The organism is Ruegeria sp. AM2 (genome assembly GCF_056540685.1).
Genome location: NZ_JBQFXE010000004.1, coordinates 111,326 through 165,755 on the forward strand (window position 1 = coordinate 111,326; position 54,430 = coordinate 165,755).

Here is a 54,430-nt window from a genome sequence, read left to right on the forward strand (position 1 = left end):
ACCGGCACGACCGGTGCGGTCGCCAAGATGCTGGGCCGCGAATTCATCGGCATCGAGCGCGAGGAAAGCTATCGCAAGGTGGCCGAAAAACGGATCGCCAAAGTGCGCAAATTCGACCGCGAGGCGCTGGAGGTCAGCGCCAGCAAACGTGCCGAACCCCGTGTGCCCTTTGGCCAATTGGTTGAACGCGGCATGCTGCGCCCGGGTGAAGAGCTGTATTCCATGAACCAGCGTCACAAGGCCAAAGTCCGCGCGGACGGCACGCTGGTGGGGCAAAACGTCAAGGGCTCGATCCATCAGGTCGGGGCGCATCTGGAAAACGCGCCCTCCTGCAATGGCTGGACGTATTGGTGTTTCAAGCGCGACGGTAAAACGGTTCCGATTGACGTGCTGCGGCAGCAGATCCGGGCTGAAATGCACAACTGAATACCGCCGGTGCCTGTGGCCTGACACATGGCACTAAGCCTTGCCCCGCCGTGTTCGGCGGGGTCTTTTGTTTTCTTCACATTCCTGTTTCTGTATGAAACCTTGAAAGCCCGCAGCGGCATAAGGGAGCCTCAGAAATGTCGGATACCACGGTCAGCGAATCCCGTTTCAGCCGGTTTTTCATAACGCGCCCGGATATCCACAATCTGGACAATAAATATACCGAGGCCGCGCTAGAGCGGCACAAGCGCGAAGGGCTGGAACTGGCGGTCCGCGCGCGGTGGGTCGCTATGGGACTGACCGCCATATTGCTGATCTTTCTGAACCCGCACTGGGAGGTGATGTGGTACCACTTCATCCTGCTTCTGATCTGCGCCAATGGCTGGCTGATCCGGCGGGCAGGGCGGGTGGGCCAATCCCGGATTGAGCTTCTGCTGATCTTTGTCGATCTTCTGATCATGACATTGGGGATGATCGTTCCCAACCCGTTCAGCGAAGATGTCCGGCCCCTGGCCATGCAGTTCCAATTCGATAACTTTCAGTACTTCTTCATCATATTAGCGGCTGGGACGCTGGCCTATTCGTGGCGTACTGTGGTGGCCATCGGGTTGTGGACTGCGATGATGTGGACGGTGGGTTGGGTCGTTGCTTCGTGGGTTGCCACGCCGATCCCGGGGATAAGCGAAGGCGTCGCAAAAGCCCTGGCCGGCTATCCGGACGTGGCCGAACTGATTGACCCCAACAGCTTTGAGCCACCGCTGCGCATTCAACAGGTGATCGTGTTCATGATGGTCGCTGTTACGCTTGGCATTTCCATGCGCCGCCTCAATCGCCTGCTGATGACCAATGCCGGGCTGGAACGCGAACGGGCCAATCTGTCTCGGTATTTCTCGCCTAATGTGGTTGATGAGCTAAGCCAGAATGACGAGCCGCTGAAACAGGTGCGCAAAGAAGATGTGGCGGTTCTGTTCATCGATATCGTGGGTTTCACCAAATTCTCTGCCGGACGGGACCCGTATGAGGTGATCGAGGTATTGCGCGGGTTTCATGCACGTATGGAAACCGAGGTGTTTCGCCATCACGGCACTCTGGACAAGTATCTGGGTGACGGGTTGATGGCGACTTTTGGGACGCCGGTGCCAACATCGCGGGACGCCAGCAACGCGCTGTCTTGCGCGCGTGATATGGTTGCAGTGATGGACCGTTGGAATACCGAGCGTCGGCGACAAGGAGAGCCGATGATCGAGGTGGGGATCGGAGTCCACTATGGACCTGTGGTTCTGGGCGACATCGGTGCGAACCGACTGGAGTTTGCAGTGATTGGCGATGCGGTGAATGTCGCTGCCAAGCTTGAGGCGCTGACCCGTGATTTTGACGCGCGTGTGGTTATCAGCGATGCGGCGCGCGCGCGTGCCTTGCGCGAAAACCCGGCCGCAACCGACATCGCCTCGGGGTTTGTAGCGCGTCCGGCGCAGGCGGTGCGCGGTGTAGAGGCGCCGATGGACATCTGGGTTTTGACCTGACCAAATGCTCCCGCCCGTCGGGGGCGCATCAAAGATGGGCCCCCTCCCGTTGGTCCGGGCAGCGCGCGGACGCGCGCTGCGGTCACGCCTGTGGTTGTGGGTTTTGCGCGTCGTTATAGGCGTGCCAATCGGTGATTTCTGGATAGTACTGCTGCCGCCACGCGCGGACCCGTGGGTTCATCACGCGTCGCCAAAGCGGTGGGATCATCGCGGCAACGGTCATCACCGGGTAGCCGTAGGGCAATTGCGGGGCTGCGTCCTCGGAATGGTGCTGCAACAAGGGAAAGCGACGGTTCGGTTTGTAATGGTGATCCGAGTGGCGCTGCAGGTTGATCAGCAGCCAGTTGCTGGCCGTTTGTGAGGCGTTCCAGGAATGGCGCGGACGGACATGTTCGTATTTGCCATCGCCTAGGTGTTTGCGCGTCAGGCCGTAGTGTTCGACGTAATTGACCAGCTCCAGCTGCCAGATCGCGATGCCCGCCTGCACCAGAAATAGGCCCAGCCCTGACCAGCCGCCCAGCAGAAAAGCCAAGAGAAGCATGGTCCCTTGCAAACCCCAATAGCGCCAGAACGGGTTGGCCGGGTCGGTCCAGAACCGATCCTTGCGGGCTAGCTTTTCACGTTCGGCCTGGAAGGCTGACAACAGGCATTGACGCAATACACGCGGGTAAAAACGGTGAAAGCCTTCGTTATAGCGTGCCGTGACCGGATCGCGCGGCGTGCCGACATAGCGGTGATGAACCAACAAATGCTCGGACCGGAAATGGGAATAGAGCACCATCGCAAGAAGGATGTCTCCCAACCATCTTTCCAAGCGTCCCTTCTGGTGCATCAGCTCGTGGCTGTAATTGATCCCAATCGTGCCTGAGATGACGCCCATTCCGACGAACAGGGCGATCTTTTCAACGGAACTCAGGTGTTCGGCATGGGTCGCGTACCGGATTAGGCCAAACAGCGTGACAAATTGGATCGGAGCCCAGGCTTTGGTCAGAAGGATGTACCACCGCAGCTGCGTATCCGGCGTCTCGGGGTCGGCGTTTTCAAGGTTTAGCCCGGTGAACCTGTCGAGAACTGCAAAGGCCCACCAAGTGGATAGCGGGACAAGAATCAGCCACCAGCCACCGGCGACGGCGGTCGTCCAGATCAAAGGGATCAGCAATACCGAGACCCAAAACGGCAACGCGGATTGCCATCGGGGCAGGATGTCTGGTGCGATCATCTGTGGGCTCCGAATACGTGCACGCACGCTAGACCGATGAAGCGGAATTGAACAGGCTCTCTATCGGTTGCGCCACAGGTCATAGGCTTTGCGCATCGCGGTGGGCAGATCGCCGGCTTTGAACATGTGTTTTTCCAGGATCAGCAATCCTTCTGGCTCGCTTTCCGCAGGTATTTCCGAAGCCCAGACCCGCAGGATCAGGTGGAAATGGGTGAAGGTATGGCGCGCGTCCTCGGGCAACACCTGCCAATTGGCAGCAAATGGCGGCTTTTCATCCGGGGCATCGGACCAGTCTGAGCCGGGCCAGCCGAGCATACCGCCCAACAAGCCACTGTCCGGCCGTCTCTCCAGCACCATCGCGCCATCCGCGCGTCTGGCTATGTAGACGTGGCCCAACCGGGTGGGTTTCGGCTTTTTGGGTGTTTTCTTCGGCAATTCCGCCTGTGTTCGGGCCTGCCGCGCCAGGCAGGGATCGCGAACCGGGCAAATCCCGCAGGCTGGGGATTTCGGCGTACAGATCGTGGCACCCAGATCCATGACGGCCTGCGCATAGTCTCCGGGTCGTTGTTTAGGTGTCAGATCGGCGGCGCGGGCCTTCAATTTCGGCTTCACACCGGGCAGAGGGTCATGGATGTCGTAAAGCCGGGCCATCACCCGCTCGACATTGCCGTCCAAAACCGTTTCCGCATGGTCAAAGGCGATCGCGGCGATCGCTGAGGCGGTATAGGGGCCGATCCCCGGCAATTTCAGTAAAGCATCGTAGCGGTCCGGGAAGTGTCCCCCGTGATCGTTGGCCACTGCCCGCGCGCATTTCAGCAGGTTGCGGGCGCGGGCGTAATAGCCCAACCCGGCCCATTCGCCCATGACATCCGCGTCTTGTGCTGCGGCCAGCGCCTCAACCGTGGGCCAGCGCGTGGTAAATCGCAGGAAATAGTCGCGCACGGCGGCAACGGTGGTCTGTTGCAGCATGACCTCGGACAGCCAGACGCGATAGGGATCCGGGCGCACACCGGCGACCCTGTCTGCCGGACCGACACGCCACGGCATTTCCCGCGCGTGGCGGTCGTACCAGTCCAGCAGCGCACCGCTCACATTAAATTCACTGCTGTCACGCAAGTTTTATCCATCTCCCTGTCGGGTTTCGCTGGCGCCCCGGTCTCAGCCTATTACAATAGCGGTGCAGGAGTTGGAAACCAGATGAAACGCAGACGTTCCTCGACCCGTGGGTTCAAACGCACCGCCTCCGTTCTGAACGATCAGATCAGGCGCGCGGGTGAGAGTCGCGGCTTTGCCATTTCGCGCCTGCTGACCCATTGGCCCGAGATTGTCGGGCAGGATATCGCATCAATCGCTCGACCCGTGAACGTGGGCTATGGGCGCAATGGGTTCGGGGCGACGTTGACCGTTCTGACGACCGGCCCACAGGCCCCGATGCTGGAGATGCAAAAGGAACAGCTGCGTGGCAAGGTAAACGCGGTTTACGGCTACAACGCCATCAATCGCATCCGCATCACACAAACCGCTCCGACCGGATTTGCCGAGGGGCAGGCCAGTTTCGACCACAAGCCGAAACAAGCGACACCCGAAATTCCACCCCAGGTCGTGGCCGAGGCGAACAAAGCCGCGCGCGACGTCCATGACGGTGACCTACGCGCGGCCCTTGAACGTCTGGGCCGCAACGTTTTATCCAAACAAAAACGCTGAGAAAGGGCTGATTCATGAGCCGTATTGCAACCGGAATCTGCGCGGCTGTCGCCATCGCCGCGGGCGGCTATTGGCTGACGCTGTCGAATTCCACCCCGACATATCCGCTGATCAGCAGCGCCGAGGCGCAAGAGGCCGATCTGGACACCTCAAGCATCGTCGAAATGACGCTTGGAGCTGAGGACGCGCCAGTCGAAATCATCGAATACGCGTCCTACACCTGTCCGCATTGTGCCAATTTCCACACTGGGCCGTACAAGCAGCTCAAGAAAGATTTCATCGACACGGGCAAGGTCAAGTTCATCTATCGCGAGGTGTATTTTGACCGCTATGGCCTGTGGGCGTCGATGGTGGCGCGCTGCGACGGGCCCGATAAGTTCTTTGGTATCTCGGACCTGATTTACGAAGGTCAGTCCGAATGGACCAAGGCCGGCGGCCCCGCGGAAATCGTGGATGAGCTGCGCAAGATCGGGCGTTTGGCCGGAATCGACAATGACAAGCTCGAGGCCTGCCTTCAGGACGGCGCGCAGGCGCAGACCCTGGTGGCCTGGTATCAGGAAAACGCGGAACGCGATGGCGTTCAATCGACGCCGTCCTTTATCGTGAACGGGAAGAAGGTTGAAAACCAGTCCTACGACAGCTTCAAAAAGCTGATCGAGGATGAACTGGGTAGCTGATTAGCCTGTTGGCCAGCCAAATAGCGGCTGGCCAATTCCTCAAGGGGACGGAGCTACTTTGGCTAACATTTCCCGCACCATCTGATCTTCGGTTATCTGCAATCGCACCGGCAGGGCCAAAACCTTGCTGCGAAAGGTGGCTGGCAAACGCACAGCGTCTTTCTCGGTGGTCACAAGTTGGGCGTTCAAGGCGCGGGCTTCGGTCTCTAGCCGTGTCATCAAAGCGGGCGTCAGAGGTTGGTGGTCGTCCAGCGCCTCGGCCCGAAGAACGGTTGCCCCTTGCTGGCGCAGCGTTTGAAAGAACTTCTCGGGATGCCCGATACCAGCAAACGCCAGAACAGTTGCATCGCTCCAGTCCATGCCGGTCTGCAGTGGCTGAACTTCTCCTTTGGCATGAGCCACGGTCAGGTGGTCGCCCCATTGCGCCGCAAAACCTGTCTGAGCGCTGTCGTCCCCTAGGGAAAGCACCAGATCGGCCCGTTTCAGACCGGTGTCTACAGGTTCTCGCAGCGGGCCTGCAGGCAGGCACAAGCCGTTGCCGAACCCGCGTGCTGCGTCTACCACGACGATCGAGAAATCCTTGACGACCGAGGGGTTCTGAAACCCGTCATCCAAAACGACCACGCTGGCCCCATCTTCGACCGCAGCGCGGGCTCCGGCTGCGCGATCCTTTGCGACCCAGACATCGGCAAAAGCTGCCAGCAACAGTGGCTCGTCCCCGACCTGTGCTGCTGAGTGTTTGCCGGGGTCAACCTTTGTAGGGCCCTCCAATGACCCTCCATGACCGCGCGTGACGACATGGGGGCGATGCCAATTGTCTCGCAAAGCGTCGAGCGTCCAGATTACCGTTGGAGTCTTGCCGGTGCCGCCCGCGTTAAGATTACCAACACAGATCACTGGAACGCCCGGGGCCATGCCCGGTTCAGATGCAACACGACGTGCGGTTGCCGCGGCGTATATACGCCCTAAAGGCGACAATAGGCGGGCTCTCAGATCCAGATGATCTGGGCTTGTGTGCCAGAAATCAGGCGCGCGCATGTCCTGCCCTCCTTTGGTCGAGGTAGTCCTGGACCATGTCGATCAATTGATCTGCCTGCGGTGCGCCTTCGGTCACGATCTGCCACCCCGCCAAAGCCATGTCGGCGGTGCGATCCGGGGCCAACAATTCGACCACGCTGTCGCCCAGTTCGGTGGCCGATCGCACCGATTGCGCCGCACCCGCTTGTCGCAGGCTGTCATAGATCGCCTCATGCCTGCTCACGTGAGGGCCATGAATGACGGCAGAGCCGAGTGCGACAGCGACCAGCGGGTCATGCCCCCCACCGGCGCCGCTTTCCAGCGAACTGCCCATGAAAGATACCGGAGAGACCCGATGCCAAAGGCCCAGTTCTTCCGGGTCGGTCGACAGGATGACTTGCGTCGTGTCTTCGATGTCCTGCCCATTGCTCCAATGGGCGCAGCGCAGGTCCATCGATTCGAGTCTTCGGTGCAGAGGGCCAGCCTCGGACGGATCGGCCACGTGCAGCACCAAAGCCAAACGGGGCAACATCCGCATTGCTTGACGATGGGCGCTGAGAACCGAGATGAATTCTTTGTCCTGTACCCAGGCCGCAAGCCAGACCGGGCGACCGCCAAGCGCATGATTGGTTTCGATCAGCTCATCTTCGGGCCAGGGGCGGGGATTGGGGCTGATGTAGAGCGGCGGCGAGACCGCCACCTTGGTTGAGCTAATCCCGAGGCGCCGGATCTGGCGGGCCAGGTCTTCGGATGTTGTCAGGATCGTCTCAAAACAGTCAAAAGTCTGGCGCGTGATATCCGGTAGCCATCGCGCGCGCCGGGCGAAGGTCACGTCAATCGCGGCCTCGAACAGCACAAGCGGTATGTCCTTTTCCTGTCCGCGCGTTATGATGTTAGGCATCAACCCGCCACCGATCCATATGCCCAGATCTGGATGCCAATGATCCAAGAAACCGCGTGCGGCACTGGTTTGTTCGGGCGGCAGCACTTGCATTGGCGCCGTGCAATCGCTCCATGTTGATAGGTCCGCGCCCGGCGGTGCGGTCAGCAGCAATGACAGCCCAGACCGCATCTGCAACAGGCGGTGACAAAAGTCGTTCACGGCGCGCATACGTTCGGGCGCACTGACGTGTATCCACAGCAATTCGCCATCTGGACGCGGTGGGGGTGTCGCTTTGGCGTTTTGCGCCACGCCCCAGGACAGAATCCGGTATGCTGCAAGGCTGAGTGACCGCGGCTTGCTCATGCCGGAATTCCGGTTCCGTTCATGTCAAGCTGCGCAACAAGTTCAGCGTGCATCCGTGCACTCCCTGCGACCACGCCATTCAAGCGCGGGTGCGGGTTGTTGAACCGCAGCTGATGGCCAAGCCGATCCGTGCAGATACCACCCGCCTCTCGGACAATCAGATCCCCTGCGGCGATGTCCCATTCCCAACTTGGGCGCAAGGTTATCATGCCATCAAATCTGCCTTGGGCCACCAAGGCCATGCGATAGGCCAGGGATGGACGGTAAACGCGATGGAATTGGGGAACGTTGCCCGACGTCCAATGATGTGGATCCAGGTTTGGTCTTGCGGCCAGAATCTCGGCCTCTGGCATGCGCACCTGTCCGCTCACGCGGATCGGGGTGCCGTTGAGCGTCGCGCCCTGTCCCTCTGCCGCGGCATAAAGAAGATCGCGCATTGGCAGATAGATGGCTGCCGCCGTGACGATGCCATTCTCGGCGATCGCAAGGGAATGCGCCCATGTCCGGGACCCCTGCGCAAAGCTGCGCGTGCCGTCAATCGGATCAACGATAAAGACAGCGTTGTGCTTTAACCGGGCGTCGGAATCCTCGGTCTCTTCGCTGAGCCAGCCATAGTCCGGGCGCGCCGCTGTAAGCTCGCGTTCGAGCATGTCGTTGACCGCAAGATCAGCCTCGGTCACCGGCCCCGCGCCATCGGGTTTGTCCCAACGCTGCGCCTTGGGGCCCGAAAACCGGGTGGCAATTCTGCCAGCCTCTTTCGCGGCGTCGATCAGCAAAGACAGGTCAGTTGCCGGCAAGAGTCATCCCTTCGATCAGCAACGACGGTACCACGCGCGACAAGTAGGTACGCGCATCATTGGCCGGAATGATCCGCATCAGCATATCGCGCAGGTTTCCAGCGATCGTGCACTCGTTGACCGGATATGTGATCTCTCCGTTCTCGACCCAGAACCCGGATGCTCCGCGTGAATAGTCGCCGGTATTGGGGTTTATGGTCGATCCGATCATCGAGGTCACCAACAGCCCGGTGCCCATATCGTGCAGCAACGCGTCGCGGCTGTGTTCCCCTTGCGTCAGGCTCAGGTTCCAGTTGCTGGGGGATGGCGGACCGGACACGCCGCGCGCAGCGTTCCCGGTTGGAGCCATCTCAAGCTTGCGGGCACTGGACAGGTCCAAAGTCCAACCGGTCAGCACGCCATCCTCGACGACAGCTCGCCGCCGCGTGGGCAGGCCTTCGGCATCAAAGGGCCGAGAGCCTGAGACGCGCGGACGGTGCGGGTCTTCGATCAGGGACAGATGCGCAGGCAAGACTTGCTTGCCAAGACAGTCCTTCAACCAGGATGCTCCGCGCGCTATGGCTGCGCCATTGCTGGCCGCCAGTAGATGACCGATCAGAGAGGACGAAATCCGTTCATCGAACAGAACCGGGAAACTGCCGGTTTCCGGCTTGCGTGCGCCAACCTGCTGAACCGCGCGCTCACCTGCAGTGCGGCCGATCTCGGCTGCGCTGCGCAGGTCAGACTGAAAGCTTCGGCTGTCACCGTCATAGTCCCGCTCCATCCCGGTGCCTTCGCCCGAAATGGCCACGCACGAGGTCGACCGGTTGCTGCGCGCGTAGCCCCCGGAAAACCCGTTGGTCGCGGCCAGATGAATCCGGTGGGTCCCATAGGCAGCCGCCGCATCGGATACTTGCGTAACCCCCTGGACAGCCATGGCGGCGGCTTCAGCGGTCAGAGCATCTTGCATCAGTTCTTCGGCGCTGGGTTCCGGCGTTGGGTCGAAAAGCTCGAACGCATCCAAATTCCAGTCGGTGATCAACTGATCGGCGTCGGCAAGGCCGGTGAAAGGGTCCTCGGGCGCCTCGCGGGCCATCGCGACAGCACGTTCGGCCATTGCCGTCAGAGTCTCAGACCTGCTGTCAGAACTGGACACAATCGCCTGTCGTTTGCCCAGAAAGACCCGCAAACCCAAATCGGTGCCTTCGGCGCGCTCTGCGTGTTCCAGTGCGCCCCCGCGCACCTCGACCGAGACCGAGGACCCGTCGATCACAATCGCATCCGCTGCTTCGGCTCCGGCACGACGGGCCGCGTCCAGAAGGGTCTGGCTGATTTCCTTGGGTGTTTGGGTCATGAGGCCTCCGGTCTGACTGCAATGGACCTAGCCCCGGACAGCGCGGCCCGCAAGACCTTCGGGGGCAGTTTGCCCGCCGTTAACGCGTTGAGAAAAGACCGCCGAAACGGTCTTTTCCGTAACTCAGATCACTTGATCCGCTGCCCGTTGGCCAAAATCTGGCCGTCCTCAGTAAACTCGATTTTCGAGTTCAGGGTGTCGGGCTCTTCCCCCGGAACGGCCATCAGACCCATCATCATGCGCGCGCCCAAGGCGTCCTGATCGGTGACCAAACCCATGCCGATCAACGTGTCGATCAGGCCGTTTGCCCCGACCAGCTGCATGTTGGCAACGCCGACGGGAACCGGAAATTCACCAAAGGTGTTGACGTTGGAATTGTCGAACGTGAAGTTCCCGTCCCCGGTCAGCCGAGTTCCGACCATTGAGACGATCAACTCATTGATCTGCAGCGAATGCAACTCGCCCGGCACGGTACCCGCAATCTCAAGTTCCTCAACCGCTTCTGGGTCCATGAAATCGATCAGCACCTTTGCGGTGCCGGTTGCATCCAACGAGATGGTCGCCGGGTCGCGCGGCAGAGCACCTGCGGGGTCGAAGAGGCTCCACAATACGTCCGACATTGTGAATTCGGTCAGGTTCATAGCAAATCCGAATGGTTGGATTTCCTCGGATGCCTGAACAGGGAACTCAAACTTCAACCCGGCCTGTTCCATCGCGATTTCGATCGGGAAGGGCAGGTCAGAGGTGGTCACAGCAAGGGTCGAGCTGTTTTGCAGAAGGTCATAGACGATCCGCTGTGCATCGATGCTGCCCGAAAACTTGCCGCCCTGCGACGAGCTGGCCATCGTAAAGGGCTGGCCTTCCGACGACCCGGCGATTTCCGTATTTCCGGACCCGTAGGTAAAAACACCCGAGGCGGCAAAGCCAGCGTCATAGATATTTTTAACATCCGAAAAATCGACGTCGCTCGGGATGACCGTGTCACCTTCGAAGGTCAGTTGATCCAACTTGCCGCTGATACGTCCGGTGTCTTCGCTCTCGGGATCGTCAAACGCCAGATCATAGGTCAGATCGGCTGCGGTGAAATTCTGCGCGATGTCCCTGACCTCGCCGATTTTCATCTGCGATGAGCCTGCAAGGTCATTGAGGTTTACGCTGACGCCCAGAACGTCGCTGGGCACGGTTTCGTCGCCAAACTCCATCTTGTCCAGCGCAATGCCCAGACTGGCGGCTGAGTAATCATAGGTCATTTCCTCGGGCGTGCCCGAAACAACCATCTTCAGCCCGTCATGAGTGTAGAGCAAATCGGCCGAGAACGTCTCATCTTCGGCCTCGCCCGAAATTGTCATCGGAAAGCTCTCAGGCAGGTCGATGCTAACCGTGCCGTCGCCGTTTTCGGTTAATGTCATTTCCGGGACGACCATGTTGAAAACGTCTTTGGTATCCGGAATTTCCATCGCCAGAGTCATGTTCGAAATCGTCGTGACGCTGCCTGAGGTGCTTTCGTCGCCTGTCACCGTGTAGCCAACGCCATTCAAATAGGCCTGCCAATCCGCCCAGACGTCAGCGGCGGTGACATCAGCAACGGCGGTTTGCACGGCAAAGGAATAAGCCAGGACTGCGCCGCAGCCTCGGCGAAAAATTAAGGACATCTGAGAACCCTTCTTGCTCAATTTTGGGTGCATCGTCGTGGTTGCGGCGGGTATCGTCAAGGGGGCAAGGGGTGGACCCTTTCCCCATTTGCACGCTACGACTTGGGGCAAATTCAAATCCGGAGAATTCACCGATGAATATGCAAGGAAAAACAGTCCTGATCACCGGGGCCAGTCGCGGCATAGGGGCCGAGGCCGGGCGCGTATTTGCCGCAGCCGGGGCCAATGTGGCTTTGGTCGCGCGCAGCAAGGATCAGATTGATGCGCTAGCGGCGGCGCTGGGTGACAATGCCATCGCTTTGGCGTGCGACGTCAGCGATTTTGCGCAGGTTGAACAGGTGGTCGCGGACTGCGTCGCCCGGTTCGGCAGTCTGGACGTGCTGATCGGCAATGCCGGGGTGATCGAGCCCATTTTCCACCTGTCCAACGCGGATACAACCGCGTGGAGCAAAGCCATCGACATCAACCTCAAGGGTGTTTTCTACGGCATGCGCGCGGCTCTGCCCGTTATGCGTGCAGCCGGTGGCGGAACGGTTCTGACGGTATCTTCGGGCGCGGCCTCCAACCCGGTCGAGGCGTGGAGCCACTATTGCGCATCAAAAGCCGGGGCCAAGATGCTGACCGAATGCCTGCATCTGGAAGAGGCGCATAACGGCATCCGCGCCATGGGTCTGTCGCCGGGCACTGTGGCGACCGATATGCAGCGCGTGATCAAGGCCAGCGGTATCAACCCGGTCAGCCAGTTGGAGTGGGAGGACCACATTCCACCCGATTGGCCCGCGCGCGCCTTGCTGTGGATGTGTTCGGAAGATTCAGATGAGTTTCTGGGCACCGAGATTTCACTGCGGCTTGAGGATATTCGCCAAAGAATAGGTCTGTCGTGATCGATCTAACCAAAGAAGGCGGGCTGTGGACAGTGACGCTCAACAACCCGGACAAGGCCAATGCCCTGACTGAGGCCATGTTGGCGGAACTGGTTCGGATCGCTGAAGCCGCTGTCGAGGCCCGTGCATTGATCCTGACCGGAGCTGGCCGGGTGTTCAGCGCGGGGGCCGATCTTGAGGCCGCGCGGGCGGGGCTGGCTACGTCGGACCTGTGGGAAAGGCTCTCGGGTGCCATCGCCGCCTTGCCGTGCCTGACCGTTGCGGCGCTGAATGGCACTTTGGCAGGTGGTGCCAACGGGATGGCCTTGGCCTGCGATCTGCGCATTGCGGTGCCCACGGCGAAATTCTTCTATCCGGTCATGAAGCTGGGCTTCTTGCCGCAGCCCTCCGATCCCAAACGCATGGCTGCGCTGATCGGCCCAGCACGCACGCGGCTGATCCTGATGGCAGGGCAGAAGATAACGGCTCAGGACGCCTATACCTTCGGTCTAGTGGATCGCGTGGTTGAGCCGGACCAATTGATGCCGACTGCACGCGAGCTGGTGGCCGACAGTCTGGCTGCCGATCCTGCAATTGCAAAAGGCATTGCGGAGCTGTGCGGATGAGGCTGGCAACCCTGCGCCTGCGTGTCGCTGATCCCGAAGCGTTGGCCGCCTTCTATCGCGATGCGCTGGGCATGGTGGTTCAGGATGAAGGTCCCAATCGGCGCGTCGGTTACCCCGGGCAGGATGCTGATCTGCTGCTGATGCCCTGCGGCGGTGGTTATCACCACGACCGGGGGCATCGGTACTGGAAAATCGGAGTGACCGTGCCGGATGTCGACTTGGCCGCAGATCATCTGCTCCGTCACGGCGTTAAGGTCACGGACCCGGGGCAATTTCAGGACATCGGCTATATGTGCCACCTCAGCGATCCCGAGGGGTTCGTTGTCGAACTGTTGCAGCACGATTTCGAAGGCAACCGGCCCGAGAATGCCGCTGACCCGAACGCGCCCTTTGCCAATGCCTGCATCGGTCAAATCACCCTGCGCACTGGCGATATCGCGGCAGAGGACGCCTTTTGCACGTCGCTGGGTATGCGGCTGCTGTCGATGCAGGATGTCTCCGGCTTTGGCTTTGACCTGCATTTCTATGCGTTCACCGATGAGACGCCCCCGAACCCCGATCTCTGGTCGGTGGAAAATCGCGAATGGCTCTGGAAACGCCCTTACACGACACTCGAATTCCAACACATCGCAGATGCCAGTTTTGCGCAGGTGCCGGACTATAAAGGGCTAGAAATCCAAGGGCTAATCGAAGCAGTCTCAGACCCGTTTGGCGACCCAATTCTGCCAGCGTAATCATCGCCCGCGCCGTTTGCCGGGCACTTTTGAACGAAACCCCGGTGGGCGCTTACGGACCCAGTTCAGGAATTTCACAAGCCGGGGATGGGCGCGCAATGCGTCGACGGTGTGATAACTGCGCGCCAGTTCGGCTTCGGTCAGGGTCGCGTGGACCTCTTTGTGGCAGATCTGGTGCAGCAAAACGGTGGGGCCGCCCTTGCCTCCTTTGAGTTTTGGGATCAGATGGTGCAGACTGCCGCCCCCATCTGGGATTGGGCGGTCGCAGAGCGGACAGACGGGATCAGTGTTGGCCGACATGGCTGCAATCTCGCGCCAATATGCGGGCAGGGCAAGAGGGTCACAATGGCACAAGCGGTGGTTATCGGGGCAGGTCCGGCTGGTTTGATGGCAGCGGAACAGCTGGCCGCGGCGGGCCATGACGTTCTGGTGGCCGAAGCCAAGCCCTCGGTCGCGCGCAAGTTCCTGATGGCGGGCAAATCCGGCCTGAACCTGACCAAGGATGAGCCCTTTGAGACGCTGATGGAGGCCTATGGCGCGGCGTCGGACTGGCTTCGCCCGATTCTGGCCGAGATGGACGCGCAGGCCGTGCAGGATTGGGCGCGGGGTCTGGGGCAGGATATCTTTGTCGGCTCGACCGGACGGGTCTTTCCAACGGTGATGAAAGCCTCGCCATTGTTGCGGGCGTGGCTGGCGCGTCTGGATCGGGCGGGGGTTCAGATCAAGACGCGGTGGTGTTGGCAAGGATGGCGCGGCGATACATTGCTGTTTCAGACGCCAGACGGTGCACAGGAATTGAACGCCGATGTTACGGTGCTAGCACTCGGCGGCGCGAGTTGGGCGCGGTTGGGATCGGACGGCACATGGGCCTCGCTTTTGGCTGAAAAAGCGGTTGATCTCGCGCCATTTGCCCCTTCGAATTCAGCGCTTTCTGTTGATTGGAGCGACCACATGCGCGCCCATTTCGGCGCAGCGTTGAAATCGGTGCGCTGGATAGCCGGAGATCTCAACAGCCGGGGCGAGGCGACGATCTCCGCGAATGGGCTAGAGGGCGGGGGTCTTTATTCCCTGACCCCAGCTTTGCGCACGGGTGCGGACTTATTTGTCGATCTGGTGCCCGATCTGGAGGCGGAGACACTACAGGTACGGCTGGAGGCCAAAAATCCGAAAACGACATTGTCCCAGTGGATGAAGAAGTCACTGAAGCTGCCCCCGCAAAAGATCGCTTTGTTTCATGAAATGGCTAAGCGCGGCGCGGCACCTGCGGCGGCTCTAAAACGCCTGCCAATCCTGGGTGCGCGCCTGCGTCCGATGGATGAGGCCATTTCCACTGCGGGCGGGGTCAAACAGGCTGCGTTGAACAATGGGCTGATGTTGACTGCATTGCCCGGCGTGTTCTGTGCCGGAGAGATGCTGGATTGGGAAGCGCCGACTGGTGGCTATTTGCTCACCGCCTGTCTTGCGACGGGACAGTGGGCCGGGCGCTCTGCGGCTGACTGGCTGAGCCGGGATTAACGAGACCGCGCCAGCATCGCCAGCCGGATCATCGCACGTTCAACCAGCGCCATGGCTGGTGCAGTCTGACCCGCTGACCGCAAAGACAAGTCCGTGTCCGTAAGAACGGTCAAAGCGGTCTGCAGTTTGGCCGCCCCCCAACCCTGGGCCTGCCGCAAAATCCGATCGCGCCGCTTGCCATAGACCGGCGGTCGCAGCTTACCGATCCCCTGCGCCGCTCCGCCGGGATCGGATGCGCAGGCATAGAGCGTGCGAAAGTGCCGGGTCGCGCCGATGCACAAGGCCACTGCGTTGGTGCCTTGCGCCTGCAATCGACGGATCAGCGGCCCGATCTCGGCTGCGCGCCCTTCGGCCACGACGTTCAAGACATCGTCCAGCGCGGCTTCGGTCGAGCGGGGCGCGCAGGCGTCAATATCCTCAATCGTCACCTCCGAGGCATCGCCGCGTTTATAAAGCGACAGCTTCTCAACGGTTTGCGTGAAATCACCGGGGCTGAGCGCCAGAGCCAGTTCAGACAGCGACGCCATCGAATCGCGTGGGATGTTCTGCAGTCCAGCCTGAGACAAGATACGTTCAACTTCGGCCCGGGACGGTGGGTCATCGTAAATCCCGACCGCAAAAGCATTCGGGTGCGACTCAAACGCCTTGCGGATTTTCGAACTGGGCTTGAGCTGACCAGCTGTCACGACGATCTGAGCATCCCCGGCCGCCCAATCTTCCAGTGAGGTGATGATCGAGGCAGCAGCGGCATCCGTCGCATCTTCGACAAAAACGGCGCGTGCACCGGGAAAAAACCCAACAGCCTTGACCGCATCCAGCAGCAACGCCGGATCACCGCGCAAGTCACTGCCGGGAATGCGTGTCAGGCGCATTTCTTCCTCGGCTCCGGGACCCAGCAAGGCGGCCAGTACCTGCTGCCGTTTCAACGCAACCCGCATTGCATCCGCGCCGTATATCAGCAGCCCGGTTTTGTCAGGGTCCGGCTTGGCAAAATATCCGTCCGCCTCACGCGGGCTCAGCTTCATGCGGAAAGATCCGGCGTGGTATAAAGGCGCGTAACGATCTGGTCGGACAGGATCACCATTAGGCGTTCAATTGCGTCGCGTTCATCCGCCAAAGTCGAAACTGTTGATCCTGCGGCGGAATAGGCCACGAAATCAGCCACGGAGCCCGAGGCGAGAATCTGACCGGTTTGGTTCGATTTCAACGCATATGTTGCCCGACCGTCGATCGTATAACGGTTGGTTTCGTTTGACGTCGTGATTGCGGCAGACCGGGTGGTGGTCGAGACTTTGACGTCCAGATTGTAGTCGCTGGTGGATGTTGCGCTGCGCCCAAGCTGGCGTTCCAGATTCTGAACCAGCAAAAACGCCTCGGGCGTTTTGGGTTCGGACACGGCCACGCGGCCATCAAGCGCCGTCCCGGAACCACCGGGCGCATAGACCGGTTCAAACCCACAGGCGGCCAGCGCCAGCGGCATCAACATCAGGGATCTGCGATCAAACGACGACATTCACAATCCGGCCTGGCACGACGATTACCTTCTTCGGCGCTGACCCATCCAGCGCCCTTTGCACAGCTTCGGTGCTGAGCGCGATTTTTTCAACCTCGGCTTTGTCCATTTCCAGTGGAACGTTGATCTCCGCCCGGCGTTTGCCGTTGATCTGGATCGGCAGAGTGACGGTGTCGTCCACCAGCATCGCCTCATCCGCGATGGGCCACGGAGCAGTGGCAACCAGACCTTCTCCGCCCAGCATTTGCCAAAGCTCTTCGGACAGGTGCGGGGTCATCGGCGACATGAGTTGTGCGAGCGTTTTGGCCGCCTGACGTTTGGCGTCCGTCCCGGCCTTGGATTTGGCCAACGTGTTGGTGAAGGCGTAAAGCTTGGCGATGGACGCGTTGAAACCAAAGGATTCGACCCCGCCGGACACATCATGAATCGCCTTGTGCATCTCGCGCAGCAGGGAATCGTCCTCGGCGTTCGACGGGACATCCGATCCGGCAATCTCAGACGCGATGCGATGCACGCGGCTGAGATGTTTGAACGCAGCCTCGGCCCCTGCCGCGGTCCATTCCACGTCGCGCTCAGGAGGCGAATCGGAGAGGACGAACCAGCGCGCGGTATCGGCCCCGAAGGCCGAGATGATGCTGACCGGGTCCACCACGTTTTTCTTGGATTTGGACATCTTGGCCGAGGGGATGATCTCAACCTCGGTGCCGTCAGCCAGTTTGCCGTCGGTCACGTCCTCGGGCAGATGATAGACCGGGCGGCCATTGGTGTCGCGGGTCTGGTAAATCTCATGCGTCACCATGCCCTGCGTGAACAAAGCGTCGAAGGGTTCGATGGCCGCTTTCGGCAGATGCCCGGTGATGTTCATCGCGCGGGCGAAGAACCGGGAATAGAGCAGGTGCAGAATCGCGTGCTCGATCCCGCCGATATACTGGTCCACATTCATCCAGTATTCAGCCTCGGCCAGATCGGTCGGCGTGTCCGCGCGGGGCGCCGTGAAGCGGGCGAAGTACCACGACGAATCGACGAATGTGTCCATCGTGTCAGTCTCGCGCTTGGCCGGAGCACCGCATTTCGGGCAGGCGCAATCGCGCCAGGTCGGGTGACGGTCCAGAGGGTTGCCGGGTTTGTCAAAGGTGACATCGTCCGGCAGGCGAATTGGCAGATTCTCTTTCTTCTCGGGGACCACGCCGCAGCTTTCGCAATGCACAACGGGAATCGGGCAGCCCCAATAGCGCTGACGGCTCAGGCCCCAATCGCGCAGGCGGTATTTGGTGACACCTTCGCCCCAGCCCGCCTTTTCGGCGAAATCAACGGTGGTGTTGATGGCTTCGTCGCCGGTGGCTTCGGTCAGACCGGCGAAATGGTTCACCCAGCGGACTTTCTCGGTTTTGGGCGGCACAAAGGCGATCTTGTCGACCGGGGTATCATCGTCCAGCGCAAAGAACGTATCGACCACCGGCAGGTCATATTTGCGGCAGAAATCGAGGTCGCGCTGGTCATGGGCCGGGCAAGCAAAGATCGCGCCGGTGCCGTAGTCCATCAGGATGAAGTTGGCGATCCAGACCGGCAGTTCCCAATTCGGGTCCAGCGGGTGTTTAACGGTGATGCCAGTGTCATAGCCTAGCTTTTCGGCGGTTTCGATGGCCTCTTCGGTGGTGCCGCCTTTGCGGCATTCGGCAACAAATTCAGCGACTTCCGGGTTTTCAGCCTCTAACTGCTTGGCAATCGGGTGGTCCGGAGAGATGCCGACAAAAGACGCACCCAGCAAAGTGTCTGGGCGAGTCGTATAAACGGTGATCGGATCGCCACCATCGGTGCGATCAAACGCGAACTGCAATCCGCGCGACTTTCCGATCCAGTTCTCTTGCATTAGCCGGACCTTGGCGGGCCAGTTGTCCAGTGTATCCAGCGCGTCCAGCAGTTCTTCGGAATAGTCCGAGATTTTGAAGAACCACTGCGTCAACTCACGACGTTCGACCAAAGCACCCGATCGCCAGCCGCGACCGTTTTCCACCTGTTCGTTGGCCAGAACGGTCATATCGACCGGATCCCAGTTCACCACGGCGTTTTTGCGATACACCAAGCCAGCTTCAAGCATGTCCAGGAACAAAGCCTGCTGCTGGCCATAGTATTCGGGATCACAAGTGGCGAATTCACGTGACCAGTCGATCGAGAAGCCCAGAGGCTTCATCTGTCCGCGCATGTCGGCGATATTGCCATAGGTCCAATCCTTGGGGTGGCCGCCAATGGCCATCGCCGCGTTTTCTGCAGGCATCCCGAAGGCATCCCATCCCATCGGGTGCAGCACGTTGTGGCCGGTTGCCAGCTTGTGCCGCGCGATCACATCGCCCATCGTGTAGTTGCGCACATGTCCCATGTGGATGCGCCCCGACGGATAGGGGAACATCTCTAGCACATAGTATTTCGGCTTGTCGGCCTTGTGGTTGGCGGTGAAAATCCCGGCCTTGTCCCAGGCCTTCTGCCATTTTGCTTCGATTTCGTTGGCCGAGTAGCGCGACATCGTGCGGTCCTTCGTGAATGAAAACGCCGGGTCAGAGCCCGGCGTGGTAATATTGTGAATTTCAGCGGGATGCTAGAACTTGTTGTCGGCAATCCGCAACTGGCGCGCGCGGGACAGAATCGCGTCCTCGACAGCCCGCGTGGTTGCGGCATTAACGGGAGCGCCTCCGTTGGTTTGCAGGGACACAGAAAGCGACCGCGCCTCAAGCGCCGGATCGCTGATGTGAACTGTTGCCCGGTACTGCCGTCCACCGCCCGGTGGTCTGCCGTAACCCGTTACAATCACGCCGGTAAACGGATCAACCTCCTGCACGGGCAGGAAATTCAGCACGTCCAGCGAGGCTGCCCACAGATACCGGTTCACCTGCGTGACCTGTTCCGAGTTGTTGGGGCCGAACACGTCCCAGATGGTCGATCGATTCGGATCATTCAGCTCACGCTCGTCCGAATTGGCCCCATCCGAGCTGAGCGCACTGGCATCTCCGGGCGGCGGCCGACCGCAGGCTGAAACGGTCGCCATCGCAAAAATCAAACCCAGAATCGTCAGCAGGCGCATCGTCGGCAGGTCCTGTGTCACTTGTTGTATGTCGTCGGGGGATACTCCTAGACAAGGACCCGTTCAGCAACAACCCTATTCTTTACATATGTGCGTGAGGAAACAGGCGGATATGCGCCAAAAATGACTGTGACATCCTTGCACCAATCTAAGCCGAATGACGGCAAGGCGTTTATGCCGAACTTGCGCCAAGGGGGCAAAACAAGCGAAACGATGACCGTGCTGAGACATGTGCCTTACATGTTTCGAGTAAAAAATGTTTGAAACCGAGGGAAACAAGATGAAAAAAGTTCTCTTCGCATCGACCGCACTGATTGCAACCGCAAGTGTTGCAGCGGCCGAAGTAAAGTTCAGCGGTTATGGCCGCTTTGGTATTGGATACCTGGAAGACCGCACCGGTACCGTTGACACCGTGTCTGACTTCACAGACTCGACTGTTACCGCATCCGCAAGCGGCGTTGACACCGACAGCGTTATCCTGGTCTCGCGTTTCCGTCTGAACATCGACGCAAACGTTGAAACCGACGGCGGTGTCGAGTTCTCGACTCGTGTTCGTATGCAGGCTGACGAAAACGCCGGCAACGGCGAAGCAGGTTCGGCTGGTCTGAACGGCGCGCGTTTCTCGGTCATCTACGGTGGTCTGCGTGTTGACGCGGGCAACGTTTCGGGTGCGTTCGACAACTTGGCGAACTACTACGGTAACGAGCCTGGCCTGGAAAACTTCATCGGCCAGTACTCGGGCGTTGACTACGGCTTCCTGGGCTACTCTTCGACCGGTTCGGGCGCAAACGCCGTGTTCTTCCAGTACGCAGTTGGCGACTTCGCGTTCGGCGCGTCTTATGACCAGCGCACGCTTGCAAACACAGCAACTGCTGGTTCCAGCACCACCGACGCGGACCGTTGGGACCTGAGCCTGACCTACACCTTCGGCAACATCACCGCAGCTGTTGCTTACGGTGAAACCGACGGCGTTGGCACCCTGGACAAAGAGAGCCTGGCTGTTCTGACTCTGGGCGCCGACTTCGGCGACTTCTCGGGCACGCTGTTTGTTGCTGACGATGACGTCAACAACGACGACCGTAGCGGTACCGCATACGGTCTGTCGGCTGCCTACAACCTGGGTGCGGCGACCACTCTGACCTTCGCTTACGGTGACGGTTCGGAAGACGACGACAACCAGCAGTACGGTATCGGCGCCATCTACGACCTGGGCGGCGGTGCATCGCTGCGCGGTGGTGTAGGCCGCCAGAAGCGTAGCGGCGACGGCCAAGTCCGCGCTGACTTTGGTGCTCAGTTCAACTTCTAAGTTGATCTGAACCACAAGGTTCAAGGGCAGGTCTTCGGACCTGCCCTTTTCTTTTGCCGCGACTTGGTGTTTTCCTGCGGCAAACATCACATGAGAGACGACATGCCCCTGCAGGACATCACCGACCGTATTGCTAAGGCAGAAAAGGCCGCGGGCCGCGCGGCGGGCGCGGTAAAGCTGATCGCTGTGTCCAAGGTTCAGCCAAATGCGCGGGTCGAGGCGGTGCTGCAACAAGGTCACCGTTGTTTCGGCGAAAACCGCGTGCAAGAGGCCGCCGGGAAATGGCCCGACTTCAAATCCCGGTTTTCGGGGATCGACCTGCATCTGATCGGCCCGCTGCAAACCAACAAGGCGCGGCAAGCGATGGAACTGTGCGATGCGATCCATTCCGTTGACCGCCCGAAACTGGCAAAAACGCTGGCGCGGATGGCGCAAGAGGTTGGGTCGTGCCCGGATCTGTTCATTCAGGTCAATACCGGTGAGGAAGCGCAGAAAGCCGGTGTCATGCCCGCCGACGCGGATGGGTTTGTCACGGAATGCCGGGCGCTTGACCTGCCTGTGAAAGGCCTGATGTGCATTCCGCCGGTCGACGAAGAACCCGCTTTGCACTTTGCCCTGCTTGCCAAGATCGCCACGCGCAATGGATTGGACGGCCTGTCCATGGGCATGAGCAGCGATTTTGAGACCGCCATCGCCTTGGGCGCGACCCATATCCGGGTCGGTTCGGCCATTTTCGGAGAGCGGGTCAGGCCGGAGGAATAATCAGCCGCGTTCCCGGCAAAACCCGGCGCGCAATCCAGTGCAGGTGATCGCGCCGAAAGGCCACGCAGCCCTCGGTCGGATAGCCTGGACGACGCCATTGATGCAGGAAAATCGCTGATCCTTTGCCCGGCACCGCATTGGGCCAGTTCCAATCTGTCAGCAATACCACATTATAAAGTGGGTCGGCGCGGCGCAAACTCTCGTGGCTGCCACAATAGGGGCTCTGCACCGGCTGGTTGTAAGCTGCGTCGGCAGGATCGTCCGACCACAAATCCCAAGGGCCAATCGCGCGCGCCCACGGAACGGGCCGCACCACTCGGTCAGGGCGATACAGTAGGCCCACTATGCGGTGTGCACCGGTTGGCGTGGCTCCGTCACCCTCGCGTTTGTCGTTGCTAAGGCCGCCTTTGCCGATTACGCAAGGAAACACACGGCCCCAAAACCGGACGCCGCGCGGTGTCAGGACCAGATCGGCTGGTGTCACAGCAGATGACCTGACTTGGCGGCTTTTGTCGCCAGATACCCGCGATTATGCGCTGTTTCACCAACTTTGAGGGGGACGCGCTCGGTCACGGCGATGCCCGTCTTTTCCATCATCGCAATTTTGGCGGGGTTGTTGGTCAGCAGGCGAACCGAGTTAAAGCCCAGCGATTTCAGGATGTCCGAGCCAAGGCGAAAATCTCGCTCATCATCCTCAAAGCCGAGGCGATGGTTGGCTTCGACCGTGTCAAACCCTTGATCCTGAAGGAAATAGGCGCGCATCTTGTTGGCCAGCCCAATCCCGCGCCCTTCCTGATTAAGGTAAAGTAACACGCCCGACCCTTCGGCCCCCATCTGCGCCAGCGCGCCGCGCAACTGCGGGCCGCAATCACATTTCAGGCTGCCCATCAGGTCTCCGGTGAAACAGGCCGAATGCAGCCGGGCCAGAACCGGTTTGTCCCGGTCAGGACGGCCGATTTCGACCGCATAATGCTCTTCGCCTCCGTCTTCGGGGCGGAACACATGCAGCCGCCCGGCCTCGGACACTTCCATCGGCAAGCGCGCCGCGACAATGGGATGCAGGGCGCTGCGGTCGGTCAGATGCGGTGCGGCAAGTGTGTGATCGATACAGGTCAGGCCGTGGTCCAGCGCAAATTGCCGCCCTTCGGGGACCGGCACAACAACCGCCGCAGGCAGCAGCCGCGCGGATTTGGCCAAAGCGATGGCGACACGATGCAGGTTCGCGCCGCCTTGCCGTTCCGAGGCCAGCGGGCCTTTCATCGGAGCGTTCAGATCGTCGGACGGATCGGCCACGGCCTGCACCCAGGCGTGATCGGCATCTGCGGGAATGGTGATACGCGCCAGATCGCCATCATAGGCGCGCGCCTTCAGTGTTTCGGCCCGCCGCACCGTGATTGCCACCACCGGGTTACCGCCAAGGCTGCGCAAATCCGCCAGCCGTTGCGGGCTGAGCGTTTCTGATGCCAGAGCAAGAACACCGGTTCCGGTGTCATCGGTCAGCACGACCGGAACGCCCATGCGCAAGTCGGCACGCGCACGCGCCAGCAATTCGGTGATGTCGGGAATAAGACTCATGCATGTTACCCTGTAACGTCCGGCCCATTTCCTAGCCTGATATTTGAGAAATGTGAAACAATTCCTCCGCATCAGACACGAGGGCGTGAGAGGATTGCAGCAAACCTTGTTGATTGCATCTTTCACACGCAAGTGGTGGAAAAGGCTTAGGAGGACCGGATATGGCACAGCTTAAGAAAATCCTGCTCGTGGATGACGACGAGGATCTGCGCGAGGCGCTGAGTGAGCAGCTTGTGATGACCGAAGACTTTGACGTGTTCGAAGCATCAGACGGGTCGTCCGCGATGGAGCGTGCGCGCGAAGCGATCTATGATCTGGTCATTCTGGACGTCGGCCTGCCAGATACGGACGGGCGCGAGCTGTGCCGCCTGATGCGCAAGCAGGGTGTCAAAAGCCCGATCCTGATGCTGACCGGTCACGACAGCGATGCCGACACGATCCTGGGCCTGGATGCCGGTGCCAATGACTATGTGCCCAAGCCTTTCAAATTCCCGGTTCTTCTGGCCCGGATCCGTGCCCAGCTGCGCCAGCACGAACAATCCGAAGACGCCGTTTTTGTGCTTGGTCCCTACACGTTCAAACCGGCCATGAAGATGCTGATGACCGAGGATGACCGCAAGATCCGCCTGACCGAGAAAGAGACGAACATTCTCAAGTTCCTCTATCGTTCGACCGATGGCGTTGTTGCGCGTGACGTGCTGTTGCACGAGGTCTGGGGATACAACGCAGGTGTGACGACCCACACGTTGGAAACTCACATTTATCGCCTGCGCCAGAAGATCGAACCCGATCCGTCGAATGCACGCCTTTTGGTCACAGAATCGGGCGGATATCGCTTGGTGTCTTGATCCGGTGTGGATTGACACAGATCAAAGTGATACCCTGAAGACATATTTAGGTTACTCCCAACCCGCGCATGTCCGGGTCATGACATGCACCTCCCTGTTGGACTGCCGGGCCTGATGGCCCGGCTTTTTTTTGCGCCGCTCGATTTCCGACAGGGCAGCGGTGATTGCGCCTTGAAGTTTGTTCATGTAATGTTCTCATCATTGCCGAGATAAGGGAGAAGGGCGATGATAGATGGAAGCTGCCTGTGCGGAGCGGTCAAATTCCAATTGATCCGCGAGCCGACGGTCATGGGTACATGTCATTGTTCACGTTGCAGAAAAGCCGGGGCCAGCACTGTTGTGTTCGTCAAAAAAGAGGATTTGCAGTGGGTGTCAGGCCAAGACATGGTCGCGACGCACCAACCTGCCGCGCCCTATAAATATGGCCGGTGTTTCTGCCGGAAATGCGGAACATCGCTGGGTGAGATTTTGGCGGATGCTGACAGCTTTCCTATTGCGGCGAATGCGCTGGACACTCCGTTTGATCTAAAAGTTCAGTTTCACGAACATGTTGGTGAAAAACCGGGTTGGTACGACATCAGCGATGACGCTCCTCAATCCGAAGGACACCCGCAATAACGATTTCATTTCAGATGGCGCCCGGCCAGACGCCGCGCTAGGGTGCGCCCACCGCGACATAGAAAGCACAGATCATGCCGTTTACCCTTGCCACCTGGAACATCAACTCGGTCCGCCTTCGCGAGCCTATCGTACTGAAATTGCTGCAGGAAGAAGGACCTGATGTGTTGTGTTTGCAGGAATGTAAATCGCCTGTTGAGAAGATTCCGACCGATGGGTTTGCCGAATTGGGCTACACCCACATGATCGCGCGCGGGCAAAAAGGATACAACGGTGTCGCTATCCTGTCGCGCATCCCGATGGAGGAGGTCGGCGACAAGGATTTTGCCGGTCTGGGCCACGCCCGCCACATAGCCGGACGGCTGGAAAATGGCGTGACGATCCAGAATTTCTATGTCCCGGCAGGTGGCGATATTCCGGACCGCGAAAAGAATGAGAAATTCGGACAGAAGCTCGATTATCTGACCGATATGCGCGACTGGTTCCATGCTGAAAAGCCCGAGAAATCCATTCTGGTGGGTGATCTGAACATCGCCCCGCGCGAAGATGATGTATGGTCGCACAAACAACTTCTCAAAGTCGTCTCACATACTCCGATTGAGGTCGAACATCTGGCCGAGACCCAGGATGCAGGTGGCTGGGTCGATGTCACCCGTCAGGATATCCCAGACGGTCAGCTTTACAGCTGGTGGTCCTATCGCGCCCGTGATTGGGATGCCGCCGACAAGGGACGCAGGCTGGATCACGTCTGGGCCACACCCGATATCTCGAACGCGGGTCATTCCAGCCGCATCCTGCGCGATGCCCGCGGATGGGAGAAACCCAGCGACCACGCCCCGGTTTTTGCGACATTCGACCTGTGATTGCGCAACTCTGCCCTTGGTTTCCGCCGCGTGTGACGGCATATAAGGCGCAAGTTCGAACCGGAGACGAGATGCCATGGACCTGCTGAACACTGCTGCCAGCCCCGCTGCGACCGACCTGATCAAGGACGGCTCTGAGGCCACTTTCATGGCCGATGTGATCGAGGCGTCGCAGGAGGTCCCGATTATCGTCGATTTCTGGGCCCCGTGGTGTGGCCCGTGCAAAACGCTTGGCCCGCTGCTGGAAGAGGCCGTGACGGCCGCCAAGGGTGCGGTGAAGATGGTCAAGATCAACGTGGACGAGGCACAGATGATCGCCTCGCAGATGCGTATTCAATCCATCCCGACCGTCTATGCCTTTTTCAAGGGCCAGCCGGTGGACGGGTTTCAGGGGGCCGTTCCGGGCTCTGAGATCAAGGCTTTTGTCGACCGGGTGATCGAAGCCGGTGGTGGCGAAAGCCCGGGTGGCCAATTGGATGAGGCCGTGCAGGCCGCCGAGGATATGTTGGCCGAAGGTGCTGCGGTTGATGCCGCACAGACCTTTGCCGCCATTCTGGGCGAAGACCCGAACCACGCGGCGGCCTATGGCGGGTTGGTGCGCGCGCATATCGCGTCCGGTGATCTGGATCAGGCCGAGGCGATTTTGAACGGTGCCCCTGCCGAGATTTCAACATCGGCCGAGGTCGAAGCGGCCCACGCGCAATTGGAATTGGCGAAACAAGCGGCGGATGCCGGCCCGGTTGCCGAACTGACCGCCGCCGTCGAGGCCGAGCCTGACAACCATCAGGCGCGGTTCGATCTGGCGCAGGCGTTGCATGCCAATGGCGATGTGGAAGAGGCCGTCGCACAGTTGCTGGAGCTTTTCCGCCGGGATCGCGAATGGAATGACGGCGCAGCCAAGACGCAGTTGTTCACGATCTTCGATGCGCTCAAGCCCAATGATCCCATTGTGTTGAACGGGCGCCGCAAACTCAGCTCGATGATATTTGCCTAATTTCTGAACAGAGCTAGAGTCGGGTACATGTTCCACCCCGCCGATCTGCCGGAAACGGTATCCGTTTTTCCCCTGCCCGGCGCGCTGCTACTGCCACGCGCGCGCCTGCCGCTGAATATCTTCGAGCCGCGCTATCTGCAGATGTTCGAGGATTCTCTGAAGACACCCGAACGCCTGATCGGCATGGTGCAGCCCAATACCTGTCAGGGCGATGAGACCAAGTTGCATCAGATCGGCTGCGCCGGGCGCGTCACCCAGTTTTCTGAAACCGAGGACGGGCGGTATATGATCACGCTGACCGGGATTTCGCGGTTCCGGGTCACCACCGAACTGGACAGTTTCACACCCTATCGGCGCTGCGCGGTGTCGTGGACCGGGTTTGACCGCGATCTCGGCAAGGCGGAAACGGACGATGCCTTTGATCGCAACCGGTTCCTCGACCTGCTGGAGCGTTTCTTTTCCTCACGTTCCCTGTCAACCGATTGGGAAACCATGAAAGATGCGGATGATGAGTTGCTGGTCAACTCACTGTCGATGCTTCTGGATTTCGAGGCCGAGGAAAAACAGGCTTTGCTGGAGGCCCCGTGTTTGCGCACGCGCCGCGAAACGCTTGTGACATTGATCGAATTTGCCATGCGCGGTGGAATGGGTGAGGAACAAATGCAATGACCGAACACGCTTTTGACCGCCACATGCTTGAGGCGCTGATCTGTCCGCAGACGCATACGACCCTGCACTATGACGCCGAAAAACAGGAGTTGGTGTCTAAAGCAGCGGGTCTGGCCTTTCCGATCCGCAACGGCATACCGGTGATGCTGGTGGATGAGGCGCGTCAGTTGGACTGAGCGTTTTCGGGAACGCGGCACGGTCAATCCCCGGCGTGCGGCGCGCGGTCGGGAGATGGTTAAAAAGCCGCTTTAAATCGCGCGGCCCTGCAGCAGCTTTGGCAGATCGCCGGTCAACCCGGCCGCTTCGCGGACAAAGCCGCGCCGTAAGCCCGGCAACGACCCGACAATTCCCATTCCGATATCACGCCCGACACGTAGCAGCGGATTGTCGTTGGAAAACAGTTTGTTGAACACATCCGTCGCCATCGCCAAGGCAGCTGTGTCGAACCGCCGCCACTGCTGATAGCGTTCCAGAACCTGGACAGAACCGAAATCCTCTCCGCGTCGTCCGGCCAGCGTCAGCACTTCGGCCAAGGCACCGACGTCGCGCAAGCCCGCGTTGAGCCCTTGCCCGGCGATCGGATGCATTCCATGCGCCGCATCTCCGACCAGCGCCAGACGCGGGCCGATGAAGGAATTGGCGATGGTCAGGTTCAGCGGATAGGTGAAGCGATCACCCTGCAGGCGGAAGTCGCCCAGAAAATCGCCAAATCTGGGGCGCAGGATCTGCAGGTAATCGGCCTCGGGCAGGGTGTTGATGCGCGCGGCCATTTCACTCCGCTCGCTCCAGACGATAGAACTGCGATTTCCGGTCAGGGGCAAAATCGCAAGGGGGCCCGGTGGCATGAAAAACTGGTGCGCAATACCGTGATGCGGCAGGTCATGCTCAATCGCGCAAACCAGCGCGGTCTGGCCATAATCCCAACCGCTGCGCTTGATCCCAGCGCGCGCGGCCGTGCCGCTGCGTCGGCCATCGCACCCGACCAACAGACCTCCGGTCAACACTGTCCCATCGTCCAGCGTCAGGTTCACGCTCGTCGCATCGCAGTCTTGCGCCACCACGGTTCGACCACTGATATGGGTGATCGCCTTTTCTTCGGCTATGGCGTCCAGAAAGGCACGGCGAAGGTGGCGATCTTCGACCATGAAGCCCATCGGCCCCTCTTCGATCTCGGCGTGGTCGAAATGCATGAAGAACGGCGACGGGCCTGCACCCGCATGGCCATCGGTCACCTTGATTTCGAGCATCGGCTGAGCGTTGTCTGCCACCCGCTCCCATACACCAATCGTGTCCAGCAGACGTTGCGAGGCCAAGGCCAGCGCATAGGCCCGTCCGTCAAAGGCAGCGTTCTTGCGCACGGTCTCGGCAAAGGCGTCAATCACGGTGACGGAATGCCCCGTCTGGGCCAGAGCCAGCGCCAAAGCCGGGCCGTTCAGGCCGCCGCCCACGATCAGGATATCGGGTTTGTGTTCCATGCCCCGCACTATGCGCGCCCTTTCGGGATTGTCCATGTGCGGTCCTGTCGCTACCGTCCCCGCAACGCATATCTTCAGGAGGGGCAGGGATGCAGGATTGGCTGACCATGACCGCATGTGATCTGGGTCGGGGGATTGGCATGGGACAGATCGACCCGGTGGACCTGACCGAGACCTATCTGTCCGCCATCGACACGCACCCGCATCGTGACCGCATCTACGCCCGTGTCACCCATGATCGCGCCCGCGCCGAGGCCAAAGCAGCGCAGATCCGCGCCAATCAGGGCCTGCGCCGATCCTTGCTGGACGGGGTGCCAATCAGCTGGAAGGACCTGTTCGACACCGCCGGAATCGTAACCGAAGCCGGATCGGCGCTGCTGCGAGGTCGCGTACCCGAAGCCGACGCGGTGGTTCTGCGAAATGCTACAGAGATGGGAACGGTTTGTCTGGGCAAAACCCATATGAGCGAACTGGCCTTTTCTGGATTGGGTTTGAACCCAATCACGGCAACCCCACCCTGCATCGACGACGAAGGGGCGGTTCCCGGTGGCTCGTCCTCGGGCGCTGCGGCCTCGGTCGCGTGGGGGTTGGCTGCTTGCGGGATCGGCTCAGACACGGGTGGATCGGTGCGTATCCCGTCGGCCTGGAACAACCTGGTGGGGTTGAAAACCACAGCCGGGCGGATCAGCCTGGAGGGCACAGTGCCCTTGTGTCTGAAATTTGACACCGTGGGGCCGCTGGCACGATCGGTGGAAGATGCGGCCCACATGCTTGCATTGCTGGAGGGTGGAACGCCTGCGGATTTGCGCGGGGCCAGCCTGAAAGGGCGTAGATTTGCCGATCTGCAAAATATCGCCAAAGATGACCTGCGTGATGCACCCGGCAAAGCCTATGAAAATGCGTTGGCGCGTATTCGCGATGCCGGGGCCGAGATCGTGCCCTTGAACGTGCCGGAGCTTGAGGAAGCTATGGGCCTGTCCGGCGTGCTATATACCACCGAAGCCTATGGGCTCTGGCGCGACGTGATCGAGGCCAATCCGGACGCGATGTATCCGGAAATTCTCAAACGGTTTCGGATCGGTAAAGGGTTTTCCGGCCCGGATTACGTGGCCGCCTGGGCCAAGCTTGAAGCCTGCCGGAGTGCGTGGGACGCCGCGACCGCCGGTTTTGATGCAGTTCTTGCCCCAACCGCACCGATACTGCCGCCGAATCTGGATCGGCTGATGAATGATCACGACTATTACGTCACTGAAAACCTGCTGTCGCTGCGCAATACGAGGATCGGCAATCTGATGGGGCTGGCCGCCTTAACCTTGCCCACCGGAACGCCCGGTTGCGGGGTGATGATGTTCGGCCATCCGAACTCGGAAGAGACCCTGTTGCGATTGGGCTCAGCCGCCGAGGCCGCTTTGGCCTGAATGCCACAATCCCCTGATTCGGCACCGCTTTGTCTGGACGAAGCGCGGCGCGGTCTGTAACCTGCTGGAAAACGGGGCGGTATGATCCCGATATTGAGGCAGTAGTTATGAATTTCCCCGAGCGGTTTTCGGACCTACCGGAATATGCATTCCCGCGTCTGCGTACCTTGTTGGATCATCACCAACCAGGCGGAGAGGTCATTCACATGACCATCGGCGCGCCGATGCATGATTTCCCCGCCTGGGTTACGGATGTCATCACCGAAAATGCCGCTGGATTTCAGGGCTATCCGCCCAACGAAGGTTCGCCCGAACTGCGCGGTGCGATCACCGATTGGATCAAGCGCCGTTACGGCGTCGCGATGGACCCCGACACCAACGTGATGGCCCTGAACGGCACGCGTGAGGGGCTTTACAACGCGGCTATGGCGCTCTGCCCCGAGCAGAAGAATGGCCAGAAGCCGGTTATCCTGTGCCCCAACCCGTTTTATCAGGTTTATATGGTGGCCTCGATCTCGGTCGCAGCCGAACCGGTTTTTGTGCCTGCAACCGCCGCCACGGGCCACCTGCCCGACTATGCCGGCCTGCCCGAGGATGTGCTGAATCGCACGGTCGCGGCCTATATCTGTTCGCCCGCCAACCCGCAGGGCGCGGTCGCATCGCGCGACTATTGGGCTGAGCTGATCCAACTGGCCGAGAAATACGATTTCCGCATCTTTGCTGACGAATGCTATTCGGAAATTTACCGAGATGAAGCCCCGACAGGGGCCCTGACGGTCGCGCAGGAGATGGGCGCCGATCCGGAACGGGTGGTTCTGTTCAACTCGCTGTCGAAACGGTCGAACTTGGCAGGGCTGCGTTCGGGTCTGATTGCCGGTGGGCCGGAAACGATCAAGCGTGTCAGGCAGTTGCGCAACTATGCGGGCGCGCCCTTGCCCCTGCCTTTGCAGGTGGCGGCGGCGAAAGTTTGGGCGGATGAGGCGCATGTCGCCCAGAACCGTGCGCTTTATCAGGAAAAATACGCTATCGCGGATGAGATCTTCGGCAATGTGCAGGGCTACATGTCGCCTGAGGCCGGGTTTTTCCTGTGGTTGCCGGTCGAAAACGGCGAAGAGACCGCATTGAAGCTGTGGCAGGAAACCGGGGTGCGAGTCCTGCCGGGGGCTTATCTTTCTCAGGGTGATCCGGGGCATAACCCGGGCGCGCAATTTATCCGGGCCGCTTTGGTGGCCCCAAAAACAGAGTTGCAGCGCGGGCTTATGACGCTCCGCGACTGCATCTATTCGTGAGGTACGAGGGCAAAATGGCATCATTGAACGCGCGCAACCGCGATCCGTTACTGGACAGCACAACGCAAGCCGCCATCGAACGGCGCAGCAAGGAGTTGATCGGACTTGCTTTGATCTTGTTGGGATGTGCTGCCGCCGCGATGATCTGGTCCTATACGCCTGATGATCCGAACTGGATGGTTTCGACAGACGCGCCGGTGCAGAACTGGATGGGACGGGTTGGTGCCTCGATCGCGGCACCCTTGTTCATGATCGTCGGCTGGGGCAGCTGGAGCATTGCGTTGGTCCTGATCGGCTGGGGCGTTCGCTTTGCCGGGCATTTCGGCGAAGACCGCGCGATTGCCCGCCTGATCTTCGCGCCGATCTGGATTGCCATTGTCTCGGTCTACGCAGCGACGTTGGTGCCGGGTGAAGCGTGGCGGACAACCCACAGCTTTGGTCTAGGTGGGCTGTTCGGCGACACGGTCATGGGCGCATTGCTGACGCTGCTGCCGATTTCGTCACACTTCATGGTCAAGCTGATGTCGCTGGCCATGGCCGTGGGAATGTTGGCCCTTGGTGTCTTTGTGCTGGGCTTCACGAAGCAGGATGTTCGCAAAGGGGTGCGCGCTTTTCTTTTGGGACTGGTGGTGTCCTACGACATGTTGATGAACCTGCTGGGTCGCGGCGCTGTTGCCACCGCGCAGGCTGCACGAGACCGTCGTACAAGATGGGAAGACCGCAAGGCCGCGCGTATCGAACCCGCACTCGATGACGCGCTCGCCTATGCAGACCCGGTTTTTGAGGAAGAGCCAGAGGAAGTTGATGAGCCCGCCAAATCCGGCTTGCTGTCGCGTATTCCGGATCTGATCCGCCGCCCGGACCCGATGCCCGAACCTGAGCTGATCGACCGCGAGCCAGTCACAGGATTCGACGAGATGCCAGGCGAGGATCGCATCAAGTCCAAGATTTCCGCCGCAGTCCGCAACCGTAAGGTTTCGGCTGGTGAGATAGAGCCTGAACCCGATCCCAGCCTTCCGCTGACAAAAGGGCGCGGCAGGGGGCCGGATCCACTGATCCTGAATGCGGGGACGGGCGAATTGCCGCCGGAACCGCCTGTGACATCCGCAGGATTGCCGCCCGAGCCAGTGTTAAGTGCTCAGTCCGACCCCGCTTGGCAAGAGCCTTTGCATCAGAACTTAGCGCCCGAACCGGATTACGATGATGCGGTTTTTGAAGATACTCCAGAGCCTGCGCAACAGGCACGCCCAGCGATGAAAATTCCGGTCGCCGAGCCCCGCAAGCCTGTCGTTGCCCAGCCTGTACGCCGCACACCACCGCCATCGCGCCGCGCTCAGGCTGAGGCGCAGCCTGCTTTGTCCTTTGAGGAACGGCATTCAGACTTTGAGCTGCCTCCGCTTGGGTTGCTGTCCAACCCGGCCAGTATCCAGCGTCACCACCTGAGTGATGAGGCGCTAGAGGAAAACGCACGGATGCTGGAAAACGTGCTGGATGACTATGGCGTCAAAGGTGAGATCGTTAGTGTTCGCCCTGGTCCTGTGGTCACCATGTACGAATTGGAGCCTGCACCGGGCCTGAAAGCCAGTCGTGTGATCGGTCTGGCCGACGACATTGCACGCTCAATGTCTGCGCTTTCCGCGCGGGTATCTACCCTGCCGGGCCGTTCGGTCATTGGCATCGAACTGCCCAACGAAAACCGTGAGATGGTGGTGTTGCGCGAAATCCTTGCCAGCCGGGATTTCGGTGATGGCAATCACGCACTGCCCCTGGCTTTGGGTAAGGATATCGGTGGCGAATCCGTTGTGGCGAACCTGGCCAAGATGCCTCACCTGCTGATCGCGGGTACCACTGGTTCGGGCAAATCGGTGGCGATCAACACGATGATCCTGTCGCTGCTCTATAAGCTGACGCCGGATGAATGCCGCCTGATCATGATCGACCCCAAGATGCTGGAACTCAGCGTCTATGACGGTATCCCGCATCTGCTTTCACCTGTTGTGACCGATCCGAAAAAGGCTGTTGTGGCTTTGAAATGGGTCGTGGGCGAGATGGAGGATCGCTATCGCAAGATGTCCAAAATGGGCGTGCGAAACATAGCCGGCTACAACGGTCGCGTGAAGGATGCGCTGGCCAAGGGTGAGATGTTCAGCCGCACCGTCCAGACGGGCTTTGACGATGAAACCGGCGAACCGATGTTCGAGACCGAGGAATTCGCCCCCGAAGCAATGCCCTATATCGTCGTCATCGTCGATGAGATGGCCGACTTAATGATGGTCGCTGGCAAAGAGATCGAGGCTTGTATCCAGCGTCTGGCACAGATGGCGCGGGCCTCGGGTATTCACCTGATCATGGCGACGCAGCGGCCTTCGGTTGATGTCATCACCGGGACGATCAAGGCGAACTTCCCGACCCGGATCTCGTTCCAAGTGACCTCAAAAGTCGACAGCCGCACCATTTTGGGCGAGATGGGCGCTGAGCAACTGCTGGGGCAGGGCGACATGCTCTATATGGCGGGCGGCGCCAAAATCACCCGCTGCCACGGCCCGTTCGTCTCGGATGAAGAGGTCGAGGAAATCGTCAACCACCTGAAACAGTTCGGCCCGCCGGAGTATGTTGGCACCGTTCTGGAAGGTCCCGCAGAAGACAAGGCTGACAATATTGATGCGGTTCTGGGCTTGAACACGGGCGGCAATACGAACGGAGAGGACGCCCTTTATGATCAGGCGGTGGCGATCGTGATCAAGGATCGCAAATGCTCGACCTCGTATATCCAGCGGAAACTTGCCATTGGCTACAACAAGGCTGCGCGGCTTGTTGAGCAGATGGAGGATGAAGGCGTTGTTTCGGCGGCAAATCATGTCGGAAAACGCGAAATCCTCGTTCCCGAGCAATAGGATATTTAATAACAAGGGCAGAACGCTTATCTGGGTCCCATGAAACAGATTGCTTTTGCCCTTGCTTTGACACTGGCCGCGCCTGCCGCATGGGCGGCGGAAAAACTGCCCTTGTCGCAAATCTCGAATTACCTGAACCAGATGACAACGGTTCAGACAACGTTTACGCAGGTCAATGATGATGGCTCGCTGAGCACGGGGAAGCTGTGGCTCGAACGGCCGGGTAAGATGCGGTTTGAGTATGATCCGCCCAACAGCGCCGTTGTTCTGGCGCGGGCCGGGACCGTTCAGATTTTCGACCCGAAATCGAACCAACCGCCCGAGCAATACCCGCTGAACCGCACACCCTTGTCATTGGTTCTGGCCCGAAACGTCAACCTGGGGCAGGCGAATATGGTCGTGGGGCACGAGTTTGACGGCACCGCAACAGTAGTAACGGCGCAAGATCCGAAAAACCCCGAGAGTGGCCGGATCGAGCTGCTGTTCACCGATGATCCGGTGGAGCTGCGCAAATGGGTGATCCATGACAACGCAGGGGGTCAAACCACGGTCCTGCTTGGACCGCTGGTTGAAGGAGACCGCGTGGACTCGAATGTGTTTTCCACGAGAACGCGGCTCGGGTCAGACAATCGCTGACCCGAAACCAGCTTAGTAGCGGCAATTCGCCAATTGCGCCTGATACAGCTGCGCGCGGGCATCCACGTCATTGGCCACATTCAACAACCAGGACTTCCGATTGTGACTGCCGCGTGCAAAACCGGTGTGACCTTCGTGATAGGCCAGATACTGGTTGCGCGTGTCGGCGGGGTGGATGCCGTTACGCTCATAGGTTTTGTTCATGTACCAGCCGATGAAGTCCGACGCGTCGCGAATGCGATCCCGCTTGGCGCGGCGTTTGCCGGTGTCGCGCTGATACTCCTCCCACGTACCATCCAGGGCTTGGCTGAACCCGTAGGCGCTGCTTTGACGGCCCATGGGGATCACGCCCAAAACGTATTTGTGCGGGGTGCGTGCATCGTGGCGATAGCGGCTTTCCTGATAGATGGTCGCCATCTGAACGTGAACGGGGACGCCCCATTTCCGTTCGGTGCTTTTAAACGCTTTGATATAGTCTGGCCGTTCGCGCGCAATGCTGCACGCGTCATTCAGTCTGCTCGGTGGTTGCTTTGAGCCACCGCCACAGGATGCCAAAAGCAGCACCCCGAAGAGTACGAAAAGAATTCTGCTCATGTGCCTCGTGCCTTTTTTCGGCATTCTAGCGCAGATTGAGCTCTGAGGAAATCACAATCGTTACAGAATAATAGCTAGAATTAACGGCATCGCGGCCACTGACAGCAGCGTCGAGACCATCACAAGCCCGGCGACCGCGTCCCCGTCCGCATCATAGCGTTCGGCCAGCAGATACGAGGTCACGGCGACCGGCGCGCACATTTGAACGACCAGAACACCAAATGCCACTGAATCGAGGCCAAACAGTATCGCCAAGCACCAACCCAGCCCAAAGCAGACCAATAGTTTCAGCAGAGACAACCCTAAGGCCTGTTGCAGCTTCTGGGTTGTCAGACGCGCAATTGCGACCCCGACAGTGATTAGCATCAGCGGAACGGCCATCTGACCCAACAGGTCGAGCGTATTGGTCAAGAAGACCGGTGTTTCCCACCCGCGCCATAAGAACAGCGCGCCCAGAAGGGTTGCCCAGACCATTGGTTCGCGCAGCACTTTGCCGAACGCCCCCCGGCCAGCGACCAAATAGATGCCATAGGTGAACGAAAACAACGCCGTAACGGCCAGAAATATGACCGCATAACCCAAACCGGCCTGACCGAAGGCAAATATACAAAGCGGCAGTCCTAAGTTTCCCGTGTTGCCAAAGATCAAAGGGGACAGATAGGTTCGCTGCTCCAGTCCAGTCACTCGGACGTATATCCAGAACAGACCTGCCAGTATCACGTGCCCAGCGATCGCCGCCAACGTGAACAGCGTCAAATCGCCGCCGGGAATGTCGGTTTGCATCAGCGCGACAAAGATAAGGCTGGGAACGGCCAGTGTCACCCCAAGTCGGGTAACGAATTGCAATCTGTATTCAAATCCGAGCTTTACCCACAAAAACCCGATGCCAGCCAGCAGAAAAACTGGCGCCACGATTTCGAACACTGTCAGTATTAGGTTCACAGACTGTTTCCCCGATTTCTTGCGCAATGATTGGCTTTTTGGCCCGAAACGATGTAGTAAATGCTTTGGGGGCCGAAACAATGTTAAAGACGCAAGCCAAGTACCGCCTGGGCCAGGTGGTCCGTCATAAAAAACATCCCTTTCGAGGGGTGATTTTTGACGTGGATCCGGAATTCGCAAATTCCGAGGAATGGTATCAGGCCATTCCGGAAGACAGCCGCCCGATTAAGGATCAGCCGTTCTATCACCTTCTGGCAGAGAACGACCAATCCTTCTATGTTGCTTATGTTTCAGAACAAAATCTGATCGAGGACCAGTCGGGTGAGCCGGTAGACCATCCGGATATCCCCAACATGTTCGGTCCGTTTCAGGATGGGTCATACCCTCTGCACTTCCAATTGAACTGAATTTCGTTCGATCCGGATAAGTCCCGCGTTGTCGGTCAATATCCGAGCGCGCAACCGTCTTTTCTGGGATCGCTTGCGCCCTCCAATACCCCAGTGTCGAGTATCCGGATCGCTTGCGCTCCGCCTAAGGGTGTTTCCGGAGTTTCCAAAGTATGGCCTAAGTCGGCCAATTGTTGACGCACCTCGGCGGAATACCCGCGCTCGATTTTCAGTACACCGCCATCCGCAAAAGCTCGCGGCGCGTTCAGATTCTCTTGCAGGTCCATCCCGAAATCGACGATGTTTGAGACGAACCGGGCGTGGCCAGTCGGTTGATAGGCACCACCCATCACGCCGAACGGCATCAAAACGCGACCATTCTTCCTGAGCATTCCCGGGATGATCGTATGCATGGGCCGCTTGCGGGGGCCCAGCTCATTGGGGTGACCGGCCTCTAACGTGAAGCCAGCGCCGCGATTCTGGAGCAGGATTCCGAACTTCTCAGACGCTATTCCCGACCCAAAACCGTGAAATATCGAGTAGATTAGCGAAACCGCCATCCGGTCGCGGTCAACGACTGTGATATACACTGTGTCCTTGTGTACAGCTTCGGTTAATGGAGCCGCAGCAGGCATGGCACGGTTTGGATCAATCAGCTTGGCAAGGCTACGGGCCATTTCAGGGGCCAGGAATTGTTCCGTCTGGGCGGAATGATCGGGATCAGCGATAAAACGATTGCGCGCATCATAGGCCAGCTTGGTGGCTTCAGCCTCGATATGCGCCCGCTCTGCACCCCATGGGTCCATTGCCGAGATGTCAAACTGGCGCAGCATGTTCAGCAATAGAATGGCAGTCGCGCCTTGTCCATTCGGCGGATGTTCAAGCAATTCCGGGTCGCCATAGGTCCCAATCACCGGGCTGGTTGCATCGCACTTCGTGTCGACAAAATCCTGTGCCGTATGCCTGCCGCCCATATTGGTCAGAACCGAGATCATGTCTTCGGCAACTTCTCCGGAATAAAACGCGTCGCGCCCATCCTTCGCAATCCGCCGCAAAACTTCGGCTTGCCCCGGAGCCCGAAAGATCTGTCCGGTTTCCAGCGCGCGGTTATTCTGCAGATAGTGCCTGCGCGCCGCGCCCTGCAGGGTCCGCGCGCCACTCGCCCAATCGAACGCCACGCGGGGTGCGACGGGCACTCCGGCTTCGGCATAGTGGATCGCAGGCTGAAGGATCGCGTCCATCCCCAATGTGCCTTCGGTCTGCGCAAGATGGCAAAACGCATCCACCGCACCTGGTATAGTAACCGCATCTGGGCTGTTGACTGGAATGGCGTGCAATCCGTTTGCGCGCAAGGCCTCGGCGTCGGTCGCCGCAGGCGCCCGGCCCGAACCGTTCAGCGCCTGGACCTCATCCTCTCCGGCCCGGTTGAACAGGACAAAGCAGTCGCCGCCAAGGCCGGTCATCTGAGGTTCGCAAATGCCCAGCAAAACGGCACCGGCGATTGCGGCATCCATAGCGTTGCCGCCCTGCTGCAGAATATCCAATGCGGTTTTGGCGGCCAGCGGGTGCGACGTTGCGCACATTCCTTCCGTCGTCAGGACTTCGGATCGGCCGGGTTTATGCAAGTCGCGCATGATGCTTCCTTCTGCTCAACAATGCTGAGACAGTAAGACGCCGTCGCGATTTGTCCAATAATATCAGGGTGAGGGAGGTCCTCGGCGCCGTTCACTGGGTGGGGGCTGTGACGTTCGACGCCGAGGGAAGCTATCTGAGCTACACCCTGTTTTTGACCGTCGTTTGAGGCACCACAATGGAGCGATCAGGGCCTTATTGTGGCAATTTTCAGATCAGGAGGCGTCGTCAAAGTTGAACCGCAAACACAAATAGTTGCGGCCTTCGGCGCGATTGTATCGAATTTCGCTCACCAGTTGCCGGATCAAAAACCACCCAAAACCCCCTTCCGGCAAGTCCGAACGCGCAGTATCGACGGCTGGCGGATTGCCGTCGGGGACGCGCAGGTCTGGCAACGGATTGCCCGTGTCCGAAATCAGGATTTCCAACACATCCTTACACAGATGGCACGCGACCTGAATGTCGGCAGCAGCGATGCCGGCATAGGCGTGTTCGACCACGTTGTTGATTGCCTCCGCCAGTGCGATTCTAACATCATCCCGCCGGTTCTCCGGCAGCCCTCGTGCGCTTAGCCCATCGCTGAGCGCTGCAATACCCAGACTGGCCTGAGCCTCGGTCGCCGGAAAGCTCAGCTCCAGGCAGTCGTTTTCACAATTGGGGGGCACGCAGTTTCACTCCCGCAGGTTGTCAGGCGACGTCGGCCGCTATTGCGTCGTCAAGGGATGTGAATAGTCGAAAAACAGTGTCCATCCGGGTCAGGCGAAACACCTTTTCCACGACCGGGTGAAGCCCCGCCAGATCAAGTTTTCGGTCATTCCCCAGTTGCTTCATCGATGCCACGATGGCCCCAAGGCCGCTTGAGTCGATAAATTCAACATTCGTCAGGTCCAACACGACCCTGCGCGCGCTATCCTCCGTTTCCGAGCGCATGTCGTCCTTGAACTGAATGGCCATCGCCGCATCAATGCGATTGCAGTGGACTGTTATGACCTGTGTTCCGTCGGTTGTGCTGCTGCTTAGCGCCATGGGCCATCGCCCTCCGATTCAAAATATCTCGTAGAAATACGCTAGACGGCAATTCTTACCATTCGGTATCCAGACAATGGAATTCCAAGGGAGGCGTCAAATGAACGAAGTGGTTATTGCGGGGGCGGCACGCACGCCGATGGGTGGGTTTCAGGGCATGTTCGACGGCGTAACTGCTGCAGAACTGGGTGGCGCTGCGATCCGTGCGGCTTTGCAAGGGGCTGGCACGGACACCGTGGATGAGGTGCTGATGGGGTGCGTTCTTCCTGCGGGTCAAGGGCAGGCTCCGGCCCGGCAGGCTGGGTTTGCGGCTGGTCTGGGCGAAGAGGTTCCGGCCACGACGTTGAACAAGATGTGTGGCTCGGGCATGAAGGCGGCAATGATCGCATTTGACCAGATCGCCCTGGGCCATACAGGCACGATGATCGCTGGCGGCATGGAGAGTATGACCAACGCCCCTTACCTGTTGCCAAAGATGCGCAGTGGGGCACGCATCGGGCACGGACAGGTTGTCGATCACATGTTTCTGGACGGGTTGGAAGACGCCTATGACAAAGGGCGCTTGATGGGCACCTTCGCCGAAGATTGCGCCGAAGCCTACCAGTTCACCCGCGAGGCCCAGGATGAATACGCTCTGAGGTCCTTGTCCAATGCGCTTGCTGCGCAAGAAAACGGCGCATTCGACGGCGAAATCACCGAAGTGACCGTTCAGACCCGGAAAGGCACCATGGTCTTAGCTGCGGATGAACAACCACAATCGGCGCGCCCGGACAAGATCCCGACCCTTAAGCCTGCCTTTCGCAAAGATGGGACAGTGACGGCTGCAAATTCGTCGTCGATCTCGGATGGGGCCGCTGCGCTGGTTCTTGCGTCTGCGAACGCAGCCGACGCAAAAGGTCTGACGGTCCGCGCGCGTGTTCTTGGCCATGCCAGCCACGCGCAGGCGCCGGGGCTGTTCACGACAGCGCCAGTCCCGGCAGCGCAAAAACTCTTGGCGCGCATAGGATGGGACAAGGAAGATGTGGACCTGTGGGAAGTGAACGAGGCTTTCGCCGTGGTCCCCATGGCCTTCATGCACGAGATGGGCCTGCCGCGCGACAAAGTGAACGTCAATGGCGGAGCCTGCGCGCTTGGCCACCCCATCGGCGCGTCCGGGGCGCGTATTATGGTGACTTTGCTGAATGCGCTGGAAAAGCGTGGCCTAAAGAAAGGCGTCGCGGCCATCTGCATTGGCGGCGGCGAAGGCACGGCAATCGCGATCGAACGGGTTTGACGCTTCGGCTATTTCGAAATACTTCGGGGGTCTCGGGGGCAGCGCCCCCGCCCACCTTACCGTAAGCTGAAATCATGGCCCTCGACTACGACACGCTCGCCAAGACCATTTCCTCACTGACCGAGGGAGAAACGGATCAGGTCGCCCTCATGGCGACGATTGCGTGTGAGGTGCACCATGCCGATGACCGTTTCGACTGGACCGGGTTCTATCGCGTTACCGAGCCCGGCCTGCTGAAGATCGGCCCGTATCAGGGTGGTCACGGGTGTCTTGTCATTCCCTTCGAGCGCGGCGTTTGCGGTGCAGCAGCCCGCACGGGCGAGGTTCAGCTGGTTCCCGATGTTGATGCGTTTCCGGGGCATATCGCCTGCGCCACATCCACCCGATCCGAACTTGTTTTGCCGGTGCACGACGCGACTGGCGAGATTATCGGTGTGTTTGATATCGACAGTGATCAACCTGATGCGTTTACAGACGTCGACGCTAAAAATCTGGGTCGGATTTTGGATGCGGTCTTCAGGCGCTAAGTTCCGTGTTGCGCCTTGGCTATGCTGCGTTCGCGCGACCAAATGACGATGCCACAAATGGCGACGAAAGACAGAATCGCATCAACCAGAATCAGCGCGTTGCTAAGTGACAACCCATCGCCGAGGGCACTCAGTAGGTCGAACAGACAATAGAGCACGAACAGAACCGCAACCCAGACTTTTTCACGTACCAATCCAGCGCGAAACGCCATCAGAATTGGAATGCCTAAGGCCATCAGAAGGGCAACGTTGATACCACTTTGTTCGTTAAACCCAACTGCAATTCCAAGAGCGAACGCAACCATCAGGACATTCAGCCAGATCATGTAGCGGATGGCGCGCAAGGTGAGTTCCATTGATATCTCCTGACAAACTAGGCCGGTGCCATTAGAGAGTGGCGTCGCGTGAAAGTAGAACAAAGGCCGCACATTGTACGGTAAATATCAGTACCAGCCGAACCGTGAACCCGCGTTTGCGCGACTTGTGACTGAAAATCCAACGCCCTAACAAGGCACCCGGGCTACCCCCAGCTATGGACAGCCAAAGCAGTCGGCGCTCAGGCACACGCCGTTTTCTACGGCGGGCGCCCAGCTTATCCCAGCCAAAAGCCACAAGTGTCAGGCCATTGATAGCCCACAGGTAAAGCACCGCAATCCACATGGGGCGTGGATAGCGAAACAGAGACCGGCACCCAAGTGAAAAAACACTTGGAATTTTCATCGAATCAAGGCACCGTGAAAAACAGGGAGAAAATTTCACGATACCTCGGAGTGGCCGATGAACAGCCAAGCCCCTCATAGCGCCTCGCTCGGAGCGGACATTCGTGCGCTGCGCAAGGCTCGGGGTTTGACATTGACCGAAACTGCAACGCGACTGGATCGATCGGTGGGTTGGCTCAGCCAGGTCGAACGCGACATGTCCGAACCCACGATTTCGGACCTGCGGCAATTGGCAGATTGCTTGGGTGTTCCAATGTCCATGCTGTTTGGTCAGTCTGCTGCTCCGGTCGAAGAGCAAGGGTATGTTGTTCGCGCGGGGTCGCGTCGTCCGATGGGCTCTGGTGAAGAAGGGCTGATCGAAGAGCTTCTCTCGCCCGATCTGACCGACGATTTCGAGATGGTGCATTCCACGTTCGAGCCCAAGTCCAGCATGCAGACGCCCGCGCACCGGCCCACGCAAGAGGTCGGATATATCGTGTCCGGTCGGCTGGATCTAACCATCGGAGGCCGCACATTTACGGTCGGTCAGGGCGACAGTTTCCGCATCCGCCACGAACCCTTTCAATGGTCCAACCCTTACGATGAGCCCGCTGTCGCCGTCTGGGTCATCGCCCCGCCGGTGTACTGATGAGTTTCGAGGCCTGGACCATATTCGCGCTGTTCTGGGTGGTCTTTGTGACCACTCCGGGACCAAATGCCGTCAATTGCATTTCGAACGGGATGAGCTTGCGGTTCTCGAAGGCGATGCTGGGCGTGCTGGCGATCTTGACCCAGGCTAGCGCGTTTCTGATCCTGTCGGCGTTGGGCGTCACCGCGCTGATCGCGGCTTCGCCCACCGGGTTCTTTGTTGCCAAGCTGATCGGTGCCGGGTTCCTGATCTGGATGGGTGTGCGAGGCTGGATCAACGCCAGCAAACCTGCGCCCGCCTCTGAACGCCCTGCGCGGCATGTCTATCTGCACGCTCTGGCCGTCGCCACGATTAATCCCAAAAGCGTGGCCGGATATCTCGCCGCCTTTTCGCAGTTCGTGCAGCCCGAAGTGCCGATCTGGCAGCAAATGACAATTATCATGCCGACGGCGCTGGTCATCACGACGCTCAGTTATACCGGGTTCACCCTGTTGGGTGCGCTGATGGGCAAGGCGGCTTTGGGTGCCGTGTTCAACATCTGGGTTCGCCGGGTCATGGCGACCTGTTTCATCATCTACGGCGTGTTGCTGGGCACCAGCTCGACGCCTGCAGCAAAGGGGTAACGATATGCACACTGGTTCCTGCCTCTGTGGCAAGGTTGCGTTCACCATTGACGGAGACCTCACCCCGCCCAACGCGTGTCACTGCGGTCAGTGCCGTAGGCAGTCGGGGCATCTTTGGGCCTCGACTGTCACGCATCAGGGCAATCTCAGCTTTACCTCCAGCGACACGTTGGGGTGGTTTCGGGCCTCGGACATCGCAAAGCGGGGCTTTTGCAGCGCCTGTGGTTCGTTCCTCTTCTGGCAACACAATGACGAGGACACGATCGCAATTTCTGTGGGCTCATTGGATGAACCCACCGGGCTGAAACTGGCCCAGCACATCTTTGTCGCCGACAAGGGCGACTACTACGACATCCAGGACGATCTGCCCCAGCGGGCACACTAATAGGGAACCAAACACATGAGTGATTTTCCAACAAAGGCCCGCGTGGTCATCATCGGTGGCGGCGTCGTCGGCTGTTCATCCCTTTACCATCTGGCCAAGAAGGGCTGGACCGACTGCGTTCTGTTGGAAAAGAACGAACTGACGGCAGGCTCCACGTGGCACGCGGCTGGTAACGTGCCGACGTTTTCGAACTCCTGGGCGATCATGAATATGCAGCGCTATTCGACCGAGCTGTATTCGCGACTGGCCGAAGAGGTCGATTATCCGATGAACTACCACGTCTCGGGTTCGATCCGTCTGGCGCATAGCAAGGAACGGATGCAGGAGTTTGAACACGCGATGTCCATGGGCCGGTATCAAGGCATTCCGATGGAGATGTGGACTCCGGAAGAGGCCAAGGAACGCTATCCGTTCCTTGAAACCCACGACCTTGAGGGCGTTCTGTACGACCCGACCGACGGCGACATCGACCCGGCGCAGCTGACGCAAGCATTGGCCAAGGGCGCGCGGGACATGGGGCAAAAGATCATCCGCTTTTGCCCAGCGACAGGTGTGACACAGCACGATGACGGAACTTGGACCGTTCACACCGAAAAGGGCGATATCGCCTGTGACTATGTAGTCAACGCTGCCGGATACTACGCACAGCGTGTGGGCGAATGGTTCAAACCGTTTGGTGGGCGCACCGTTCCGGCGATGGTCATGAGCCACCAGTACCTGCTGACCGACGAAGTGCCAGAGGTCGAGGCGTGGTCGAAAGAACATGGTGGCAAGCTGCCGCTGCTGCGTGACGTCGACATCTCGTACTATCTGCGGCAGGAGAAGAACGGCTTCAATCTTGGTCCCTATGAGCCCAACTGCAAGGGCCACTGGATGACCGAAGACGATCCGATGCCCGAGGATTTCAGCTTCCAGCTGTGGAACGACGATCTGGACCGGATCGAGGATATCGTCACCGACGCGATGGAGCGGGTGCCGCTGATGGCAACCTCTGGCGTGGGTCGGGTGATCAACGGGCCGATCCCATATGCGCCAGACGGGCTGCCCCTGATCGGGCCAATGCCCGGTGTGCAGAACGCGTTCGAGGCGCACACCTTCACCTTCGGCATCGCGCAGGGCGGTGGCGCTGGCAAAGTGCTGGCCGAATGGATCGTCGATGGCGCGACCGAATGGGACATGTGGGCCGTCGATCCGCGCCGCTACACCGACTACACCGATCAGGACTACTGCAACCAAAAGGGCATGGAGGTTTACGGCAACGAATACGCCATGCACTTCCCGCATCACGAATGGCCCGCGGCGCGGGACAAGAAGCTGTCTCCGGTTCATGACAAGATCAAGGAACTGGGCGGCGTCATGGGCGCCTATAACGGCTGGGAGCGTGCCAACTGGTTCGCCAAGCCGGGCGACGATACCTCGCTGGATGCGACGCATACATGGGGTCGGTCTGGTCCGTGGGAGCAGCGGGTCAAAGAAGAATGCGAGGCGGTGCGCGACCATTGCGGCGTGCTGGACCTGCCGGGTTTCTCGCGGTTCATGGTGAACGGCGAAGGCGCTGCCGAGGCGCTGCGCGGGCTGGTCGCGGGTGGTCTGCCCAAGGTGGGCCGGATCAACCTGGTCTATATCGCCGACGACCGGGGTCGTATTCTGACCGAGATGTCCTGCTTGCGCTTGGGCGAAGATGAGTTCGTCATGATCACCGCGGCTACTGCGCAATGGCACGACCGCGACATTCTGAAATCAGTGATGCCGGCAAATGTCTCTGTCGAGGATATCACTACGACCCGCGACACGCTGATCGTGACCGGCCCAAAATCGCGGGACATCCTGTCAGGGCTGACCGATGCCGACCTGTCGCTGGGCTGGCTGACCCATCAGGCGGCCACCGTCGCCGGGAAACCTGCCCATCTGATCCGCGTGTCGTTTGCAGGCGAGTTGGGGTGGGAAGTCCACGCCCTTAACGACGACATGCCTGCGATCTATGACGCAGTCCTGTCCGCAGGGGCCAAGCCCTTTGGCATGTATGCGCTGAACTCGCTGCGCATTGAAAAAGGTTACCGTGCATGGAAGGGCGATCTGTCGACCGATTACTCGCTGCTTGAAGGCGGGCTGGGGCGGTTCGTCAAGCTGGACAAGCCGCAGGACTTCCCGGGCAAGGCCGCGATCCTGAACGAAAAGCAGCAGGGGGTGAAGAAGTCTTTTGTCACCCTGACGGTCGAGGCCGGTGAGTGCGACGCGCCCTATATGTCCTGCATCTGGCAAGGCGATCAGATTGTAGGTGAAACCACATCGGGCGCATGGGGCTACCGCGTAGGCAAGTCCATCGCGCTGGGTATGGTCAAGTCGGAACTGGCAAATCCGGGCACCGCGCTGGAGGTCGAAATCTTCGGTCAGAAATACCCTGCCGTGGTGCAAGAGGATCAGCCCCTTTGGGATCCTGCCAACGAGCGGCTGCGGGCCTGATCCATGGCGGTTCCAAGCGTCATGCAAGGCGTCTACCTGACCTGCCACGGCGGGCCAGAGGCGCTGGAATGGCGTGAGGATATCCCCGTGCCGCAACCCGGGCCTGATCAAGTACTGGTCCGGGTCGCGGCGGCCGGGGTGAACAACACCGACATCAATACAAGGGTCGGATGGTATTCGTCGGACGTGACCGGAGCGACCGATGCCGTCGATCAGGAGGTCGAGGCCGGGGGCTGGGGCGGCGCGCTGCGGTTCCCTAGGATTCAGGGCGGTGACTTGTGCGGCATCGTGGAAATCGCTGGTCCCGAAACCGGGTTTCAACAGGGTCAACGCGTGACCTGTCCGATCAACCTACCGCGCCCGAGCCCCGGCAATCCGACCGGGTTTATCGCGCTTGGGTCCGAGATTGACGGCGCATTCGCGCAATATTGCGTGGTGGACGCGTCGGATTTGTACGACGTATCTGCCTCGTCTCTATCCGATGCTGAAATTGCCGCCATCCCTTGCGCCTTTGGTACAGCTGAAAACCTGCTGACCCGCGCTGGCGTCACGGCAGGTCACAAGGTTCTAGTCACCGGAGCCTCGGGCGGCGTTGGGCTCGCCGCAGTGCAACTGGCGACGATCAGAGGCGCGCGCGTTTATGGCGCGACCAGCCCCGCCAAAGCGGATGTGGTCAAGGCACAAGGGGCCGTGGATACGTTCGATCGGAACGCGCCCTTGCCCAAGGATAAATTCGACGTGGTGATTGACGTCGTTGGCGGTCCATCATGGTCCGGCTTGATCTTAGCGCTCAAGCCCGGCGGTCACTATGCCGTTTCCGGGGCTATCGCTGGACCGATGGTCCAGGCTGATCTGCGCGACATCTACCTGCGCGACATTACGATCCACGGTTGCACACATCAGGCATTTGAGGTCTTCGGGCGTCTGGTTGATCTGATGAATACAGGTCGGCTTAAGCCGCTGATCTCAAAGACATACCCGCTAAAAGACATTGCCCGCGCGCAAGAGGATTTTCAATCAAAAACGCTGCCGGGCAAACTGGTGCTTATTCCATGAGGACGACGGAACATGGCTGATATCACCCTTCTTGATGGCTCAATCGGGCAGGAATTGATCAAGCGCAGCGGCGACAAACCTACGCCGCTCTGGTCGACGCGGGTGATGATCGACAGGCCCGAGATTTTGGCCGAGGTGCACGATGCCTATTTCCGGACCGGAGCGACGGTCGCTACCACTAACACCTATGCCATTCACCGTTCGCGCCTTGTGCGCGAGGGGATCGAGGATCAATTGCCAGCCCTGATCGATGCCGCTTTGTCTGCAGCCGAAAAGGCGCGAGTTAAAAACGGTGGGCGCATCGCAGGCGCGCTAGGCCCGCTTCTGGCCACCTACCGCCCTGATTTGAACCCGGACACAGACGACGCGGCTGAGAAGTTCGGCGAACTGGCTGAGATGATGGCAGATCGTGTCGATCTGTTTTTGATCGAGACGGTGTCCTCGATTCAGGAAGCGGAAGGCGCCCTAAGTGGTGTTGAAGGATGCGGGAAACCGGTCTGGATCGGCTTTTCGGTCAAGGACGACGATGGAACCCGATTGCGGTCCGGCGAACCGCTCTCCGATATCCAGCCACTCATGTCGAAATTTCATCCCGCTGCGCTGCTGATCAACTGTTCCCGCCCTGAAGCGATTCCGGCGGCGTTGGACATATTGGCCCCGATGGGACTGCCGTTTGGGGCCTATGCCAACGGGTTCACTGGGATCACGGATGGCTTCCTGGAAGACGCCCCAACCGTCGATGCACTGCAACAACGCACCGATCTTGGACCCGCGGCTTACGCCAAGCACGCAATGGGTTGGGTCGATCAGGGAGCCACGATTGTAGGCGGTTGCTGCGAGGTCGGCCCCGACCATATCGCCGCTCTTGCGCACCAGCTTCGCGACGCCGGTCACCGGATCGTCTGATACACAACTCTGAAAGACAGGAAAAGGCACCCAGATGGTTGATCTTCCCAGCAAGGCCCGTGTGGTCATCATCGGCGGCGGCGTCATTGGATGCTCGGTCGCGTATCACCTGACCAAGAAAGGCTGGTCAGACGTTGTCTTGCTGGAGCGCAAGCAGCTGACCAGCGGCACAACATGGCACGCGGCGGGTCTGATCGCACAGCTGCGGGCAACGGCGAACATGACCAAACTGGCGAAGTATAGCCAAGAGCTTTACGGCGCGCTGGAAGAAGAGACCGGCGTTGCCACCGGGTTCAAACGCTGCGGCTCGATCACTGTTGCCCTGACTGATGAGCGCAAGGAAGAGATCTATCGTCAAGCCGCCATGGCGCGGGCTTTTGGGGTCGAGGTCGAGGAAATCTCGAATGAACGCGTCAAGGAGATGTACCCGCATCTGAACATCGAGGATGTCAAAGGTGCCGTCTATCTGCCGCTGGACGGGCAGGGTGATCCGGCAAACATCGCGCTGGCGCTGGCCAAAGGCGCGCGGCAACGCGGCGGCATCGTTAAAGAGCGGGTGAAGGTTACTGATATCGTCAAGCAGGGCCGTTCGGTTACGGGCGTGGACTGGGTCACGGATGACGGCAGCGCGTCCGGTCACATCGAATGCGACATGGTGGTGAATTGCGCTGGCATGTGGGGTCATGAAGTTGGCCGGATGGCGGGCGTCAATGTCCCTCTGCACGCATGCGAGCATTTCTATATCGTCACCGAAGGCATCGACGGACTGACCCAGTTGCCGGTGCTGCGCGTGCCGGATGAATGCGCCTATTACAAGGAAGATGCAGGCAAAATCCTGCTGGGAGCATTTGAGCCAAACGCCAAGCCTTGGGCGATGAATGGCATCCCCGAGAGTTTCGAATTCGACCAACTGCCCGAGGATTTCGACCATTTCGAACCTATCCTTGAGGCGGCAGTGAACAGGATGCCCATGCTTGCCGAGGCAGGGATACATACGTTCTTCAACGGACCGGAATCCTTTACGCCCGACGATGCCTATCACCTTGGCCTCGCGCCCGAGATGGATAACTATTGGGTCGCGGCCGGGTTCAACTCGATCGGTATTCAATCCGCTGGAGGCGCAGGCATGGCGTTGGCCGAGTGGATGGATTCAGGTGAGAAACCCTTTGATCTGGGCGACGTGGACATCAGCCGCATGCAGCCTTTTCAGGGCAACAAACAGTACCTCTTCGAGCGCTCGAAAGAGACGCTGGGCCTGCTCTATGCCGACCACTATCCCTATCGTCAAAAGGCCACCGCGCGTGGGGTAAGGCGCACTCCGTTCCATCATCATCTGTTGGACAACGGCGCGGTTATGGGTGAACTGGCCGGATGGGAGCGCGCCAACTGGTTTGCCAATCCGGGTCAGGAACGCGAATACCAATACAGTTGGAAACGTCAGAACTGGTTCGAGAACTCGGCTGCCGAGCACAAGGCTGTGCGCGAGAATGTCGGAATGTATGACATGTCCTCCTTCGGCAAAATCCGCGTCGAAGGCCCCGATGCCGAGAGGTTCATGAACTATATCGGCGGCGGCGACTACTCGGTTCCCAATGGCAAGATCGTCTATACGCAGTTCCTGAACCGCGCAGGCGGGATCGAGGCTGACGTCACCGTAACCCGCCTGACCGAGGCCGCCTATCTGGTCGTCACCCCTGCGGCCACCCGTCTGGCTGATCAGACCTGGATGCAACGCCATGCAGGCAACTACAACGTGGTTATCACTGATGTCACAGCGGGCGAAGGCGTTCTAGCTGTGATGGGACCAAACGCGCGTGCCTTGCTCGAAAAAGTCTCACCCGCCGACTTCTCGAACGCGACGAACCCGTTTGGTACCGCGCAGGACATTGAGATCGGTATGGGACTGGCCCGCGTGCATCGCGTAACATATGTGGGCGAATTGGGATGGGAGGTGTACGTCTCTTCCGACATGGCAGGCCACGTATTCGAAACATTGCACGCAGCAGGAGAGGATATGGGGTTGAAGCTTTGCGGCATGCATATGATGGACAGCTGCCGGATCGAAAAGGGCTTCCGCCATTTCGGGCATGACATCACTTGCGAGGACCATGTGGTTGATGCTGGGCTTGGCTTTGCTGTCAAGGTGGACAAAGGGTGTGATTTCATCGGGCGTGAGGCCGTGATTGCACGCAAAGAGAGCGGGCCAAAGAACCGGCTCGTGCAATTCCGGCTGACCGATCCGGAACCATTGTTGTTCCACAACGAACCCATCGTTCGGGATGGCGAATACGTGGGCTATCTGAGCTCGGGCAACTATGGGCACACGCTGGGCGGTGCTGTTGGTCTGGGCTACGTACCGTGCGAGGAGGAAAAGGCAGCGGACGTATTGGCTTCGACCTACGAGATCGACGTCTGCGGCGTAAAGGTTCGGGCCGAGGCTTCGCTGAAGCCGATGTATGACCCAAAATCCGAGCGCGTGAAAGTTTGAAGCGGGTAGGGGGCTCTGCCCCCGCCGCGGCAAGCCGCGACTCCCCCGGGATATTTGGAGCCAGATGAAGCAGGGGATCCGATCTTCATCTGGCCAGAAATATCCCGGAGCGCGAGGCAGAGCCTCGCATATCAATGGTGTGGCTTGCGACCAGCCTTGTAATTTTGCCGAAAGGTGATCGTTTTTTTGCGCTTTTACTTTGGCACCGGCTGCGTTCGGTTTTTCGATCAATTTGGAGGCGTGGTTTTGTTTCTACCGATCCCTACGGATTTGGTGGGATGGAACGTTCGCCAGATGCGGCTTCATTTCGCACGCAGCAGACCAGCGGTTTGAGCCGCCCAGATGGCATAAGCTTTGGGGCTGGGGTGATACCCGTCTGGAGCCGCCAGCGCTGGGTCCTCGGGCAGATCAAGCGCCAGGTGGCGGGCTTGGGAAAAACGCGAAGTGACCTCTTGCAAGCCTTCGTTCAACCGTGATGCCTGCCGCCCCAAGACCCAAGCCAGAGGTTGGGGCAGAGCCGGAAACCGGTGCATTTGCGGGACCCCAGTGACAACGATACGTTTCACGCCCAGTTGGCCAGTGATCAGATCTAAAAGGCGGTTTTGCCGTTCGACGAACCGCTTGCGCGTCACGCCCCGCGTCACATCGTTGACCCCCAACGCCGTGACCGCCATGTCAAATTGCCCGGGCAGGACGCTCAGTCGATCGATTGTGTCCTGAGTGGTGTGCCCCGTTGTCGCCTCCAGCCGCCACTCGACCGTGTAGTGCGGTGATAGTTCCCGCACCAGACATCCGGACAGAGCTTGCGTCTGTGTGCCTGCACCGACACCGGCGGCTGAGCTGTCACCGGCGATCAGCAAGCGCAGCCGAGGGCCGCGTCCCGCGCGCCCTTCGCGGGGACCAGAGGGTTCGGGCAGCAGCTGCGCCTTGCGCCGGATGGAAAACCCCTGCACGGCGAGAACTGGCAGCAGAGGCACGCGCAGCACTTGGTCCACTGCGAACGGCATGGTCAGCTCAATGCGTTTTTGAATTCCAGAAACCGGGCGTCAGTCTTGACGCGGGCCATGATCGCTTCGCGTAGCGCTCCGATGGTCTTGTAAGGGCGCATAACGACCTCGAATTCCTGAATCAGCCCGTCGTCATTCAGCGTGATCAGATCGACGCCGACCGCATCAAGGTCGCCGACCTTGCATTGAAACTCCAGCGCCCAGTCATTGCCGTCCCCCATGATCCGGCGATAACGAAAATCGGAAAAGACCTGGGCGACATGGCCCAGAACAGCCGCCACCGGAGCGCGGCCAGTCCAGGTGCTGAAGTAGGTAGGGGGCAAGAACCGAGCATCCTCGGCCAGCAATTCATGGATCAGGCTTTCATCGCCCTTTGCGACAACATCCTGCATGCGTTCGATTGTTGGGTGCATATGGGTTCCTCCGACTTGTGTGACAAGTTACTGAACGGATCCGTTCAAACAAGGCCGACGTTGCGGGAAGTTGTGCGCTGCGATAGGCAGGCCCGCATGAGCGAGACCTATGACCCCCCCATGACGCCGCTGGATGTGCTGCACGAGGATGCGCAACTGATCGTGGTGAACAAACCCTCGGGGCTGCTGTCCGTACCGGGGCGCGGCGCGCATCTGGCCGATTGCCTGTTGCGCCGGGTGCAGGAGGCGTTTCCGCAGGCTCTGTTGGTGCATCGGCTGGATCGGGATACTTCGGGCGTAATGGTCTTTGCCCAGACACCGCACGCGCAGCGGCATCTGGGGTTGCAATTCGAAAACCGCCAGACCCGCAAGTCCTATGTCGCACGCGTCTGGGGGCATTTGGCGGGCAAGGCGGGAACGGTGGATTTACCACTGATCGTGGATTGGCCGAACCGACCCCTGCAGATGGTGTGTCATGACACGGGCAAGCCCGCCATCACCGACTGGCGGGTGGTGAAACATGAAGGCCAAGCAACGCGGGTGCGGTTGTTTCCCAAGACCGGGCGCTCGCATCAGTTAAGGGTGCACATGAAGGCGCTGGGTCACCCGATTCTGGGTGACCCGTTTTACGCAGAAGGCGCGGCGCGGGATTTCCCGCGCCTGATGCTGCATTCGGAAGAGCTGCGCTTGAAAAACCCCGAAGGCGGTGTCGCGATGAAGTTTCGCGCCAAACCGGATTTCTAGGCGGTTCGCGTCCAGAATACCTTGAGATTGCCCAAGGAAAATCGGCGCGTGCGTCGCGACGGGGCGCAGGGCTGGCGGGCGGCCATGATCTCTCGTTCGATCTCGAACCCGCGCAGATGGTGATCTTGCGCCCAGCGGTCCAGTTTCAGGGTCATCAGAACGTGATGGTCTCGGCTTGGCATGGGGATTCTCCTTTCCTTTGTGCCCACACTGGCCGATTACTCCTGACACCACCCTGTCAGGGGGCTGTGCTAGAGTGTCAGCAGAAAACCCGGAGACCGAGATGCGCCGTTCCACCCGCCTGTTTGAAATCATTCAGATTTTACGCGCCGCGCAGGCCCCGGTTACGGCCGACGCTCTGGCGGAGAAGCTGGAAGTGTCAGTGCGGACTGTCTATCGCGACATAGCCGCCCTTCAGGCGCAGCGGACCCCGATCGAGGGCGAGGCCGGGGTTGGTTATCTGATGCGGCGCGGATATGACCTGCCGCCGCTGAATTTCGACGCCGAAGAGGTCGAGGCGTTGTGGGTCGGCCTGTCGATGTTGGCGCGGACCGGGGACAGCACTCTGCAACAGTCTGCCGACCGCGTTTGCCGCAAGATCGAAGCCTTGCGCGCGCCCGCCGATTGGTTGCAGGTCGCGCCGTGGGGGGCGCCTGCGGATGATCCTGCGAAAGGGTGCGTTCCGGTCGTAAACTATCGCGAGGCGATCCGCGCCGAGCGCAAGATTCGCATCACCTATGTCAATTCCGAGGGTGCGCGCACCGAGCGTATCGTCCGGCCCGTGGCGCTGATCTATCACATCGAATGCACTATGCTTGCGGCATGGTGCGAATTGCGAAACGGGTTCCGGCACTTCCGCACTGACCGCATATGGGCTTGTGACCTGATTGAAGATCACTTTTGTGGGCAAGGTGAGCCATTGCGTGCGCTCTGGCAGGAACAAAACCAATGGAACGAAGCGGCGAAAGCCCAGTGAACGGCGTTTAATTGCCGAGTTCACCGCATTGTTGCTTGTGGCGCGGGCCCGGCAGCGCGATAAACTTGCCCAAACAACGCTGACCCGATGAACGGGTCTCAGAGCAGAAGGTGATTTCATGACGATTTCCAAGTTTTGTGTTGCGGTTGGGCTAAGCTCCGTCCTGGTGCTGGGCGCTTGTACGGACCCTGGTACGCTGAACCTGCCCTCCGATCCCAACCAGAACGCAAAGCAAGGCGCGCTTTTGGGTGGCCTTGTCGGGGCGGGTGTTGGCGCGATTGCCAACGATTCCGATCCGCTGTTGGGCGCATTGGCCGGTGGGGCCATCGGGGCCGCAGGTGGCGGAGTGATCGGCAACCAGCTGGACCGGCAGG

The 54,430-nt window shown here is 59.5% G+C and carries 59 protein-coding genes (2 of these 59 cut by a window edge); 33 read left to right on the plus strand and 26 right to left on the minus strand.

From position 1 onward, the window contains the following. Both ACR0CR_RS10890 and ACR0CR_RS10895 read left to right on the plus strand, forming a co-directional pair. Positions 1 to 426 carry the final stretch of a DNA methyltransferase gene (locus ACR0CR_RS10890; RefSeq protein ID WP_480598895.1) on the plus strand. 678 nt of this gene lie to the left of the window's left edge, so only the last 426 of its 1,104 coding nucleotides appear in the window; the start codon falls outside the window, past its left edge; its stop codon occupies positions 424 to 426. Between the two features lie 137 nt (positions 427 to 563). Then, positions 564 to 1,949, plus strand: a complete 1,386-nt coding sequence (locus ACR0CR_RS10895; protein WP_480598897.1) for an adenylate/guanylate cyclase domain-containing protein — start codon at positions 564 to 566, stop codon at positions 1,947 to 1,949. 82 nt (positions 1,950 to 2,031) lie between these two features. On the opposite strand, the gene ACR0CR_RS10900 is transcribed toward ACR0CR_RS10895, so the two are convergent. After that, positions 2,032 to 3,168, minus strand: coding sequence for an alkane 1-monooxygenase (locus ACR0CR_RS10900; RefSeq protein WP_480598899.1), 1,137 nt, complete (start codon positions 3,166 to 3,168; stop codon positions 2,032 to 2,034). A gap of 60 nt (positions 3,169 to 3,228) precedes the next feature. After that, positions 3,229 to 4,215, minus strand: coding sequence for an A/G-specific adenine glycosylase (locus tag ACR0CR_RS10905; protein ID WP_480599122.1), 987 nt, complete (start codon positions 4,213 to 4,215; stop codon positions 3,229 to 3,231). A 150-nt stretch (positions 4,216 to 4,365) separates the two neighbouring features. Here ACR0CR_RS10905 and ACR0CR_RS10910 point away from each other — a divergent pair, with 150 nt between their 5' ends. Together ACR0CR_RS10910 and ACR0CR_RS10915 are read left to right on the plus strand one after the other, a co-directional pair. Further along, on the plus strand, positions 4,366 to 4,872 hold the full coding sequence (locus ACR0CR_RS10910) for a DUF721 domain-containing protein (protein WP_480598901.1): 507 nt from the start codon (positions 4,366 to 4,368) through the stop codon (positions 4,870 to 4,872). Between the two features lie 14 nt (positions 4,873 to 4,886). Then, positions 4,887 to 5,549 carry a DsbA family protein gene (locus ACR0CR_RS10915; protein ID WP_480598903.1) on the plus strand — a complete coding sequence of 221 codons (663 nt, stop codon included), beginning with the start codon at positions 4,887 to 4,889 and terminating at the stop codon, positions 5,547 to 5,549. 39 nt (positions 5,550 to 5,588) lie between these two features. On the opposite strand, the gene lpxK is transcribed toward ACR0CR_RS10915, so the two are convergent. The 5 genes from lpxK to ACR0CR_RS10940 form a co-directional block, all read right to left on the minus strand. Beyond that, complete coding sequence (lpxK, locus tag ACR0CR_RS10920) at positions 5,589 to 6,587, minus strand: tetraacyldisaccharide 4'-kinase (protein ID WP_480598905.1); 999 nt, start codon at positions 6,585 to 6,587, stop codon at positions 5,589 to 5,591. Then, positions 6,574 to 7,812: a 3-deoxy-D-manno-octulosonic acid transferase gene (locus ACR0CR_RS10925; RefSeq protein WP_480598907.1), complete on the minus strand. Its 1,239-nt coding sequence runs from the start codon at positions 7,810 to 7,812 to the stop codon at positions 6,574 to 6,576. Before ACR0CR_RS10925 ends, lpxK begins: the two co-directional genes overlap by 14 nt. Further along, a complete protein-coding gene (locus ACR0CR_RS10930; protein ID WP_480598909.1) occupies positions 7,809 to 8,609 on the minus strand; it encodes an inositol monophosphatase family protein in 801 nt (266 codons plus the stop codon). The genes ACR0CR_RS10925 and ACR0CR_RS10930 overlap by 4 nt, the downstream gene beginning before the upstream one ends. Continuing rightward, the gene (locus ACR0CR_RS10935; protein WP_480598911.1) at positions 8,596 to 9,942 is read right to left on the minus strand and encodes a TldD/PmbA family protein; all 1,347 of its coding nucleotides are present in this window, start codon (positions 9,940 to 9,942) and stop codon (positions 8,596 to 8,598) included. Before ACR0CR_RS10935 ends, ACR0CR_RS10930 begins: the two co-directional genes overlap by 14 nt. A gap of 128 nt (positions 9,943 to 10,070) precedes the next feature. Continuing rightward, positions 10,071 to 11,594: a DUF2125 domain-containing protein gene (locus tag ACR0CR_RS10940; RefSeq protein ID WP_480598913.1), complete on the minus strand. Its 1,524-nt coding sequence runs from the start codon at positions 11,592 to 11,594 to the stop codon at positions 10,071 to 10,073. Between the two features lie 134 nt (positions 11,595 to 11,728). Between ACR0CR_RS10940 and ACR0CR_RS10945 the strand changes: the two genes are divergently transcribed. The 3 genes from ACR0CR_RS10945 to ACR0CR_RS10955 are packed head-to-tail and all read left to right on the plus strand — an operon-like array spanning position 11,729 to position 13,817. Continuing rightward, a complete protein-coding gene (locus ACR0CR_RS10945) occupies positions 11,729 to 12,478 on the plus strand; it encodes an SDR family oxidoreductase (RefSeq protein ID WP_480598915.1) in 750 nt (249 codons plus the stop codon). Continuing rightward, the gene (locus ACR0CR_RS10950; protein ID WP_480598916.1) at positions 12,475 to 13,083 is read left to right on the plus strand and encodes an enoyl-CoA hydratase/isomerase family protein; all 609 of its coding nucleotides are present in this window, start codon (positions 12,475 to 12,477) and stop codon (positions 13,081 to 13,083) included. Before ACR0CR_RS10945 ends, ACR0CR_RS10950 begins: the two co-directional genes overlap by 4 nt. Next, complete coding sequence (locus tag ACR0CR_RS10955; protein ID WP_480598918.1) at positions 13,080 to 13,817, plus strand: VOC family protein; 738 nt, start codon at positions 13,080 to 13,082, stop codon at positions 13,815 to 13,817. The genes ACR0CR_RS10950 and ACR0CR_RS10955 overlap by 4 nt, the downstream gene beginning before the upstream one ends. On the opposite strand, the gene ACR0CR_RS10960 is transcribed toward ACR0CR_RS10955, so the two are convergent. Then, positions 13,818 to 14,117: an HNH endonuclease gene (locus tag ACR0CR_RS10960; RefSeq protein WP_480598920.1), complete on the minus strand. Its 300-nt coding sequence runs from the start codon at positions 14,115 to 14,117 to the stop codon at positions 13,818 to 13,820. Between the two features lie 45 nt (positions 14,118 to 14,162). Here ACR0CR_RS10960 and ACR0CR_RS10965 point away from each other — a divergent pair, with 45 nt between their 5' ends. Next, complete coding sequence (locus tag ACR0CR_RS10965; protein ID WP_480598922.1) at positions 14,163 to 15,332, plus strand: TIGR03862 family flavoprotein; 1,170 nt, start codon at positions 14,163 to 14,165, stop codon at positions 15,330 to 15,332. Here the strand turns inward: ACR0CR_RS10965 and holA are convergent. From holA to ACR0CR_RS10985, 4 genes are all read right to left on the minus strand, one after another. After that, entirely contained in the window at positions 15,329 to 16,357 is a 1,029-nt protein-coding gene (gene holA / locus ACR0CR_RS10970) for a DNA polymerase III subunit delta (protein WP_480598924.1), read from the minus strand. The genes ACR0CR_RS10965 and holA overlap by 4 nt on opposite strands. Continuing rightward, positions 16,354 to 16,845 carry an LPS assembly lipoprotein LptE gene (gene lptE, locus ACR0CR_RS10975; RefSeq protein ID WP_170656288.1) on the minus strand — a complete coding sequence of 164 codons (492 nt, stop codon included), beginning with the start codon at positions 16,843 to 16,845 and terminating at the stop codon, positions 16,354 to 16,356. The genes holA and lptE overlap by 4 nt, the downstream gene beginning before the upstream one ends. Beyond that, positions 16,832 to 19,366, minus strand: coding sequence for a leucine--tRNA ligase (gene leuS, locus ACR0CR_RS10980; RefSeq protein WP_480598926.1), 2,535 nt, complete (start codon positions 19,364 to 19,366; stop codon positions 16,832 to 16,834). Before leuS ends, lptE begins: the two co-directional genes overlap by 14 nt. A gap of 72 nt (positions 19,367 to 19,438) precedes the next feature. After that, entirely contained in the window at positions 19,439 to 19,921 is a 483-nt protein-coding gene (locus ACR0CR_RS10985) for a DUF3576 domain-containing protein (protein ID WP_480598928.1), read from the minus strand. Between the two features lie 280 nt (positions 19,922 to 20,201). Here ACR0CR_RS10985 and ACR0CR_RS10990 point away from each other — a divergent pair, with 280 nt between their 5' ends. After that, positions 20,202 to 21,227, plus strand: coding sequence for a porin (locus tag ACR0CR_RS10990; RefSeq protein WP_480599124.1), 1,026 nt, complete (start codon positions 20,202 to 20,204; stop codon positions 21,225 to 21,227). Between the two features lie 102 nt (positions 21,228 to 21,329). Then, positions 21,330 to 21,989, plus strand: a complete 660-nt coding sequence (locus ACR0CR_RS10995; protein ID WP_480598930.1) for a YggS family pyridoxal phosphate-dependent enzyme — start codon at positions 21,330 to 21,332, stop codon at positions 21,987 to 21,989. Here ACR0CR_RS10995 and ACR0CR_RS11000 read toward each other — a convergent pair. Together ACR0CR_RS11000 and ribA are read right to left on the minus strand one after the other, a co-directional pair. Then, entirely contained in the window at positions 21,973 to 22,473 is a 501-nt protein-coding gene (locus ACR0CR_RS11000) for a L,D-transpeptidase family protein (protein WP_480598932.1), read from the minus strand. The genes ACR0CR_RS10995 and ACR0CR_RS11000 overlap by 17 nt on opposite strands. After that, positions 22,470 to 23,564, minus strand: a complete 1,095-nt coding sequence (gene ribA, locus ACR0CR_RS11005; protein WP_480598934.1) for a GTP cyclohydrolase II — start codon at positions 23,562 to 23,564, stop codon at positions 22,470 to 22,472. Before ribA ends, ACR0CR_RS11000 begins: the two co-directional genes overlap by 4 nt. A gap of 161 nt (positions 23,565 to 23,725) precedes the next feature. Between ribA and ACR0CR_RS11010 the strand changes: the two genes are divergently transcribed. Beyond that, positions 23,726 to 24,412 carry a response regulator transcription factor gene (locus ACR0CR_RS11010; protein ID WP_480598936.1) on the plus strand — a complete coding sequence of 229 codons (687 nt, stop codon included), beginning with the start codon at positions 23,726 to 23,728 and terminating at the stop codon, positions 24,410 to 24,412. 51 nt (positions 24,413 to 24,463) lie between these two features. On the opposite strand, the gene ACR0CR_RS11015 is transcribed toward ACR0CR_RS11010, so the two are convergent. Then, positions 24,464 to 24,598, minus strand: coding sequence for a hypothetical protein (locus ACR0CR_RS11015; RefSeq protein ID WP_480598938.1), 135 nt, complete (start codon positions 24,596 to 24,598; stop codon positions 24,464 to 24,466). Between the two features lie 39 nt (positions 24,599 to 24,637). Here ACR0CR_RS11015 and ACR0CR_RS11020 point away from each other — a divergent pair, with 39 nt between their 5' ends. The 5 genes from ACR0CR_RS11020 (at position 24,638) to ACR0CR_RS11040 (ending at position 27,732) form a co-directional block, all read left to right on the plus strand. After that, positions 24,638 to 25,030, plus strand: coding sequence for a GFA family protein (locus tag ACR0CR_RS11020; protein ID WP_480598940.1), 393 nt, complete (start codon positions 24,638 to 24,640; stop codon positions 25,028 to 25,030). A 74-nt stretch (positions 25,031 to 25,104) separates the two neighbouring features. Then, positions 25,105 to 25,893: an exodeoxyribonuclease III gene (locus ACR0CR_RS11025; RefSeq protein ID WP_480598942.1), complete on the plus strand. Its 789-nt coding sequence runs from the start codon at positions 25,105 to 25,107 to the stop codon at positions 25,891 to 25,893. Positions 25,894 to 25,969: 76 nt separating this feature from the next. Next, positions 25,970 to 26,887: a thioredoxin gene (trxA, locus tag ACR0CR_RS11030; RefSeq protein WP_480598944.1), complete on the plus strand. Its 918-nt coding sequence runs from the start codon at positions 25,970 to 25,972 to the stop codon at positions 26,885 to 26,887. Positions 26,888 to 26,914: 27 nt separating this feature from the next. After that, positions 26,915 to 27,556 (plus strand): LON peptidase substrate-binding domain-containing protein, encoded by a 642-nt coding sequence (locus ACR0CR_RS11035; protein WP_480598946.1) that lies wholly within the window; start codon positions 26,915 to 26,917, stop codon positions 27,554 to 27,556. Beyond that, positions 27,553 to 27,732, plus strand: coding sequence for a Trm112 family protein (locus ACR0CR_RS11040; protein ID WP_480598948.1), 180 nt, complete (start codon positions 27,553 to 27,555; stop codon positions 27,730 to 27,732). The genes ACR0CR_RS11035 and ACR0CR_RS11040 overlap by 4 nt, the downstream gene beginning before the upstream one ends. A gap of 72 nt (positions 27,733 to 27,804) precedes the next feature. Here ACR0CR_RS11040 and ACR0CR_RS11045 read toward each other — a convergent pair whose 3' ends face one another. Next, complete coding sequence (locus tag ACR0CR_RS11045; protein WP_480598950.1) at positions 27,805 to 29,067, minus strand: FAD-dependent monooxygenase; 1,263 nt, start codon at positions 29,065 to 29,067, stop codon at positions 27,805 to 27,807. Between the two features lie 53 nt (positions 29,068 to 29,120). Between ACR0CR_RS11045 and ACR0CR_RS11050 the strand changes: the two genes are divergently transcribed. The 4 genes from ACR0CR_RS11050 to ACR0CR_RS11065 all read left to right on the plus strand — a co-directional run bounded on the left by ACR0CR_RS11050 (position 29,121) and on the right by ACR0CR_RS11065 (position 35,268). Then, on the plus strand, positions 29,121 to 30,449 hold the full coding sequence (locus tag ACR0CR_RS11050) for an amidase (RefSeq protein WP_480598952.1): 1,329 nt from the start codon (positions 29,121 to 29,123) through the stop codon (positions 30,447 to 30,449). A gap of 107 nt (positions 30,450 to 30,556) precedes the next feature. Then, entirely contained in the window at positions 30,557 to 31,738 is a 1,182-nt protein-coding gene (locus tag ACR0CR_RS11055) for an aminotransferase class I/II-fold pyridoxal phosphate-dependent enzyme (RefSeq protein WP_480598954.1), read from the plus strand. A gap of 14 nt (positions 31,739 to 31,752) precedes the next feature. Beyond that, positions 31,753 to 34,632 carry a DNA translocase FtsK gene (locus ACR0CR_RS11060; RefSeq protein ID WP_480598956.1) on the plus strand — a complete coding sequence of 960 codons (2,880 nt, stop codon included), beginning with the start codon at positions 31,753 to 31,755 and terminating at the stop codon, positions 34,630 to 34,632. 39 nt (positions 34,633 to 34,671) lie between these two features. Next, positions 34,672 to 35,268, plus strand: coding sequence for a LolA family protein (locus tag ACR0CR_RS11065; RefSeq protein ID WP_480598958.1), 597 nt, complete (start codon positions 34,672 to 34,674; stop codon positions 35,266 to 35,268). 12 nt (positions 35,269 to 35,280) lie between these two features. On the opposite strand, the gene ACR0CR_RS11070 is transcribed toward ACR0CR_RS11065, so the two are convergent. Both ACR0CR_RS11070 and ACR0CR_RS11075 read right to left on the minus strand, forming a co-directional pair. After that, on the minus strand, positions 35,281 to 35,862 hold the full coding sequence (locus ACR0CR_RS11070) for a transglycosylase SLT domain-containing protein (RefSeq protein ID WP_480598960.1): 582 nt from the start codon (positions 35,860 to 35,862) through the stop codon (positions 35,281 to 35,283). Between the two features lie 60 nt (positions 35,863 to 35,922). Further along, positions 35,923 to 36,804, minus strand: a complete 882-nt coding sequence (locus tag ACR0CR_RS11075) for an AEC family transporter (RefSeq protein ID WP_480598962.1) — start codon at positions 36,802 to 36,804, stop codon at positions 35,923 to 35,925. A gap of 80 nt (positions 36,805 to 36,884) precedes the next feature. Between ACR0CR_RS11075 and hspQ the strand changes: the two genes are divergently transcribed. After that, the gene (hspQ, locus tag ACR0CR_RS11080; protein ID WP_170656249.1) at positions 36,885 to 37,211 is read left to right on the plus strand and encodes a heat shock protein HspQ; all 327 of its coding nucleotides are present in this window, start codon (positions 36,885 to 36,887) and stop codon (positions 37,209 to 37,211) included. Positions 37,212 to 37,246: 35 nt separating this feature from the next. Here hspQ and ACR0CR_RS11085 read toward each other — a convergent pair whose 3' ends face one another. The 3 genes from ACR0CR_RS11085 to ACR0CR_RS11095 form a co-directional block, all read right to left on the minus strand. Then, the gene (locus tag ACR0CR_RS11085) at positions 37,247 to 38,824 is read right to left on the minus strand and encodes a gamma-glutamyltransferase family protein (RefSeq protein ID WP_480598964.1); all 1,578 of its coding nucleotides are present in this window, start codon (positions 38,822 to 38,824) and stop codon (positions 37,247 to 37,249) included. 213 nt (positions 38,825 to 39,037) lie between these two features. Next, complete coding sequence (locus tag ACR0CR_RS11090; protein ID WP_480598966.1) at positions 39,038 to 39,487, minus strand: ATP-binding protein; 450 nt, start codon at positions 39,485 to 39,487, stop codon at positions 39,038 to 39,040. 22 nt (positions 39,488 to 39,509) lie between these two features. After that, entirely contained in the window at positions 39,510 to 39,848 is a 339-nt protein-coding gene (locus tag ACR0CR_RS11095; RefSeq protein ID WP_480598967.1) for an STAS domain-containing protein, read from the minus strand. Positions 39,849 to 39,948: 100 nt separating this feature from the next. Here ACR0CR_RS11095 and ACR0CR_RS11100 point away from each other — a divergent pair, with 100 nt between their 5' ends. Together ACR0CR_RS11100 and ACR0CR_RS11105 are read left to right on the plus strand one after the other, a co-directional pair. Further along, the gene (locus ACR0CR_RS11100) at positions 39,949 to 41,121 is read left to right on the plus strand and encodes a thiolase family protein (RefSeq protein ID WP_480598969.1); all 1,173 of its coding nucleotides are present in this window, start codon (positions 39,949 to 39,951) and stop codon (positions 41,119 to 41,121) included. 74 nt (positions 41,122 to 41,195) lie between these two features. Further along, positions 41,196 to 41,648, plus strand: a complete 453-nt coding sequence (locus ACR0CR_RS11105) for a GAF domain-containing protein (protein ID WP_480598970.1) — start codon at positions 41,196 to 41,198, stop codon at positions 41,646 to 41,648. On the opposite strand, the gene ACR0CR_RS11110 is transcribed toward ACR0CR_RS11105, so the two are convergent. Further along, on the minus strand, positions 41,645 to 42,004 hold the full coding sequence (locus tag ACR0CR_RS11110; protein ID WP_480598972.1) for a hypothetical protein: 360 nt from the start codon (positions 42,002 to 42,004) through the stop codon (positions 41,645 to 41,647). The genes ACR0CR_RS11105 and ACR0CR_RS11110 overlap by 4 nt on opposite strands. A gap of 31 nt (positions 42,005 to 42,035) precedes the next feature. Then, on the minus strand, positions 42,036 to 42,446 hold the full coding sequence (locus tag ACR0CR_RS11115) for a DUF1294 domain-containing protein (RefSeq protein ID WP_480598973.1): 411 nt from the start codon (positions 42,444 to 42,446) through the stop codon (positions 42,036 to 42,038). Between ACR0CR_RS11115 and ACR0CR_RS11120 the strand changes: the two genes are divergently transcribed. The 7 genes from ACR0CR_RS11120 to ACR0CR_RS11150 are packed head-to-tail and all read left to right on the plus strand — an operon-like array spanning position 42,426 to position 50,916. Continuing rightward, positions 42,426 to 42,995, plus strand: coding sequence for a helix-turn-helix domain-containing protein (locus ACR0CR_RS11120; protein WP_480598975.1), 570 nt, complete (start codon positions 42,426 to 42,428; stop codon positions 42,993 to 42,995). The two genes, ACR0CR_RS11115 and ACR0CR_RS11120, sit on opposite strands and share 21 nt — an antisense overlap. Then, on the plus strand, positions 42,995 to 43,618 hold the full coding sequence (locus tag ACR0CR_RS11125; protein ID WP_480598977.1) for a LysE family translocator: 624 nt from the start codon (positions 42,995 to 42,997) through the stop codon (positions 43,616 to 43,618). Before ACR0CR_RS11120 ends, ACR0CR_RS11125 begins: the two co-directional genes overlap by 1 nt. 4 nt (positions 43,619 to 43,622) lie before the next feature. Continuing rightward, on the plus strand, positions 43,623 to 44,003 hold the full coding sequence (locus ACR0CR_RS11130; protein ID WP_480598979.1) for a GFA family protein: 381 nt from the start codon (positions 43,623 to 43,625) through the stop codon (positions 44,001 to 44,003). Between the two features lie 15 nt (positions 44,004 to 44,018). After that, positions 44,019 to 46,466 carry a GcvT family protein gene (locus ACR0CR_RS11135; RefSeq protein ID WP_480598980.1) on the plus strand — a complete coding sequence of 816 codons (2,448 nt, stop codon included), beginning with the start codon at positions 44,019 to 44,021 and terminating at the stop codon, positions 46,464 to 46,466. A gap of 3 nt (positions 46,467 to 46,469) precedes the next feature. After that, complete coding sequence (locus ACR0CR_RS11140) at positions 46,470 to 47,522, plus strand: alcohol dehydrogenase family protein (protein WP_480598982.1); 1,053 nt, start codon at positions 46,470 to 46,472, stop codon at positions 47,520 to 47,522. Between the two features lie 12 nt (positions 47,523 to 47,534). After that, a complete protein-coding gene (locus ACR0CR_RS11145; protein ID WP_480598983.1) occupies positions 47,535 to 48,428 on the plus strand; it encodes a homocysteine S-methyltransferase family protein in 894 nt (297 codons plus the stop codon). Positions 48,429 to 48,462: 34 nt separating this feature from the next. Continuing rightward, on the plus strand, positions 48,463 to 50,916 hold the full coding sequence (locus ACR0CR_RS11150; protein WP_480598985.1) for a GcvT family protein: 2,454 nt from the start codon (positions 48,463 to 48,465) through the stop codon (positions 50,914 to 50,916). Between the two features lie 302 nt (positions 50,917 to 51,218). Here ACR0CR_RS11150 and ACR0CR_RS11155 read toward each other — a convergent pair whose 3' ends face one another. Continuing rightward, entirely contained in the window at positions 51,219 to 51,923 is a 705-nt protein-coding gene (locus tag ACR0CR_RS11155) for an SGNH/GDSL hydrolase family protein (protein ID WP_480598987.1), read from the minus strand. Between the two features lie 2 nt (positions 51,924 to 51,925). Beyond that, positions 51,926 to 52,336: a nuclear transport factor 2 family protein gene (locus ACR0CR_RS11160; protein ID WP_480598989.1), complete on the minus strand. Its 411-nt coding sequence runs from the start codon at positions 52,334 to 52,336 to the stop codon at positions 51,926 to 51,928. A gap of 96 nt (positions 52,337 to 52,432) precedes the next feature. Between ACR0CR_RS11160 and ACR0CR_RS11165 the strand changes: the two genes are divergently transcribed. After that, the gene (locus tag ACR0CR_RS11165; RefSeq protein ID WP_480598991.1) at positions 52,433 to 53,080 is read left to right on the plus strand and encodes an RluA family pseudouridine synthase; all 648 of its coding nucleotides are present in this window, start codon (positions 52,433 to 52,435) and stop codon (positions 53,078 to 53,080) included. Here ACR0CR_RS11165 and ACR0CR_RS11170 read toward each other — a convergent pair. Then, a complete protein-coding gene (locus ACR0CR_RS11170) occupies positions 53,077 to 53,262 on the minus strand; it encodes a hypothetical protein (RefSeq protein WP_480598993.1) in 186 nt (61 codons plus the stop codon). The two genes, ACR0CR_RS11165 and ACR0CR_RS11170, sit on opposite strands and share 4 nt — an antisense overlap. Before the next feature lie 101 nt (positions 53,263 to 53,363). Between ACR0CR_RS11170 and ACR0CR_RS11175 the strand changes: the two genes are divergently transcribed. Beyond that, the gene (locus ACR0CR_RS11175; protein ID WP_480598995.1) at positions 53,364 to 54,056 is read left to right on the plus strand and encodes a helix-turn-helix transcriptional regulator; all 693 of its coding nucleotides are present in this window, start codon (positions 53,364 to 53,366) and stop codon (positions 54,054 to 54,056) included. Between the two features lie 118 nt (positions 54,057 to 54,174). Continuing rightward, positions 54,175 to 54,430 carry the beginning of a YiaD family glycine zipper/OmpA-like lipoprotein gene (locus tag ACR0CR_RS11180; RefSeq protein WP_480598997.1) on the plus strand. 416 nt of this gene lie beyond the right edge of the window, so 256 of the gene's 672 nt are visible here — the first part of the coding sequence; the start codon lies at positions 54,175 to 54,177; its stop codon lies beyond the right edge, outside the window.

Excerpts from the sequence above, each read along its gene's own strand:
- ACR0CR_RS11040 (WP_480598948.1), top strand. The coding sequence starts at position 27,553 with ATGACCGAACACGCTTTTGACCGCCACATGCTTGAGGCGCTGATCTGT.
- ACR0CR_RS11025 (WP_480598942.1), top strand. The coding sequence starts at position 25,105 with ATGCCGTTTACCCTTGCCACCTGGAACATCAACTCGGTCCGCCTTCGC.
- ACR0CR_RS10985 (WP_480598928.1), bottom strand. The coding sequence starts at position 19,921 with ATGCGCCTGCTGACGATTCTGGGTTTGATTTTTGCGATGGCGACCGTT.
- lpxK (WP_480598905.1), bottom strand. The coding sequence starts at position 6,587 with ATGCGCGCGCCTGATTTCTGGCACACAAGCCCAGATCATCTGGATCTG.
- ACR0CR_RS10910 (WP_480598901.1), top strand. The coding sequence starts at position 4,366 with ATGAAACGCAGACGTTCCTCGACCCGTGGGTTCAAACGCACCGCCTCC.
- ACR0CR_RS11055 (WP_480598954.1), top strand. The coding sequence starts at position 30,557 with ATGAATTTCCCCGAGCGGTTTTCGGACCTACCGGAATATGCATTCCCG.
- holA (WP_480598924.1), bottom strand. The coding sequence starts at position 16,357 with ATGAAGCTGAGCCCGCGTGAGGCGGACGGATATTTTGCCAAGCCGGAC.
- ACR0CR_RS10990 (WP_480599124.1), top strand. The coding sequence starts at position 20,202 with ATGAAAAAAGTTCTCTTCGCATCGACCGCACTGATTGCAACCGCAAGT.
- ACR0CR_RS11155 (WP_480598987.1), bottom strand. The coding sequence starts at position 51,923 with ATGCCGTTCGCAGTGGACCAAGTGCTGCGCGTGCCTCTGCTGCCAGTT.
- hspQ (WP_170656249.1), top strand. The coding sequence starts at position 36,885 with ATGTTAAAGACGCAAGCCAAGTACCGCCTGGGCCAGGTGGTCCGTCAT.
- ACR0CR_RS11120 (WP_480598975.1), top strand. The coding sequence starts at position 42,426 with ATGAACAGCCAAGCCCCTCATAGCGCCTCGCTCGGAGCGGACATTCGT.
- ACR0CR_RS10905 (WP_480599122.1), bottom strand. The coding sequence starts at position 4,215 with ATGCCGTGGCGTGTCGGTCCGGCAGACAGGGTCGCCGGTGTGCGCCCG.
- ACR0CR_RS11110 (WP_480598972.1), bottom strand. The coding sequence starts at position 42,004 with ATGGAACTCACCTTGCGCGCCATCCGCTACATGATCTGGCTGAATGTC.
- ACR0CR_RS10960 (WP_480598920.1), bottom strand. The coding sequence starts at position 14,117 with ATGTCGGCCAACACTGATCCCGTCTGTCCGCTCTGCGACCGCCCAATC.
- ACR0CR_RS11070 (WP_480598960.1), bottom strand. The coding sequence starts at position 35,862 with ATGAGCAGAATTCTTTTCGTACTCTTCGGGGTGCTGCTTTTGGCATCC.
- ribA (WP_480598934.1), bottom strand. The coding sequence starts at position 23,564 with ATGAGTCTTATTCCCGACATCACCGAATTGCTGGCGCGTGCGCGTGCC.
- ACR0CR_RS10900 (WP_480598899.1), bottom strand. The coding sequence starts at position 3,168 with ATGATCGCACCAGACATCCTGCCCCGATGGCAATCCGCGTTGCCGTTT.
- ACR0CR_RS10945 (WP_480598915.1), top strand. The coding sequence starts at position 11,729 with ATGAATATGCAAGGAAAAACAGTCCTGATCACCGGGGCCAGTCGCGGC.
- ACR0CR_RS11165 (WP_480598991.1), top strand. The coding sequence starts at position 52,433 with ATGAGCGAGACCTATGACCCCCCCATGACGCCGCTGGATGTGCTGCAC.
- leuS (WP_480598926.1), bottom strand. The coding sequence starts at position 19,366 with ATGTCGCGCTACTCGGCCAACGAAATCGAAGCAAAATGGCAGAAGGCC.
- ACR0CR_RS11065 (WP_480598958.1), top strand. The coding sequence starts at position 34,672 with ATGAAACAGATTGCTTTTGCCCTTGCTTTGACACTGGCCGCGCCTGCC.
- ACR0CR_RS11135 (WP_480598980.1), top strand. The coding sequence starts at position 44,019 with ATGAGTGATTTTCCAACAAAGGCCCGCGTGGTCATCATCGGTGGCGGC.
- ACR0CR_RS11145 (WP_480598983.1), top strand. The coding sequence starts at position 47,535 with ATGGCTGATATCACCCTTCTTGATGGCTCAATCGGGCAGGAATTGATC.
- ACR0CR_RS10895 (WP_480598897.1), top strand. The coding sequence starts at position 564 with ATGTCGGATACCACGGTCAGCGAATCCCGTTTCAGCCGGTTTTTCATA.
- ACR0CR_RS11045 (WP_480598950.1), bottom strand. The coding sequence starts at position 29,067 with ATGGACAATCCCGAAAGGGCGCGCATAGTGCGGGGCATGGAACACAAA.
- ACR0CR_RS11140 (WP_480598982.1), top strand. The coding sequence starts at position 46,470 with ATGGCGGTTCCAAGCGTCATGCAAGGCGTCTACCTGACCTGCCACGGC.
- lptE (WP_170656288.1), bottom strand. The coding sequence starts at position 16,845 with ATGTCGTCGTTTGATCGCAGATCCCTGATGTTGATGCCGCTGGCGCTG.
- ACR0CR_RS11060 (WP_480598956.1), top strand. The coding sequence starts at position 31,753 with ATGGCATCATTGAACGCGCGCAACCGCGATCCGTTACTGGACAGCACA.
- ACR0CR_RS10965 (WP_480598922.1), top strand. The coding sequence starts at position 14,163 with ATGGCACAAGCGGTGGTTATCGGGGCAGGTCCGGCTGGTTTGATGGCA.
- ACR0CR_RS11125 (WP_480598977.1), top strand. The coding sequence starts at position 42,995 with ATGAGTTTCGAGGCCTGGACCATATTCGCGCTGTTCTGGGTGGTCTTT.
- ACR0CR_RS10925 (WP_480598907.1), bottom strand. The coding sequence starts at position 7,812 with ATGAGCAAGCCGCGGTCACTCAGCCTTGCAGCATACCGGATTCTGTCC.
- ACR0CR_RS11160 (WP_480598989.1), bottom strand. The coding sequence starts at position 52,336 with ATGCACCCAACAATCGAACGCATGCAGGATGTTGTCGCAAAGGGCGAT.
- ACR0CR_RS11010 (WP_480598936.1), top strand. The coding sequence starts at position 23,726 with ATGGCACAGCTTAAGAAAATCCTGCTCGTGGATGACGACGAGGATCTG.
- ACR0CR_RS11115 (WP_480598973.1), bottom strand. The coding sequence starts at position 42,446 with ATGAGGGGCTTGGCTGTTCATCGGCCACTCCGAGGTATCGTGAAATTT.
- ACR0CR_RS10915 (WP_480598903.1), top strand. The coding sequence starts at position 4,887 with ATGAGCCGTATTGCAACCGGAATCTGCGCGGCTGTCGCCATCGCCGCG.
- ACR0CR_RS11050 (WP_480598952.1), top strand. The coding sequence starts at position 29,121 with ATGCAGGATTGGCTGACCATGACCGCATGTGATCTGGGTCGGGGGATT.
- ACR0CR_RS10940 (WP_480598913.1), bottom strand. The coding sequence starts at position 11,594 with ATGTCCTTAATTTTTCGCCGAGGCTGCGGCGCAGTCCTGGCTTATTCC.
- ACR0CR_RS10995 (WP_480598930.1), top strand. The coding sequence starts at position 21,330 with ATGCCCCTGCAGGACATCACCGACCGTATTGCTAAGGCAGAAAAGGCC.
- ACR0CR_RS11170 (WP_480598993.1), bottom strand. The coding sequence starts at position 53,262 with ATGCCAAGCCGAGACCATCACGTTCTGATGACCCTGAAACTGGACCGC.
- ACR0CR_RS11085 (WP_480598964.1), bottom strand. The coding sequence starts at position 38,824 with ATGCGCGACTTGCATAAACCCGGCCGATCCGAAGTCCTGACGACGGAA.
- ACR0CR_RS10955 (WP_480598918.1), top strand. The coding sequence starts at position 13,080 with ATGAGGCTGGCAACCCTGCGCCTGCGTGTCGCTGATCCCGAAGCGTTG.
- ACR0CR_RS11150 (WP_480598985.1), top strand. The coding sequence starts at position 48,463 with ATGGTTGATCTTCCCAGCAAGGCCCGTGTGGTCATCATCGGCGGCGGC.
- ACR0CR_RS11130 (WP_480598979.1), top strand. The coding sequence starts at position 43,623 with ATGCACACTGGTTCCTGCCTCTGTGGCAAGGTTGCGTTCACCATTGAC.
- ACR0CR_RS11015 (WP_480598938.1), bottom strand. The coding sequence starts at position 24,598 with ATGAACAAACTTCAAGGCGCAATCACCGCTGCCCTGTCGGAAATCGAG.
- ACR0CR_RS11020 (WP_480598940.1), top strand. The coding sequence starts at position 24,638 with ATGATAGATGGAAGCTGCCTGTGCGGAGCGGTCAAATTCCAATTGATC.
- ACR0CR_RS11100 (WP_480598969.1), top strand. The coding sequence starts at position 39,949 with ATGAACGAAGTGGTTATTGCGGGGGCGGCACGCACGCCGATGGGTGGG.
- ACR0CR_RS11095 (WP_480598967.1), bottom strand. The coding sequence starts at position 39,848 with ATGGCGCTAAGCAGCAGCACAACCGACGGAACACAGGTCATAACAGTC.
- trxA (WP_480598944.1), top strand. The coding sequence starts at position 25,970 with ATGGACCTGCTGAACACTGCTGCCAGCCCCGCTGCGACCGACCTGATC.
- ACR0CR_RS10935 (WP_480598911.1), bottom strand. The coding sequence starts at position 9,942 with ATGACCCAAACACCCAAGGAAATCAGCCAGACCCTTCTGGACGCGGCC.
- ACR0CR_RS11105 (WP_480598970.1), top strand. The coding sequence starts at position 41,196 with ATGGCCCTCGACTACGACACGCTCGCCAAGACCATTTCCTCACTGACC.
- ACR0CR_RS11175 (WP_480598995.1), top strand. The coding sequence starts at position 53,364 with ATGCGCCGTTCCACCCGCCTGTTTGAAATCATTCAGATTTTACGCGCC.
- ACR0CR_RS11035 (WP_480598946.1), top strand. The coding sequence starts at position 26,915 with ATGTTCCACCCCGCCGATCTGCCGGAAACGGTATCCGTTTTTCCCCTG.